Raw genomic sequence first — 57,671 nt, 5'->3', positions numbered from 1 at the left:
CTAGCGCACTTAAATTTGGATTTATGCCAAGTAATGACGCGGCAACTAACGCGGTTGCACTACAAAGGGCCGTTGATGCGGGAGGCATGATAAGGGTAGAACAGCCAGGCATCTACGATATCGACAGAGCGATAAAGATCGGGGACAACGTCACTCTAAATTTTGGTCCAGGTGTCTTTTTAAGGCGCACCACATCAAACGGGTACGTACTCGTCAATAAGGGTGCATTTACTCGTAGTTACAACAAAAACATCGTAATAAGAGGTTTAAAGCTAATATGCAACGGTAAAGAATCCACTGCGGGCTCAGACTTAATTACGGGGTTGAGAGGTCAAATCTCTTTTTTCTATGTTAAAAATCTCTCAATCGAAAACTTCGAATGTCTCGACCTCCTATCCTATAGTTATTGCGTACAGATATGCACCTTCGAGGATGTAATCATAGACAAGATACGAGTAGAGGGAGGCAAGGACGCGGTACACTTTGGTAGAGGCAGTAATTTCGTAGTCCGTGATGGAAAATTTAAAACGTACGATGATCCTATAGCGTTAAACGGGCATGACTACGATACAGGAAATCCACAGCTTGGTTGGATCGAGAATGGCTTAATAGAAAATTGCTACGATTTAGCCGCTGCATCTACGACTGGATACTTCTTACGTGTCCTCGCCGGCGCTTGGGTTGATTGGTTTTCCGGCATGGAGCTACAAAAGTCAGACACGGTGGTAAGTAATGGGCGATTGTACCGAGTAGTCGCGAATCCCGACGGCACTAAGTACACATCAATGACGGCACCTACACACGTAAACGGGACGGTCACTCTCGACGGTAATATTAAATGGGTGATGATACAGGACGATGTTACCTATACGGCAGGTTGTAGAAATGTACACCTGAAAAACATCTACCTACAGAAAAACAGACCCGTCGCAGTTAGTCTCCACCTTGACAAGGACAACTACTCCCGTAGTTACTACCCAAATGCAACACCGCCCATTCAGAAGAACATCATTTTGGAAAATATACACATGCAGACTGACATCCCCCGATTAATCACAGCTACTACTCCCGTCGACACAATAAAGCTTGTAAATAGCGAGATAACGAATACATCAATCGTACTTAATAATATAAGCACCGCGGGTATGACTTACAGCAACACCAACCTTATTATGATGGGTGTGACGTTCAAGGGTACCGGAGGGCAGAGGTTAGTAAATTGCGCGGGCGGCAGAACGGCATCTGTTAAGGTAGTCGGGAGCGTCGTAGAGAACGCAACCTACGCACCTACTTTTTCGTCCGGCGTTACTATCGTAGCTAAGGATATATAGCCACAAACTAGCGGCCAGGTAGAAATTAGCCGATGTGCTTCAACACGATGATTTTTACTCATTATTTACATGAGAGTGTATCTTGTGATTCCAAGAGTTCCTTATATAGGCTGTTCCCCCCCATGGAGATCAGGAGTTGCATAACCGTTTCAAAGGGCAGCTTTTTCTTTCGGGTAAAATCTTTTTCAGGGTTTTTGACATAAGGTGCTGGTGCGGCTGACATTTCTCGTATGAGGGATGTCAGCGTTTCTTTTAGGGAATTTGCGTACTCATCCATTGGCGTAACCTCCTCGTTTTTTCAAGGGGCTTCGCCACATATGACCATCTTCTTGTCAAGTCTTTTTTTTCTTTTTCATGCAAAAAAAGAGCGGGCTATCTTTTCGATAACCTGCTCTTGTTCCTGATTTAGAACCTGCGTCTTATCTTAATGACATTGCCCTGGGGGTGGCCCTTTTTAAGTATGCCTGCAAAGCTGTTGATCGAGAGCCGACTTAAGAGCTTTGCTTTCTCAACTGACCATAATATAAATCACTGTAAAAGCCTTTGTGAGCCAGCAGCTCATCATGAGAGCCCTGCTCCTCCAGACGGCCATCCTTCAAGACCAGAATCCGGTCAGCCTGACGAATGGTATTCAGCCGATGCGCGATGACGAAACTTGTTCGCCCCTGCATGAGCCGCTCCAGTCCTTCTTGTATCTTCATCTCGGTAATGGTGTCGATGCTGCTGGTTGCCTCGTCGAGTACAAGGATGGAAGGGTTGGCCAAAATAGCACGGGCAATAGCCAGCAGTTGTTTTTGCCCTTGACTGATGCCGCTGCCGTTCACTTCCAGCACCTTGTCGTATCCGTCCTTCATCCGCATGATAAAGGAATGGGCGTTGGCCAGTTTCGATGCTTGTTCAACCTCCTCATCGGTGGCGTCCAGTCTGCCGAAGCGGATATTTTCACGAATCGTCCCCTGAAACAGGAAGGAGTCCTGTAGCACAAATGCCATGCGGGAGCGCAAGCTTTCACGCTGTATGGTAGTGATATCGCGCCCGTCCAGCGTAATCGTTCCCTTGTCGGGGCTGTAGAATCTGGAAAGGAGCTGGATCAGCGTTGTTTTTCCTGCCCCGGTCGGGCCGACTAGTGCGATCATTTCACCGGGTTTGGCTTCAAAAGAGATACCTTCCAGCGTAGCGCTTCCCTCATCATAACCGAAGGAAACATCCGTAAACCGCACCGCCCCCTCTACATGCCCTACTTCCACTGCACCGCGTTCATCCTTGGACTCTTCATCTTCATCCAATATTTCAAATACACGCTCAGCTCCGGCAATGGCGGACAGCAGGGTGTTCCACTGGTTAGCCAAATCGTTCAGCGGTCTGGTGAACTGGCGGGCATATTCTACGAATACAATAATTGTACCTATAGTGATGGAGCCGCGAATGGCCAAAATACCACCGATCCCCGCTACAATAGCAAAGCTGAGATTATTCAGTCCGTTCATCAGCTTCGGTATAAAGCCTGAAATCGTTTGGGCCCAGAAGCCCGACAGCCGAATACGGTCATTGCGCTCACCAAAACCATGGATGACTCTCTTTTCCTGCGAAAATGCTTTAATAATCTGCTGCCCGGACAGCGTTTCTTCGATGTATCCGTTCAGTTCGCCCACATTCTTCTGGCGTTCCTTATATAAGGGCCCGGTACGACGTGTAATCCAGCGCATCCCGGCAGCCATTAACGGCACCACGATAAAGGTCAGCAGGGTCATCAGCGGGCTTAACCACAGCATCACCGTGAGTGTACCGATTAACGTCAATATGCTCGAAAAAATCTGAATGGCGGAGCTGTTCAGCGTAGAACTGACATTTTCGATATCATTGGTCAGACGGCTCATGATCTCTCCCTGCTGACGTTTGCCGTAAAAAGGAATCGGTAGTCGATGCAAATGTGAAAACAGATCGAAACGCATGCGGTACACCGTCTCTTGGGCAATCTCAATCATCCAGATATTTTGCAGCCAGGAGGTTAGCGAGTTGAGCAGATATGCAGCCCCTAATCCGATGAGAAAATAAATCCACGTGCGTCCACCCGGACCTTCGAGAAAATCATCTACCGCTACGCCGACCAGATATGGACCCAGCAGAGCTAGCCCGGAGCTGAGCAGTACCATGAACAATACCAGCATCAGTTTGACCTTACGGCGAGCCAGATAAGCCCATATCCGTCCTAAGGTGCCAGACCAGCTCTTCGCTTTGGCCTTGCGGCGTCCTTCAGCTCCCGCCGGATTTCGCAGCACACCGGACGGCGGTGTAGGCTGACGGAACGGTTCAATGAGTTCCTTGAACATGCGACTCCTCCTTTCCATATTGTGATTCATAGATACGCCGATACAGATCCGAGCTATCCATGAGATGCTCATGGCTTCCACTTGCCATCAGGCGACCCTCATCCAGCAGTAAAATCTGATTTGCCGATGCGGTCGAGCTGATCTTCTGCGTAATGAGAAATGTCGTGCAGGACAGACCATCGAGTGCATTCAGTAGTGCTGCTTCTGTCCCTACATCCAGCGCACTTGTGCTGTCGTCCAAAATCAGCACTGCCGGCTGGCGCACCAGTGCGCGGGCAATCGAAAGCCGCTGTTTCTGTCCGCCAGACAGATTGACGCCACGCTGCCCGAGCATCGTGTCATAGCCTTGCGGCAAGCGTTCAATCATATTATGGATTTGCGCCATGCGTGCGGCTTCCTGAATTTGCTCCAGGCTGGCATTCTCCAGCCCCCAAGCAATATTATCCCGAATCGAGCCGGTGAATAGCAGTACCTCCTGAGGGACATAGCCAATCGCCTCTCGTAATATGGACGCATCCAGTTCACGAGCGTCCTTTCCGTCAAAGCGCACATGACCTTCATCTTCTTCATACAGACGTGTAATCAACTGCACAAGTGAGGATTTTCCCGAGCCAGTGGCCCCCATAATAGCTATCCGCTCGCCCGGTCGCGCCCTAAAAGAGATATCCTTTAGTACAGCCAAATCACTGCCCGGATAATGAAAGCTCACCCGGTCCATTTCCACCTGTCCCTTAATCCGTGTATGATGTGTTGAAACAGACTCCATCTCTGACCCATCTTCATTAGATGTGTCCAATATCTCTCGAATCCGCCCGGTAGATGCAGTAGCTCGGGAAAATACAACAACGATACCCGACAAGGCAGACAAGGCCCCAATCGTCCGCAGTGAATAATTGACGACTGCAACCACCTGTCCTACACTGGCATCCCCAGTGGAAATTTGGCCACGTCCGAACCAAAGTACTGCAATAATCCCTGCATTCATCGTAAACAAAATGAACGGCATCGTCGTTTCTGTCCAGCGTAGAGCGGACACCGTCCCTTTCATCAATTCGCCTCCGTAATGGGCAAAACGTTCGATTTCATGCCGCATCCGCACAAAAACCCGAATGAGCCGAATTCCTGTCAGGTTCTCCTGAATCACTCCGTTAACGTCATCCAGGCGACGCTGGACACCCTTAAATAAAGTGACCGTTCGCCGCATCATCACTAGCACAAACAAGAACAGCACCGGGGCCATAACCGCCAATAGCAGTCCAAGCCTGAAATGTACAACCAGTGCCATCACAATACTGCCGATGACTACAAGCGGAACCCGTGTCATAAACCGCAGGCTCATAAACACCGTATCCTGTACTTGCGTGACATCCCCGGTCAGACGCGTAATCAGCGACGAAGTGGCAAAACGTTTAAACACAGGATACGAAAAGGATTGCACTTTACGGTACAGCTTTTCCCGCAAATCATAGCCGAAGCCCTGACTTGCATGTGAAGCAAAAAAAGAGCTGGATATCCCCGCCATAAAAGCGATAACGGCACTCCCCACCAGTACACTGCCCCATAACCAGACGACGGACAAATCCTGCTGTCGGATGCCCTCATCAATGATTTTAGAGATCAAATATGGCTGCGATAGCTCTACCGTCAATTCCAGCAACATCATCACGAGCGCTGCGATGGCTGGAACCCGATATTTTTTTAGAAAAGAAAACATCATTCCCACAAGCATTCCTCCAATTGCCCATAGCCGTCCTTCCAGATCAGCGTGTCATGGTTATAAGATTCGAACCTGTCTGCTGTAAAACCATATATACGCACTTTATACAGCACTATATTTTATTATACCCTTCTGAACGGCTTCGTTTAACCAGCAAATTGGAGACTCGGGTTGTGAAATTAAAAGATATACAAGAAAGCGTTCCAGTCACGGTCACACTTACCGGACGGGAACGCCTTTTCGGTTATTTCGGCAGCTCTGCCGGATAATACTGCAGCCAGCGCCTTAAATCCGTGCTATGGATGACACGCTTGGGATCTTCACCGACTAGGCGAAGTCGCTCCAGCACAAACTTGATTTCACCGGAGCCTGCCTCGATTCCTTCCTGCTCCAGCATATATTGAACTGCACTTCTGCCCGAATGCTTGCCGAGTACGAACGAATGGTCAGTGCCCAGCTCGGTTGGATCAAGGGCCTGATAGGCGGCACGCTCCTTTAGCAGACCGTTGATATGTATGCCGGATTCATGGGCGAATACCATGTCTCCCACAATTGGCTTGCCTTCGGGAACGATTCGGTTGGAGGCTTTGGACACCAGTGCAGCCAGCGGGTTCAGCAGTTCGGGACGGACGCTGCAGGTTCCTTGATATAGGTCCCTCCACGACATCACCACTTCCTCCAGCGCCGTATTACCTGCCCTTTCCCCAAGGCCCGACACTGTGGTACTGGCCCAGACAGCTCCCGCCTGCAAAGCTGCTAAAGTATTGGCAAGCGCTAGGCCATAATCATTATGACAGTGAATCTCAAGCTCCACATCCTGCGGCACGCGTGATACAAGCCTGTCTATACGAGCAGCTATGGCAGCGGGATGGTGAACAGACAGCGTGTCGGCATATCTGAAGCGCCGGATACCATCCCTATAGAGCTGATTCGCCAACTGCTCAAGGAACAGGTCATCTGCCCTTGAAGCATCCTCAAAGCCTACGGAAACAGTCAATTCTTTACACTGACCGTAATCGACAGACTTGCGGATCAGCTCTGTCACCTGCTCAGGATTCATACCCAGCTTGGACTTCATCTGCACCGTCGACACGGGAACCGAAATATGGGCCCAGCCGACGCCTGTCGATTCAGCTGCATCAATATCCGTGAACACCGCGCGATTCCAGGTCATTAGCTTCATCTGAAGTCCGAGAGCAGCAATCCTGGCAATAGACCTGCACTCCGCCTTTCCCATTGCCGGAATTCCGATCTCAGCCTGCTCCACCCCCGCCGAGTCCAGCATGATGGCAATTTCAGTTTTCTCCTCGGCCGAAAAGGCCACGCCCGGAGCCTGTTCTCCGTCACGAAGTGTCGTATCACAAATATGCAACTGACTCATCTATATCCCCTCCCGTTCCGCAGCAAGGACAACGCGGGTTGCGTTTGACCGCTATGGTGCAGCTGCTCATATCCAGCACATTCATACGGTACATACGGTCAGTGAACAGATTGCCCGCATCTGTAATCCATTTGACCGCTTCCAGTGCAGCCATACAGCCAATCAAACCGGAGGTGGCTCCCAGAACCGGGAATCCCAGAGGCTCCCAGGGCTGTCCGCCTTCCGGGTAGAGACATTCCAGACATGCCGTCCTACCGGGATCAATGGTCATCAATGATACTTCATAGGCGTACATGGCCGCTTCTATCATCGGTCTGCCATGTCGAACACATAGTCTGTTCAGCGCATATCTTTCCGGAAAGTCATACCGTGCATCAATCACGATATCCGCCGCTTCTACCCATGGTCCAGAGGATTCTTCCGTGATTCTGTGGGCGTGGCCCTCAAGTTGAGTCTCTGGGTTAATACGATGCAAATGCTGCAATGCCGTCTCCATCCGTTCCTCCCCGATTCGTCCGCTGTCCATCAGCACCTGCCGGTTCATATCGGGTAGATGGATTACGCCCTCATGGGCCAATATCAGCTTTCCCACTCCGGCAGCGGCCAGGTACATGGCCGCTGTCCCTCCTAATCCTCCGATGCCTGCAACCATAACAGTAGCCTGCTTTAGCCTGTTCTGACCTTCCGTTCCCAACAGCTTCAACTGGCGTCCGTATCTACTGTCTTCCAGCAGCTGTACCATTCGTCCACCCCTCCATGTGCGGCTCCCGCCTTTAAGATATTCGGTCCGCAGGATCTTGACACCATATCTGGTTGCTCTTCGGTTATTCTTCCTTACTGAAGACTCATGATCCGGCTTTGCCGCTGCCCTCCTCAGCATGCAGGATTTTGGCAAGCCACATGGGCGGATTGCGAGCCAGCATATTCTGGAGACGCTGGACCTGCTCCTCAATGGTGCTGCCGAAGGCCACCTTCACAGGCATAATGGTCCGCTTGGTAACCTGTGCGGCGGCCGAAGCGCCAATCTGCACCAGAAAGATCAATGTACAATCCTCGATCAGGCCAATTCGGCTGGCGATCTTGCCCGCCTCGTTCTCATCGCTCCCCAGGGCTATCCGCCGATGCTCCAGGAACTGGACGCCTGAGTGCCGGATTTCGAATACAGTGAACATGGGACTCTGTCCAAAATGAGCATTCACAAGCACACCGTCTTCCGTCGCAAATGCAACCTTCATCCTCCCCTCCCCCTCTCGGTAAGCAATACATTGCCTACTTTGTTCACCCACTCCATGGTTCCACGGTATCCGACGCTTACGGATGTGTGGGCGCCCAGCTCGTCATACACCGGCAAGCCTGCCGGCACGAATGAGGCGCCAGCCCGTGCCGCTCCCTTTCTTCCATGCGAATTGCTGATCCACAAATCAACGCCCTGCGCGCTCTCCTCTGCATCATCCAAGTCACCGATCCAGACTTCCCGTTCTGTCTTTTGCAGTGCGGGCGTGCTACAGGGTGTAATTAGCCGCTTCAGTTCCACTCCCATCTCCTCCAGCCAGGCTGCGGTCGACAGCATATGATCCGGTTCTAGCGCCACTACAGCGGAAGCGCCGGAATAATAGAAATGGGCATCCAGCATGCTGTCCAACAGATTTTCACGCTGCCAGCGGAAGCGAACAGGGGCTGGCTCGCGGCTGATTTTCTGCAGAAAATGTATGAACGCATCGCTCGCGGCCAAGCCAGACAGACCCGTGAACAAGTGGTAGGGAATACCTGCGGCATGAGTCAGCCTGCGCGCCGGACGCTCCATGCTCGCGCCAATGGCAATGGTGCAGGAAGACTCCAGCATCTGGCAGGCTGAATCCAGCGGAGTCCCCCCTCTCGTCAAAGGGGAAAAACCTGTCAGCAGGTGGCCGGACAAGGAAGTGGAGATATCGGGGAGTGTGATAACCTCCAGGCCGAAGGAAGCGATAATATCCTTGATTTCCATGACATCTCCGGCAGTCAGATAAGAAGCCGGCAGCAGATTGACCTGCGTCCGGCGCTGTTTTTTGGGGGACTTGCCTCCGGCCAACCCGAGTACGGCATCCATTAGCGACTCTACTGTACTGCTGTAGCCCGTCTCCAAAGAGCCGTGAAAATCAGGCAGCGATACAGAAAACAGCAGACTATCCTTCAATGCCCGTTCTCGCTTGAACGCCTTTACCCTAGACTGAAAATCAACGCCTGCCACCTCGGTGAGGGCCGTGCTGATAACGCCGATGACATCTGGATGGTGTTTGGACCAGATATGATCCAGCGCCTCCTCCAGATTCCGGTCTGCATCAAATATAACGTCCATCTCTTGCAGCGCAGAGGTCTGAACGGCAATCGGCTCTCGAAAATGGCGAGTCAGCAGTGCCTTGGAGAAGGCCGAGCAGCCCTGAGCGCCGTGCAGCAAAGGCATTGAGCGATACATCCCCTGCAGAGCCAGCACGCCGCCCAAAGGCTGTCCTACCTTGAGCGGGTTGACACTGACAGGCTTCGTGGCGGGTTTAATCGGCAAATTCCGTCTCCTCCTCCCATGGAGCCAATTTGGCGGTCAATTCCCATACCGGATGCTGTAGCGTATGCACAAGCTGTTTCGCCAGAGATAACAGCCCGTCATAGCCCGCATAGGCTTTGTGCCGTTCTTGATTGATGTCCACAAAAGGAATTTGTTCCTTAAGCGCCATATACATGTTCCGGCCCCCGGCAATGACCATGTCTGCCTTGCGGCTCCGTACGGTCTTGAGAATCTGCCGGGCGCCGCCTTCCGGGATGTATTCCGCATCATCTCCGATACGGTCAGCAATCCGGGATACATCCTCGGCAGTGCTTTTATTCGTGCCTACACCAACCACCTTAATGCCCAGCTCCTGCAAAGCCGTAATGACAGACCAGCTCTTTACACCCCCGGTATAGAGCACTGCCCGCTTTCCTTTCAGTTGCTTGCGGTAGGGCTCCAGCTCCAGCGATAGCCTCATTTCCTCCCGTGCGGCCAGCTTATCCACCCGTCGCTCCACATCACGATCTCCGGTCAGGTAAGCCATCTGTCGCAAGGAATAACTCGTCTCCTTTGCTCCATAAAATGAACCTTCAAAATAAGGAATGCCGTATTTACGCTCCATTTGGACTGCCAGACCCAGCAAAGCCCGGCTGCATACGACCATATTGGCCTTGGCACGATGCGCCCATCCCACCTCACGGAACCGACCGTCTCCGGTAATTCGGGACAGGATACTCATTCCCGCCTGCTGCATCAGCCGCTCGATATGCCACATCTCGCCGGCGATATTGTATTCCCCAATGAGATTGATATCATGGGAGGTTGTCTGTTCCGGCTCGGTGCTGCCGATAATATGCTGGAACAGCACGTCTCCGGCCAGCCGGGTCCCGAGATTCTTGCTGCCCACAAATCCCGGGCTGTTCACCGGAATGATCGGTGTTCCCAGCTGCTCCGATTCAGCCTTGCAAACTCCCTCGATATCTTCACCGGTGAGGGCTGTGACGCATGTGGTATAGACGAATACAGCGGGAGGAGCAAAGCGGCTGACAATGTAGCGGATCGATTCATGCAGCTTTTGTTCACTACCAAAAATGATGTCCTGTTCTCCAAGATCAGTAGTGAAGCCATACGCCGACAGCTCCGGGCCGCTGGACAGGCTGCCTCTGCTCTCCCAGCTATTGCCGAGACACGCAATCGGCCCGTGCACCAGATGAGCCGCATCTGCAATGGGGATCAGTGTAATCTGGGCCCCGTCAAAGGAGCAGCCACCCGAAGCCTCCCCCGGCACAGGCCGGGGACAGGGCGTGCTTTTGGGAATTTTGTTGCCGCAGGATACCTCCAGCCTTCCGTTAGACACAGCCGGCTCCATCCGCAAACCCCCTTATTTCAGATAGAATCCATTGAAATCACAAGCCAAGCTGTCAACTTCCATCTACGCGATACAGCAATTAGCGCACTAGATCAAAGCTATGATCCGGAGCCTGCTCCTCCATGACATCCAGTACGGTATTCACGAATTGGGTAAGCAGATTCAGCGCACCCTGGTAGCCGATAATCGGATAACGATGCAGATGATGCCTGTCGAAGATCGGAAAGCCCACACGGAGCAATGGAATTTTCGCTTCTTTCGCCGCGAACTTCAGGTGGGAGTTACCAATAGCTAGGTCTACTGGGTCCTGGAACAGCAGCGAACGCATATGCCACAAATCCTGACCGGAATGAACCGTGGCTTCTGCACCGTAAGGGCTGGACTTCAGCAGAAGCTCTGCTTCCTTCTCAAATTTCCGGTCCCCATTGGAGCAAACAATATGCACCGGCTCCATGCCCAGCTCCAGACAAAAACCAATCAGGCCGATGAGCATATCCGGGTCTCCCGCCATAGCCACTCGTTTGCCGTGCAGATAAGCATTCGAATCCATCATGGCATCCACAATTCGGGCGCGCTCCTGCTTCAATGCCTCGGGAATTTCTCTTCCAGACAGGCGGCTAATCTCCGCAAGCAACCGATCTGTAGCCCGGATGCCCAGCGGTGTGGAGATGGAGGACACCTGCTGCCCCCAGGTTTGCTTTATATAACCTAATGTTTTACGAAGAGAGTACTGCTGGATCGCCAACGTGCCTGCAGCATCTGCGGCCTTGGGCACATCCTCAAGCGGCGTTCCCCCGTAATAGTAGCTGTACTCTCCAGTAGCCCCTGAATCAAAATTACTGCTGTGGTCACCCAGAATGGTATACGTAGCGCCGAACATCCCCAGCATGCGCCGCATTTCCGCAAAATTGCCCGTATACCCGTCAAACCCGAGCAGCACATTCAGCTTCAATTCATGACCAGGCTGTGGCGTCTGGCCTGACTTGTTATACAACGTCTCCAGCACAGAGCGCAGCATCGCGTCATAGCCTGTAATATGTGAACCGGAGAAGCTGGGGGTATTGGCAAAAGGAACCGGCATATCCTCGGGAAGGGCTCCCTCCTGACGGGCATTGGCCAGGAAGGCAGACAGATCATCGCCGATCACCTCTGCCATACAGGTCGTGCATACCGCAATCATCTCCGGCTGATACAAGGCAATGCAGTTCTCTATACCGTCAATGAGGTTGCGCATCCCACCGAATACGGCGGCATCCTCGGTCATCGAGGTGGAGACGGCAGGAACAGGCTCTTTGAAGTGGCGGGCAAGATGGCTGCGGAAATAAGCTGTACAGCCCTGTGAGCCATGAATGAACGGGAGCGTTTTTTCGAAGCCCAGCGCAGCCATGACCGCTCCCAGCGGCTGACAAGCCTTGGCCGGGTTCACAACTACGGCTGTACGAGCGAAATTCTTATCCTTGTATTCCTTGGTCTTGGTATACTCCAGGGTGGCAGTAACCTCCTCTGGCGAGCAAGGAGCCTCAAAAGCCCGTTTCTCCTCACGCTGGCGTACATATTTATCCTGCCGAAACAACTGATTGTGATCGACAATGTTCAGACGCTCGCTCATACCGACACCTCCGCAGTCTGCCGTGATGGCAGCAGGCTCCATACTGGACTATTGATGGTCATATCCATATCACGTGCAAAAATCTTGAAGCCGTCAAAACCATGATAAGGCCCGCTGTAATCCCAAGAGTGCATTTGACGGAAGGGAATGCCCATTTTGTGATACACGTATTTCTCCTTGACTCCGGCGCCCATTAAGTCAATATTCAGCCGCTGGGCCAATTCCTCCAGCTCATAGGCCGTTGGATCATCGTACAGAATAGTGCCTTCCTTTACATCGGGAAACGTCTTTTCGTAATCATCCTTATGGGCAAATTCATAGCCTGTAGCCACAATTTCCATACCCAGATCCTCATAGGCACCAATGGTATGCCTTGCCCGCAGTCCGCCAATCAGAAGCATCACCTTTTTGCCTTCCAGACGTGGGCGGTATTTACGGATGACCGCCTCCATCTGCGGCATATATTGGGCGATGACCTGCTCACATTTTTCTTGAATCGTCTCGTCAAAGCGGGCAGCAATCGCTCGGAGGCTTTCCATCGTCTTGGTCGGGCCAAAGAAGTTATATTCCATCCAGGGAATTCCGTATTCCTGCTCCATCGTTGCACACATATAATTCATGGAACGATGACAATGGATCAGATTGAGCTTGGATTTATGGGCAATCCCCAGCTCATTGATCGTACCGTCACCCGACCACTGCGCTATGACCCGCAGTCCCATTTCCTCCAGCAAAATGCGCGAGGCCCAGGCATCACCGCCGATATTGTAGTCCCCGATAATGGAGACATCATAAGGGCCGCACTCCTTTAGCTCCCGGCGTCCCATCAGAAAATCGCGGATAGCATCATTGGCAATGTGATGACCCAGAGACTGACTCACCCCGCGAAAGCCCTCACAACGTACAGGAATGACCGGAATGCCCAGCTCCTCTGTCATCTTTTTGGCCACAGCCCCGATATCATCACCAATCAGTCCGACCGGACATTCAGATTGTACGGAGATGCCTTTGACCAGCGGAAACATCTCCTTAATTTCCCTGCAGATCACCTCCAGCTTCTTATCTCCGCCGAACACGATATCCTTTTCCTGAAAATTGCTGGTAATCTGCATGGCGGTAAAATTATCGATGCCCAATACCCCATTCGCATAATTGCGTCGGGTACCCCAACTGTATTGCCCGCAGCCGATGGGACCATGGCTAATGTGCACCATGTCTTTAATCGGGCCCCATACCACCCCCTTGGAGCCTGCATAAGCACAGCCCCTTGCTGTCATAACGCCGGGCCGTGATTTCATGTTGGACTTAATGGAACAGGTTCCGCAGTTCACAAGTTCCTCATCCGCGATCTCAAAATGCTTGGTCCGGTCCTTCTTGGCCTTCTTGGGATATACCTCCAGTATCTCCTCTACGATCTGCTTTCCCTTATCCACAATACTGCTCATTTGGCCTATTCCTCCCTCCTACGAGCTGTGCATTCAGCTCCCCCCACCATCACACGATGATTCCGTCATTAAGCCTTCTGGCTACAGCCTACTGCCCAGACGCCTCAGCTTTGTTAATTGCGGTTTCTTCATCCTCAATAATGCCGAATTCCATCAATAGCTCCTCTAGCTCTTCCATGGAAATAGGAGTAGGAACCGTCAGCATATCGTTATTCAAAATCTTACCTGCCAGCTCTTCATACTCCGCAGCCTGCTTATGTTCCGGGTTATATTGGGTAACAGTCATACGGCGCAGCTCAGCGTGCTGCACAACATTGTCACGCGGCAAAAAGTGGATCATCTGCGTGTTCAGTCTTCTTGCAAGCTCTGTAATCAATTCCGCTTCCAGGTCCGTATTCCGGCTGTTGCAGATTAAGCCGCCCAAACGTACCCCGCCGCTGTTGGCATACTTCAATATTCCGCGCGCAATATTGTTGGCAGCGTACATAGCCATCATCTCGCCTGAGCATACAATGTAGATTTCCTGCGCCTTCTTCTCCCGGATCGGCATGGCGAAGCCCCCGCACACGACGTCCCCCAGTACATCGTAGGAAACAAAATCCAGCCCTTCGTAGGCCCCCTCTTCCTCCAGAAAATTAATGGCTGTGATGATGCCGCGTCCTGCACAGCCGACACCAGGCTCTGGCCCGCCGCATTCCACGTTCAGAATGTCACCGAAGCCCTTCTGGACAACATCCTCCAACTCCAAATCCTCTACCGTGCCCCTTTCAGCAGCCAGATGTAGTACTGTCTGTTGGGCCTTCGTATTCAGAATAAGACGGGTGGAGTCTGCCTTGGGATCACAGCCTACGATCATAATTTTTTGTTTGAATTTGGTCGCCAGCTGAGCCAGTGTATTCTGCGAGGTTGTCGATTTGCCGATACCGCCTTTACCGTAAAACGCAATTTGTCTCATATTTTCTCAGCCTCCAAAATGTTCAATGGGTAAATCCGAATGATTGCCCTTAACTCCCTTATTGCGCTTACTTCCCTTATTGCTCTGCACAGGATACATATAACGCAGAAATTTTACATATTCCAGAACGGATTCCTCAATATCCCCGCCGCATACAATAGGCAGCACGCCAGCTTCCTGCAATGCCTCTTTGGGGGCTTCGCCTATGCCGGACGACAGCAGCAATGCACAGTCATGCACCATGGAAAGGATCTCCTTCATCGTCTCGACCTTGTCTCCATTGCAATCGGCTTTCCCATGGCAGTAGGATTGCACCTTACGAATGCCTATGAAATTTACGATAGTCCCGTCGCTTTCATAGATCATGAATTCCTTGGCACGACCGAAATGCTGATTCACCTTCCCTCCGCCACGACTGGCCACAGCGATTAGGACTGGCTTTGAGGTAAAGCTTGCTTCAGGCTTATCCTCCGATAACGGGCAGCTACATCCAACCCCGGTTGACGTTTTTTTGTGGTGCGATTGTCCCTCCTTGCGTTCCATTCTCACTCTCACCTTCTCATCCAGTTCTTTCTGAAATTGTGCCCTTGCCTCTTCATCCATGGGAGGAGCAGCCGCAATGTTCTCCCATATAAAATCCTGATTGCGATCCTCGCCCAGCAGTCCAATCGCATCCGCCCTGCACTGACGGCAATGGCGCATAATGACAGCTCCCGCCTCAGCACATTGCTCCTGCAGCTGCCGGACCAGACGGGGACGGGGGGCCCGCATCCCTTCCTGCTCATACCGACTGCCGGGTGCGATGATGAGCGGCATAATGTTGTGCAGTACCGCGCCGTGCTCCTTGACCACCCTGGCTACCTCTGGTAGATGGGCATCATTGACTTCGGGAATCAGCACCGAGTTCACCTTGCACAATACGCCTCTCGAAGCCAGCATCTTCAAGCCTGCCAGCTGGCGGTCAATCAACAGCCGCGCGGCCTCCTCTCCTGCATAGCGTTTTCCTTCATCGTAGACCCATCCATAAATGCGGCTCCCCACCACTGGATCTACAGCATTGATCGTGATCGTGACATGCGAAATACCCAACTCTACAATCCTGTCGATATGCCTGATCAAGGTAAGGCCATTCGTGCTGAGACAGAATATGACATCCTTAACTGTCTCACGGACCCGGCGGAAGGTATCGAAGGTTGCCTCCGCATTGGCCAGCGGATCTCCAGGTCCCGCAATGCCGACAACGGACAGTTGCATCAGCTGTGCCGCTACGCCATAGGTCTTGCTCGCCGCCTGCTCCGGCGTAAGCAGTTCACTAACAACGCCGGGACGGCTTTCATTGACGCAATCGAATTTGCGGTTGCAATAATGGCACTGAATATTGCATGCCGGAGCTACTGGAAGATGAATGCGTGCAAAATAGCGATGTGCCTCTTCGTTATAACAAGGATGTCGTCTGAGGGTGTCCATTGCTAAGGGGGTTTCCGAGAGATCAGCTAAAGAGTCCATTCATTCCCTCCTCTCTACGTTATATTCCCTCACACAATTCTCTGTTTTTGTCTGGAATATAATTACATCTTAGAGACAGGGACAAATACAGTCAATTCGCTTCTCCATGAAATCCCTGACATTTATCCTCATTTCACATATGTGTCAAATTTTACGTCAAGTAATATATCATACCCTTTACATGTGCGCGGTTACATTTCATATTCTCAATAACATCAATACGTAAAAAAAGAGAGTCCGTAAATACGGCTCTCCTTTTGAGACAAGAAATTTCATTATATATTTTGGGAAATAGTCTCCGCTTATCATTCCTTCACATCTATTTCCGTCCCATCAACTTTCGTTCCATCGACTTCTTTTTCATCTACCTCTGCTGCCTTTGCCTCATCCACCTCTGCTGCCTCTACTTCATCCGCTTCGTCACTGCTCTCTTCCTCCATCAAGGCTTTTGGCGTGTAAAGCTTGGGAATCGGCACATTCGCCCAATCCATATCGGACGCAAAGTAAAAGCTCGTATAGGAAGGTTGATTATACCCGGTATTTTGACGTGCCACATCCGCGCGATACTGCGGATCATGCATCAACGTGTACAATTTATGCGTCGTAGGTTCTGTGCTCAGATAGATACGGATTGCTGAGCTATCCGCTGTACGGACGAGCATTTCCTCGCGCCAATCTCCGAAAATGTCGGCTACCAGCGATGGCGTTCCTTTCGTATAGTTGTTCGTTTTGGTTCCAGTGGCGGTCAACAATGTACCTCGTTTCCAATCCTCAATGGTTGGGGTTACATCAATTGCGCCGTTTACGATTTGTGTGGTCATATCAGCTGCCCATTTGATACTTATATTGGTACCCGGCATCTTTGTATCCAGCTGTTTACCCGCTGCGGTCCACAGGCCTATGGCCCAGGTCTCCAGACCTCGCTGATCCGGGTCGATGTCACCGACCATTCCCCGACCTGTATCCTTGCCGGAATATGCGCCGTAAATGATTTCACCTGTTTTGGCATCCCGTAAAGAATAGCCATATGGAGCGTAAGTGCCACCTTCATGTACCATAAAGATTTCTTTGCCGGGGCGATCCGGGTCAATATCGGTTACATGCAGCGCATCACCATGTCCCAATCTGGCGGTTTGACCCGGAGTTGCGCTTTCAGGAGGCATGACATCAAATGAGCTGTACAACAGGCTGCCATCATGGTCAATCGTGGCGGAACCGTATACGATTTCGTCCTTGCCGTCACCGTCCACATCCACCACGCTCAAAGAATGCGCTCCTTGTGTGGTCATGGTGCCAAATTTCGGGTCCGTTCCATCACGCCCATGCGGACTATCGTTAAATGGATTGGTCATTGGTGCCCAGCCACTGTCTACCATCCAATGTTTTTGTAGATGGCGACCATCCCATGTGTAGGTAGCCAAGGTGGAACGCGTATAATAGCCGCGTGCAAATACAGCGTACGGCTTGCGCCCGTCCAGGTAAGCCACACCTGCCAGGAAGCGATCCACGCGGTTGGCGGGTTCAATCCGGGCCATAGCATAGTCACCCCACATGAGGCCATCGTCATGACGCTCCGGCTCATAGCGGATGGTATCCAGCTCAGCTCCCGTTTCCCCCTTGAAAATCGTCAAATACTCCGGTCCATCGACAATGAAGCCCTCGAACTCTCTCAGCTTGTTTTTGTCGCTCCGTGATGGTGCATATACATCCATAAAGTAGTCTGTCAGGCTTTCCGCATCCTTTCGGGATAACGGATAACTGTACCTCGGAGCAATGCCAAAGCATTCCTCCAGCGTAGCAGGCCATTGTCCCTTGACCACTTCTTCATGCTTCGTCCAGTTCATGAACATGTTCACCACATGCTCATAATAATCCGAGCGACTCAAACGGTAATCGTCCTCATGTGTAATCCCTGCTTTGCGATCCTCACGTGGCATAGTAATATACTTTTCTTTTTTCGGCTTGCCCTTCTTATCAAAAGAAATCGTTTTGGTCCCTGGAGCCGTTTTGAACATCAGCTCGGCTTTACCATCGCCGTCAAAATCGTACACCATCATCTGGGTATAATGTGCACCTGATCGAATATTCACGCCCAAGTCGATCCGATACAACAGCTTGCCTTCGGCCGTATACGCATCGACATACGTATTTCCGGTATACCCCTTCTGAGATACATCCTTGGAGTTCGACGGGTCCCATTTTACAAAAAATTCATATTGCCCGTCTCCATCCACATCCCCCACACTCATATCGTTGGCCGAATAAGTATAGGATTCACCTGCGGGTGTTACGCCATCGGCAGGCTTTTGGAGAGGAAGTTCATAGTAACCCTGCTGCCATGGCTTCACTTTGGCGCTACGATCCTTTTCTTTGCCTTTTACGACTGAAGCTACTCTGTACACCGTATTTCCGGTTCCTTCCTTATCCACATAGTTGGTGCTGTCGGTCACCGTCGCGATCTTTTTACCGTCACGGTATACGTTAAAGTCCGCTCCTGTCAGCCCCGTTGAACCGTAACCGTTCACTTCTTGAGCCAATAACCGCCAGCTTAAAAATACCCCCTCCTGCGTCACCGCAGCTACCAGTCCGCGATCCAGCTTTTCCAGCTGAATGCTGCCGCTACGGTTCTGTTCTACTGCGATTACTGATTCCGCCTGCAGTGTGGGTTCGGATAAGTCTTCCGCAGCCACTCCTCCAGTCGTCCCCGTCATCGCCAGCATCGCTGCCAACGCGGCGGTCAAGCTTCCCTTTCGCCACACGCCTTTCCCTCGAGCCATTCAGGTCGTCCTCCTCAATTGTATTGTGATGACAAGCTAATACCTGAAATGATTGCGCTTACATAATTTCCTTACTATTATAGTTTTGCCGTTCCCCCAAACGCGTTTAAATATCCGAGGATTTATCTACACAAATCCGTGTTGTTTACTCATTCCAAATAAAACAGCCCTCGCCAAGGCTGTATGAAAACGGCATGTTAAGGGCTGAACACCGCCAAACTCCCCATGAAGGCAGAGGACTGCAAAAACACAAAAGGAAATATAAAAAAAACGGACAGTGGATTGTTCACATTGTCCGTTTTCGTACTTTTCGCGCTAGCTATGGATCGTCTTGATTACTACAAGCTAGTGAGGGACAAATGAACTGAAATCGTCCCTGCTCGACTGATCCGCATGATAAAATACTACATCCCCGTCCTGTAAATGAAAGGTATGCCCGTACGGGTCTTTTATCTCTCGGCGGTAACCCTCCAGTTGCCACTGGTTCAATAGCGGGCCATTTATATACTGTAAATGCGGATGCTCGGTGTCACCCTGACGCAGTGACTCCAAATTAAAGCGAACGACGATAAAGCCTGTTTTCTTGAATATATCCGTATGCTCGTTTAGCTCCTGACGGCGACTGACCTCGCGCAAATCCGTACCTTTGGTAACTGTGTACACATCAGCAGGCAGGCTATATTCACCATACCAGCGCTGAATTGACGCATTAGCGCGGTCCACGTTGACCCCATCTGGCAGGTCTGTCTTTGGACCAATCAAGGTACGCACAGCCGCAGGCAGCACCAGCCAGTCGTAGCGTCCAATCCAGGTCTTGCTGCGTGCAACACGGTGGGCATACAGAGAAACATAGCGTTCCAGTGTCAACTGGCTTTGCTGTGCTTCACTCAGCTCATGCTTGTATTGGTAGGCTGCCGTGTCCTGCATTTCCTCCATCGGCACATTGCGTAGCCGTTCATTCAAAATAACATATCGCTTTTCCCGGTCCTCCGCCGATCCCAAACGGATAAATTTTCGACTGCCGGAATGTGTATACAGATCCACCTCTTCCCGCTGTCGCCCATCTTTGCTCACCCAATAGAACGATGGCGTGATGCGAATACCGTCCTTGGCGCTAAACATATTCCCTTTGGTTTTGAGGTCAAACTTGAAATGATAGCCTGTCTTGACCGCCACATTTGCATAACCTTCATATGGGTGACTACCGGGGCGAACGGGCAAGGTGAATGGCTCCGGGTTCCCTCTAGGCAACCCGTCAATATTGCCAAGCCCCGTCCAATAGGACAGACCGCTATGCGTTGGACTTCCTTTTCGCTGCCGAAATACCCGCTCCCAATGGTAATCGGCAATATCCGTGATATGAAAATCGTACATCCGTCCGATGACCTCAATATTCACCACATCATTGGCTACATGATGGGCTATATCCATGTTGGCATGGCGCTGTTCGGTGAACCCGTCCGGTGCATTTTCGGCAATGGTACGGAACTCTACTGTATAGTTGCCTTCATCCACCCATACGGGCAAATAAAAGTCTGTGTCGAGCTGCAGCACCGGAATGTCGATCCAGGTACCTCGTGGATAAAATATTGTCTTTCCTTTGTCGTACACATCGAACGGAAATCTCACCTGCTTGGTTCGTACATATTTGGCATACTCCCGATCACCATAGCCAGGAATGTTCAAATGCGGACCTGCTGTCGAGATCGTCACCCGGAAAGGGCGCTCCAAAATAAGCGCGGATCGTCCCTTCGTAGGTTGGGTTTTCTGATTATGAGCAGCATCGTCCGACACACTAGACAGATTCACTACGGGAGTGTGGACAGTCACTGTATTGATTCCCTGTATCGGGAACGTTTTATCCGCACCTCCATTGATATTTCCCTTGAGAATAGCGTAAGTGATGTCACCGCTGCTGGGCGTATTGGACTTATTTATCTTATGCTTATCAATCACATGATTCGGACTGTACAGCACATCCGGCCCAATCGCTCCGGAAGAGGGTATAACGCCTGGCTTAGGGCCATTCACCTTGACGCGCTCCGGATTCATAATGATTTTACTTTCAAAGGTCAGAGTATCGTTCTCCACTTCGATTTCCTTTACGGCCCCCTCTGCCTTGGATTTCAGTGCACTGCGGTCATCAGGCACACTTGGCTTGCTGCTGCCACCGTTTTTGCTACGGCTGCCGCCATCCACTGTCCCGGGTGCAGGGGGCGGATAAAAGTTGCCCTGAGTCGCTGCAACATAGGAAGGGGGTGTATAGGATTGCGGACGCAGGGTGATTGTTTCATTAGGTAACGCATAATTTCGGAGCGTAGCCTCCTTGATGCCATACACCTCCAAATTGTCTATCGCCCAATATGAATACGGACGAACGATTTGGTAAGTGTAGGTTCGCTTCACCGTCTCATTCCGCCGAGATTTTTTCTTAGGCCGCCAGGTCAATCGATATTCTCGTTTTACGTTAACCGTATATGTACACTGGCCTGTCATGTTCACAAACTTATGTTGAAAAAGGTATCTCTTCGCTTGCACATGACCGTATAGGCTTTCAGATGTAGGAATACCTTTGGATACGTCAAATTGTTCGCTACCACGCTGATCTGCTTTGATAACGGCAGATACTGTCGGGTCCAGTTCAGTAGTTTCCAAGCGCAGACCTGGAACGGGGCGGGAGCAGACAACACCTTTTGTTGGCTGTTCATTATCTTGGCAATCTGAGGGTGCTCCCTCTTGGCTTTCTCCAGGCTTCGGACAGCCCTGAGTTTCTTTGTAATACAAATAAGCGGTAAACTGCTCAAAAGAACCGTCATAGGTAAATCCGGGTACAATTCCCGGCAAAATATCTCCGCTTGGCGGTTTACCTGTCGTGCTTTTCTTATAGCCCACATACTCATATTTCGGGTTGGTTGGCGGGGTAAAATCATACAGTTGATCAGCTTTCAGTTCATCTTCTATTGGTGTAAATACGTTGTTAAGAGATTTTCCATCAGTGGTAAAATGCTTGACAATCAGACCACTCTCCAGTTCGATTTTGAACAGGATGGGTTGGTAGATGCGCCAGGCTTCTACTTCCTTTGCGCAGGTGGGGCAACTCTCTTCCTTTATATTTTCCGCTTGAACTGCTGCATTTAATCTTATATTCACAGTGATTGGAATGGTAGCTGTATCCGTTCCAATCCCCTTTTTTTGAAAAGGCCGAATATCTGAATCCTGTGTGCCTTTACTCATGTAGTCCTTGTAATCGTCATAAAGATCGGATCGGGATTTTGTAAAGTAATTTTTATAATCAGGATTACCTTTGTTAACTTCTGCTACTGGATCATACAATTGTGCGTCAATCTTCTTGATCTTACGACCAGGGAAATTAAATTTGTAAGTGAATTCTGCTTCACCTTGCATGTCCTTGTCAGGCTCCTTGCCACCTGTGACCCAAGTACCTGTGGTATTTTTCCACATGTCGAAGTACATCATGCCAACAAAATAGCGGTCGTTCTTATCGGCATAGTAAGACAGCGGTGTAATTTCGTTATCAGCTACCGCCTTGTCGGTAGGAAAAGAAAATGGTGGGAGCTGCAATAAGAGCAGTACCCCCACCAGCAATACGGCTAGAATGCGTTGCGTCTTCTTCATGCTGTTGTTAATTTCCTTTCCACGGATTGACCATCAATGGAATATAACTATCTGCTTGCAAGCGGAATCCAATGTACTCAATATCTTTTAGTTTCAGGGATTTATAGTTTTCTATTCCATGAAAGAGTTCATCAGCAGATGAATAAATCGGATAATATACCATCTTTGTGCCATCCCCGTTATCTTGTGTCATTTCTCTCAATGGAGGACGGAGACGTGCATTCTGGTTTTTGGTTATGAAAAAAATGCTACCTGCTGTAGATTTCGTTTTAACTCTCATCTTTAAGTAAGGTACACCTTTCGGACTTGTGTAGGGCTCAACGGAATAAACATCCCGAATCAGCTTAATAGGTAGATCAGACTGCTTAAAGATCATTATTTTATCGTATGGCTGGTCAGTGCTATTGTTTAAAAGAGCAGGTATTGAACCGAACGCCTTCTTATACGGCTCAATACTCACCGCCTGATGCCCCATATCCTCCAGCGCAGCAATTTCCTTCTTCCCAATCCAGACCCAGCGGCTGACCTTATCCCACTCTACCGTTTGCCCCAGACCCTCACTTACCAACCGCAGCGGCACAAAAGTACGGTTTTGCTTCAAAATAATCTTTGTCTCATACGTTTTGGTCTGCCCATCCACGGTAGCGGTATTTTGACCCACTGTCATGTTAACGGCATGTGCATCATTTTTAATCGACACAGCCAATTGACCGCCTGTTTTCTCCCAGCCTACCTTAGCCCCTAGCGCTTCAGATACAAAACGAATCGGAACCATCACATAATCGTTGCTATCCTGAAAAGGTTTAGCATCTGGAAACTGTATTTTTTTCGCGTTTAACAAAACTTCAATGGGTTTGGTGCTGCTTGCTGCCTCCGTCGTTGGAATCGTACTTGTCGCCCCCCATAGCAACGTGACTGCGGTCAAACTCAGCATCCATTTTTTCATACTCATCTCTCTATCCCCTTTGTCAGCTTAAACTTTAAACTATGTATATCATCTCTAATCTCATAAACTTATCGCATCCCCACTTTCGGAAAATACTGGATACAACTTATATATTATAGGGTTTCCCTATTACAAAATCTATAAGAAAAACTTCTAATACAAAGCATTCCAAACAAATAGACTCTTTTGAGCAATCCCTTCCCCTAAATCCATAGAACTGACTCTTTAAAAAGTTTTATATTCCCGCAAAATATCAACAAAAAAGGGCTGCCTCTCCCCTATGAAGGAAGAAACAGCCCGTGTGCTTCACGCGCAACAAAACTATGAATATATCAGCTCATACCACCATATGGATTATTCCAGCATCATCCAATATTTCTTACATCATAAATCATACCGGACTAAAAATCAAACGTTACTTTTCTCTCACGTAACATTTCAAAGATCATTCATGTATACCTGGACTTCCAGCTTGATAGAGTTGCTCATACACGTCCTTGTTGACCATCCTCAGCCCAAACAATCTGCGGATACGCTGTCCCGGCTTGGCCTTGAAGGTCACTGTCGCTTGATCCTTCCCCTCCAGATATGCAGCCGGAATAGCGGCATTAACGTTATAAAACTTATCGGCCTCATCAAAACCTTCACTAAAATGCTCAAGCAGATGACCGTTAATCAAAATATCAAAACCGCAGTTAGGCATTTCCAGCGTAGCTGTGTAGGTAATGACCAACAGCATCGGAGCAGATGGATCTGTATTTAAATCAAAAGAAAACCAGCCATCAATTCCCGCATTCCGGTAAGGTCGGTTATTCACATATCCGGTGCGAGTCGAAGCATCTCCCTGGAAGTTATGATCCCGCTCCGGCTGCATTTCTCCGGGTTGGGCAAAATCAATCGTGCACTGCTCCAGAACCGCCAGCTTTTCGCGTGCTGCTGTGTATTCCTGTTCCGCCTCCTGCCACGCTTCCTTGGTAAAAATGTCCCAGTATACGGAATACGTACGGTCATGCATTTTATACAGAGGAGACAATTCCACATCCCGGGGATGCCCTGCATTCAAGGTACGGAACGTATTCGTCTTGCCCTCTACGGGCTGTATCCAGGCATCTAGCTCCTCCGTTTGGGGAATGAATACGGGTGTGTACAGAAACTCCTTGGCTTTAGGATCTTCTAAGGGTCCCAGGTCGCCTGCCAGCACCAGCGGTCCATACATGACAGCCGCCCGACCCGGGTTATCCGGCATCTGCTCCGGCCTCAGCGACATCGGAATCGTCACCTCTACAGCATCACCGTCAATCCATGTTCTGGCGATAGAGACAAAGCTGCCCGGTTCCGATACGACCGATTGTTCCTTGCCATTTACACGAATGGTAATTCCTTGTTCAGCCCAATATGGATAGCGGATGAGTAGCGTAAATGGAGCTGGTTGATCGCATTGAATCTCCAGCGTCGTATGATCCGTATCTGGGTAGGAAGTGTTTTGTTTTAGCGTAACGCCTCTGTCCTTCCATTCTAGCGTGGAGGCAATGAACTGATTGACATACAGCTTATCGTGATCGTGAAAATAAATGCCGCTGCCGTAGCTCGCATGGTTTTCCATCCCTGTGCCGACACAGCACGTAAAATCATCAAATTTGCTTTCAAAATGCTTGTGTCCGCCCATCGCCAGCGACAGAAAATACGTTACGCCCCCGTGAACCGGGTCCTGCGAAGCCAAAATATGATTGAATAGACCTCGCTCATAAAAGTCCGCTTCCTTGGCGGAAGCATTCCATTGAAACAGATGATTGGTCAGCTTAAGCATGTTATAGGTATTGCACGTCTCCGTCGTATGAGGCCCGATGCGATCATTCAAGCCATCTGGCGCTCCAAAATATTCTCCAAAGCTATTCCCGCCAATGACATACGAATGATGATCCACCACCCGCTCCCAAAAAAACTCCACCGTTGCCCGGCGTTTCGTATCATTCGTGAGCTCATATTCCTTGGCAAGCCCGATCAGCTTCGGAATTTGTGTATTGGCGTGAATGCCCTGCAAGCAGTCCTCCTGCGAGCTAAGCGGGTCCAGCACCTGCTTGTGCCAGAAGCACTCAGCCAGCCGCAAGTAGCGCTCTTCCCCGGTATCCGCATACAAATCGGCCAATACCTCATTCATGCCTCCATATTCGCAAAACATCATCTGCTGCATCTGCTCATCGCTCATCGGCTTCAAAATTCCTTCGAGCCAGTCCGCCAGCTTGCGTTCTACACCTAATGCCTTATCACAGCCTGTCAAATGATACGCATCACGCAGGCCAGCGAATAACTTGTGTAGTGTATACAAGGGGGCCCATGCACCGTTCAGGTCAAAGCCCTTCGAGCGAATATTTCCAGCAGACACCTCTTCAAAAAGTTCCTTTCCCCCTGGAATACCGGATACATATCCGTCACCATGCGCCGCCTGACAAACATCCAGTTCATCCGTAATGTAATGTGCGATTTCCTTAAAACGCTCATCGCCCGTTGAAGCATACATCATGGAGCAAGCGGACAAATAATGTCCCAGTGTATGACCGGAAATAGTCATCGCTTCCCAGCCTTCATATGGAGGCGCTTTGGGCGCAAGTCCGGCATATTCCCGAAAACGCGCCAGCAGGCGGTCTGGTTGAAGCTCCAACAGATAAGATCGGTTCAGCTCCATCGCTTGTTTGAAGGGACCTTCAGCCAATACCAACTCGTTCAGTGCGAACGGCCTTGCTTTCATATGGGCTTTTGCTTTAAGAGTCACTTTCCGTTCCTCCTTTAAGGCGAATTTGGGATAAAAAAACGCATATCAAACACAACGAGCCGTTACGCGCCGCTGCCAGAGGTTTGCCCCCACTGCTGGTACAGCTGCGTTCTCGCCTCTGTAATGCCGGGATGAAACTGAATCAGCGCATGCTTCCGTGCAAAATGGACCTCACGGATCGCCTCCTGCACCCGCTGTTCTCCGCCTGTTCCGCCGAGTCCAGCGGCATGGAGCATAGAAGCGGCGGCTAATCGACCTTGGGCCATCGCGACCAGCCCGCTTTCGATGCCGGTAATATTGCCGGCAACATACAACCCTTTGAGCGAGGTTTCCATTCGCTCACCATGTAGTGGAACATGCCCGCCTAGCTCAGGGCTGTACACGAATTTGCACCCGGCTACCGCCGCCAGCTCAGCGAGCGGATACAAGCCGCCGCTCAGCGCCACGAAGTCGGCGGGTTCGACGCGCTCGCTGCCGGGAATAGGCGAGCCGTCCGGTTTAACGTGGACCAGAGTCACGGATTCGACCCGGTCCTGCCCGTTGACGGACAGCACCGCCGTCCGCAATCGGATCGGGATATCCCACAGACGGAAGCCTCTGTGGGGATAGCAGCACGCGATGAGTTTCTCCATCCGCATCGCAGCTGCTAGCTTGCCGCCGGCGCGCATCCAGGCGGCCGGGGCCAGCCCCGACAGCTGAAGCAGCAGCTTCGCGGAGGCTGTCGGATCTGCGGCTGCACCAGCCAGCGGATTGGCGCACGGCAGTGTAATCGCCGCCACCTTTACTCCGGCAACGGATAGCTCGCGGGCAATCGCCATCGACAATACATTCATGCCTACTATGATGCCTCGTTCTCCCGGCTTGACGTAATGAACGTTGGTCATTACCTGCGCGGCCCCGATGGACATTACTCCTGGCAATGTCCAGCCATCCAGCGGAACGGGAATTTCGGCAGCTCCAGTTGCCAGCAATACGTAATCCGCAGTGAACAATCCACAGGAAGTGGAAATTTCCCACGTTGTCGTATATTCCATGCCATGTACGGAAACGCCGCAGCGAATGTCCACCCCAAGCTCCACGCAACGGGTAATCAGCTCATCCGAAACGTGTTTTCCAACCCACCAGCCTTGACTGCCTTCCTCATGATATTGCCCGGGCATGCGTCCACCCGGCTCTGTAAACTCATCCAGTACCGTGACTGGCAATCCTTGTTCAGCAGCCGATACCGCTGCGGACAATCCGGCGGGACCCGCACCAATGACGATGAGATGCGCCATTTCATTCATGTCACAATTCTCCCTGTGATTTCATTCGAAAGCTGCCGTCCGGTTTCCACCACCATACCTTCCTCCAGCTTGGTCAGGCAGGAACGGACGGTACCGAACGGATGAACCGTCAGGCGGCATTCGTTACAATGCCCAATGGCGCAGTATACACCTCTGGCCGTACCGGATTCCTCATGCCTTCTCAGCGAACGGACACCGCTGGCCAGCAGTGCTGCTGCCAATGGCTCTCCAGCCAATCCCTGCATGGGACGACCGTCAAAAATAAAAGATACCTGCCGCCGTTCCGGCTTTGGTCCCAAAATAGGATGATTTACAATACGCATGCGGCTCATAAAGAACCTCCCTCTGCTAGCTGCCCGAACGTTATGGGACGCACGGGAGGCCTTTGGGATAACAGCTCCGCCTCCCGGCGGGCAGCAGGATACTGATTGTAAAACCATGACTCCACCAATTGTCGGCATACCCTACCCTGACATGCGCCCATCGTCACCCGTGTAGCCATTTTAAGCTGGCGAACGGTGTCCACGCCCATGCGGCAGGCCTGCTCCATCTGTGCGATACTCACTTCTTCACAGCGACATACGAGCAAATGACCTGATGCGCTCCCAACCGTCTCACTTCGTCCCGTCGCCCGCTTACTCATAGCTGATCGCACAGGTTTTAATCGCTGAATAAAAATCCAGCGCCGCCTGGCCCTGTTCCCGGGTATGTGAACTGGATTGCTTCAGACCGCCGAACGGAGCCTGGTATTCAACACCAGCCGTCTCCTGATTAACCCGGACCATACCGGCGTTCGCCTCATCCAGAAACCGGTGAGCCAGCCGTAAATCGCGGGTGAATAGAGAGGCGCTTAATCCATAAATAGAATCATTGCACAGTCGAATCGCATCCTCGAAGTCGTCCGCCTGCACGACCCCCATCACAGGCCCAAAAATCTCCTCCTGAATCAACGGATGGGACGAATTCAGTCCAGTCGCGACCAGTGGACGCACATAATACCCGTTCTCCGTCCCGGCGATGGCTCCGCCTTCAGCCAAAATGTCGGCTTCCCGGTGGGCGAGTGATACATAGGACATGACCTTCTCATACTGACCTGCGGATGCCACAGGTCCAAGATACGCACTGGGGTCAAGCGCCTGAGCGATCTGAATTTTTTCCACCGCTTGGCGTAAGGCTTCCGTGAACGTCTCATAGACAGACTGTTCCACAATCACCCGACTGGTGGCCGTGCATTTTTGCCCGGCTGAACGGAAAGCTCCGCTGGCAATCATCGCCACCGCCTGTGCTACATCCACGTCCTTCAGCACCACAGCGGCATTTTTACCGCCCATTTCGGTCTGGTACTTGACATTACGGCGTGCGCACCGTCCCGCAATGCCCAAACCTGTAGCAGTAGAACCCGTGAAGCTGACCGCGTCCAGTACCGGATGCTCCAGTAAGGCATCGCCAATGCGGTTACCTTGCCCAATGACTAAGTTCAGTACGCCGGGCGGAAGCTGCACCGCCTCGAATAGCTCGGCGACCCGCACTGCCGTTAATGAAGCATGTTCGGCAGGCTTCCAGATGACCGTGTTTCCGCACAAGAGTGCAGGGGCGATTTTCCATAGCGGAATAGCTACCGGAAAATTCCACGGCGTAATGACAGCCGTTACACCCAGCGGAATGCGCTTCGTGTATTGGAGCACTCCCGGCTCATTCGAAGGAATGACTGTACCGATGGAACGTACGCCCTCTGCCGCATAGTACCGGAGCAGATGGACACCTCGCATGACCTCTCCGCGCATCTCGGTAATCGGCTTGCCCATCTCACGGCTAGCCAGTTCAGCCAATTCAGGTAATGCTGCCTCTAGTAACCCGGCTGCTTTGAACAGATAAGCTCCCCGCGCTGCGGGACTTAGCGCGGCCCAGCCCGTCTGAGCCAGCCGAGCCGCATCCCCGGCCTGTGTAATATCGCCCGTCTCTGAAAAATGGACGACTCCCACCTCCTCCTTCAAGGCCGAAGGATTGTGAACCACCATTTCCTCGCCGGAAGGGCTCAGCCACTCACCGCCGATCCAATTTCGGCTCTCCATCGTCTTCACCTCCATTCAGGATGATACTTCGCTTGGACGAACCGCCACCTCAAATGCTTCGCGAATGCGGTCATAATCCGACTGCGGCAGCGCAAGTCTAGGCGGACGTGTCGGGCCGACCGGAAATCCAGCCAGCTCCATCATATATTTGATGGACTGTACCAATTGCGGGCTGGCATCATAGTGGAACAGCGGCAGCAGCCTGCGATACAACGCGGACGCTTCCGCCATATTTCCCGCCTGCGCAAGTCGGAACAGCTCTACCCCTTCCTTCGGCAGCGCATTCGGTACCCCCGAAATCCAGCCTGTCGCGCCGAATAATGCCCCCTCCATCGCCAGATTATCCACTCCAACCATGACCTCCAGCTCTGTCTGGGCCAAAATAGCGTGAATACGCCGTACATCACCGGAAAATTCCTTGACTGCTACGATATTTTCAATTCGCGACAAGTCCGCAAGAATATCTGGAGTCAAGTCAACCTTGTAATCATGGGGGTTGTTATACGCAATGATCGGCAGGCCCACCTCCGATAATGCTTCATAATGGGCCGTTACCTCGTGAGGCAGGGGATTGTAATTAATGGGCGGCAGTGCCATGACACCCGCTGCCCCGGCATCCTTCGCATGCTGAATCCAATGCACCGCCTGTTTGGTGGACGGAGCCGCCGAGCCGACAACAACCGGGACACGCCCTGCCGCAGCGTCAATTACGGTATGCACAACCTGCGACCGTTCCTCCGGGGACAAAGCCGCATATTCTCCCAGCGATCCCGTAGGGACCAGTCCGCTAATGCCGCTTGCAATCAGATGCTCGCACAGCTCGGTCAGACGCTTATGGTCTACCTCCAGCTCTGCCGTGAACGGTGTAACCAAGGCCACATATACACCTTCAAAACGTGCCATATGCTCACCAACCCTTTCCCATCTTTATTTTCATATTCAGCATTCGGGTTTGATGCAAAATGCTCACATCAGCAAAAAACCTTCTTTAAGCGGGTCCTCGGGGTCCAACACAAATTGATGATGTCCCGTCACCCAAGCCGAGCCTGTAATTTGTGGAATGACTGCCGGATAAGGACCTATCTGCGTCTCGCCCACGATTTCAGCCCGAAACATGGAGCCTGTGATGCTTTCATGTACAAACGGCTCATGTAAGCCCAGTTTTCCCTTGGCGTGCAGCACCGCTACCTTGGCCGAGGTTCCTGTACCACAAGGGGAACGATCGATCCCTCCCGGTGGGATGACGACGACGTTGCGGCAATCGGCCTGTGGAGCCACAGGCTCCCCGTAAAATTCAATATGCGTTAACCCTTGAATAACCGGATTTTCAGGATGTACTACCTCTACAACAGCATTTACTGCCTCCCGAATCTGTACCGCTGTTCGTACAATTTCGGCCCCATTGCTCTGCTCCAGTGCAAGACCGATGGAAGCCGCCTCTACAATGCCGTAAAAGTTGCCTCCATACGCAATATCCAGCGTGACTTGCCCGATACCCTCTACCTGGACCTTCACCTCACGGCGATACACAAAAGAAGGGATGTTTGTGAACGTTACTTGTCGCACCTTGCCCGCATCCACCTCCAGCCGCACTTGAACCGGGCCTGCCGGAGTGTCCAGCAATATAGACTTTTTATCCGCAGCAATCAGCCCGCCTTCCATCAGCGCTGTACATACTCCAATCGTATCGTGACCGCACATCGGTAAATAGCCGCCAGTCTCTATAAAAACCACACCCATATCTGCATCTGGATGACAAGGTTCTGTTAAAATACAGCCCGACATCACCTCATGCCCTCGCGGCTCGAACATCAGCAGACGGCGAAAATCATCATGATGTGCTGCCATATAAGTCATTTTTTCCAGCATCGTACGACCTACCAGCTTAGGCGCGCCGTGAATGACCGTCCGCGTCGGATTGCCTCCCGTATGGGTATCAATGGTAGTAATTCTGCCCGTTACACTCATCCGGTTACCTCCCCGTGAACCTCGTGGCTGGTAAAAGCCTCGCCAAATCGGTCATATCGCAACGGCTCCACCGGAATGCAAGTGGATTCACCCCGTACCATTTCGGTCACCAGCTTACCCGTTACTGCCGCAAGACTAATGCCATCCCCCTCATGACCAGAAGCGATATACAGCCCCGGTACTTCGTCCACTGCCGATACAATCGGCAAATGATCAGGTGTCCATGGACGTAAGCCGGTATACGCCCGCATCAGCGGTACATTCGCTAAAGCAGGAAAAAAGCGAATGGCTCTGCGGGCGATTAAGCGAATCATTTGCTGATCGACACGTGTGTCCATACCGACAAACTGACGGCTGCTGCCGATCAGAATATTTTGGGATGCGGTTGGCTCGAATACCAGCGCTACACCGTATTTTTCATAAAGCTCATCCACACTCCGCTGACCGCCAAACTTGCTCATCAGATAGCCGAACTCCATTACCTTGCGGTTCCCAATGGAAGGCATTCGGGCAGACACCAGTATATGTCCTTTGCGCGGCATGATCGGAAGGTCCAAACCGAGTGAATGACCGATGCTACGTGTCCACACACCTGCCGCCAATACCACTGCACCTGCATGGATAACGCCATTGGGCGTCTCTACCCCGCGGACGTTTCCCCCTTCGTCCTTAAGGACAGATTGTATCGGTGTGCGGGGCATTAGCCTCGCTCCCATAAGACGCGCGGCCCCGGCCAGCGCATACGTCATCAACACCGGATTTACGGTGGAATCTGTCGCACACTCCAGTCCGCCCGGCAAATCTTTCGCTAAATACGGCCATTCCTCTCGCAAATCCTGCTGATCCAGCATGCGAAATGGAAGTCCTTCCTGTTGCTGACGGGTTACCCATTGCTCAGCCGCCTGCATCTCCCGATCGTTTTCACAGACCAGAATACTGCCAGGCGCACGATACTCGAACTCATCCTCCAGTTCTCTAGCCAGCTCTGCCACCAGCTCCTGCGATACCAACGACATTCGACTGTCAAACCCGGGCTCTTTATCGATTGCCAATATATTTCCATCACAACGGGACGAAGTGCCCCCAGCAATCTCCCCTCGCTCAGCCAGCACGACCTGCATACCGGTCTTAGCCGCATAATAAGCGATGGCTGTACCGATGATTCCACCGCCTACAATCACCAGATCCGCGGCATCATGTTTCATTCGCTTCCCTCCCTTCGACCGTTTTAATCTGTTTGAGAGGTATTTTTTACAGCTTAATCGTAAAGCTTTGTGTCACAGGCTTGCTTAGCTCATCATAATCCCGCAGCTGTACGGTGAACGTATACGTCTTGTTGCCTGCTCCGCTGTCTGCTGTTCCGCTAATCGTTCCTGTAAAGCGGTCCAGTGTGAAGCCTGCGGGCAGTTGACCACCTGTCACCGTCCAATCGTAAAACGGAACGCCTCCCTTGGCCTCCAGCTTGGCCGTGTACGTTTTGCCTTTGACGGGTGCTGGCAGTTCCTTGGTCAATATTTCCGGCGCGAGGAAAGGAGTCAGATCCTTACGCAGCGGCCAGCCTGCTTTTTCTGCTACCAGCAGCGAAAGCTTCGTGTTCATCCAACGCCGGGTCGGAAACAGATGGCGCCAGCCTCCATTTTGTCCACTCAATCTGTCGACTTCTGCAAGCTCTCCAGAGAGATGATAGCTGTCGTCCAGCGCGGCTGGTCTGTGCTGATAAGCCATAATATCCGGGTCATTGCCCGCCGCTTCCTTCAGCGCTTTGACACCCGGGAATGTGTCGCTGAATACAATCGCATGACCGAATTCATGCATGATCAGCCCATGCACATCCGTCACCTTGGACAGATCGGATTGATACCATTCTTCATCGTCCACGGATGTGAATGGAATCGCATCATCATAGAAATCCAGAATCAAACTATAGGAACGGTTCAGGTTCCCCGGGACGGTCACACCGTTACGTGTATGATAATTGCCGTTCGTGGCTGGAAAGCCCGTAGAATAAGGCCCGTTCAGCCCTCTCATAAACACCCACATGCCTTTGTAGGGCTTATCATTTGTCACCTGTATTTCATTTTGCCAGTCGTCTCCTGGCAGATGGTTTACCTCCGCGTTGGCAGGAACCTCATCGAAAGGAGCCAGATCAAAGAAATAGAACCAGTCCTTTACTGCCAGCTCTGCGGCTTTTTTGGTAGCTGCATCATTGAAATAAGGCCTGATCGTATCGAATCTATAGTCAAAATGGAGGGGGACGGTGGGCACTTTATTATCGTCCTGATCCAGCACGCGAATCGGAATGGACTGAGTAGTCGTGTGACCATCATTTCCAGCAACGGACATAGACAGCGTATAGTTCTCTATTTCACCGTTTCCTCCAATCCGGTCAGGATGGATGGCTAGCCGAAAATCTTTTTCCTCCTGTGCATTGGCAAAAGTCAGCGTTTTGCTTGCACCTTGCCCCGACAACGTACTTGGCAGATCCATCATCAGCCGGGACGTGCCCTGCGCATTTAACGTAACCGTTAACGGAAAAGCAGCATCCGCTGGCGGCTTCACTTTAAGCTTCACATACGGGTTGGCTAGATACCCTTGCCAATCAACCAGATCTATACCATAATCGTTCACCGTCCGACTAAAGATGTCGATGACTTTTACATCCGACTCCGCTTCGGCATAAGCCGTCTGTTGCCCAGGAATAGCTGGTGTCAAAGCCACTATGAGAGAAGCCGCCAGCGCGGTCAGCCATATTTTGGTGCATCTTTTATACGTGTTCATTCAATCCCTCCATCTCGTTTTTGGATGACTTACAAACTATGGATAGTTACCTATAGCGCCACTGCGTTTTATAACAAAAGTAGCTCCTTGGGTGAGGAGGTCAGAACCTTGACACCGTCATCTGTGATCAGCACATCGTCCTCAATCCGAACCCCGCCGAAGCCTGGAATATAAATGCCCGGTTCCACAGTAAGGACATGACCTGGTACGAGCACCGATTTACTTTCGCGGGACAGCCGTACCTGCTCATGAATTTCGAGACCAAAGCCGTGACCCAGACCGTGACCAAACTGCTCCCCATAGCCGTAAGAGGCAATCACATCCCGCCCCAGACTGTCTCCCTCCCGACCGCTTAAGCCGGGACGAAGTCCTGCAATCGTCTTCAGATTTGCTTCCAGCACAATGGCATACAATTTCTCATGTTGTTCTGAGGGCTGGCCTACGAATACGGTACGCGTGATATCGGATAGATAACCACGCACATTTGCGCCAAAATCCATTGTGAAAAACTCGTTCTGACCAATTTCCTTGTCACTGGCCAGTCCGTGCGGCAGCGCCGAACGCTCGCCTGAAGCGACAATGAACGCAAAACCGCCTGATTCCGCGCCTGCGAGCCGGAGCTGATATTCCAGTTCCGCTGCAATCCGTCGCTCTGTAACCCCAGGCTGAATATAATTCAGCACCTCCGTGAAGGCGGCATCGGTAATACGAGCAGCTTCGCTAATGGTGCGAATCTCTTCTTCGTCCTTCACATCGCGCAGCCGTTCAATTACATCCTCCGTTTGCACGTACTCCAACGAGCCCAGCGCGACTCGAAGCTGTCCCGACTGTTGAAGTGAGACATGCCTGCTCTCCAAACCCAGTCTGTGGACACCCAATTTACTTGTGAGATCGGCCACGGTTTGGAAGATTTGCGCCTCATGCCGAATCACTGAATATTCCACTGCCTGATCTGTTGCCTGCATCATATAGCGGAAATCCGTCACTAAAAAAGCCTCTTCCTGCGTAACAAGCGCAATTCCAGCGGAGCCTGTAAATCCGGTCATATATCTTCGATTAGGCCCATGTGTAATAAGCAGTGCATCTATCCCTAGAGCCGGGAATTCCGAGCGTAACCGGGCCAGTCTGCCTGGAACACCCTGTAACGGTTTTGTCTTTTGACTCTCTTCCTCTTTCACTCGTACGCCTCCTTATTCCACATCTCTTTTCAGGGCATATGCCTTAGAACACACTCTCCACTTGCTTTGAACACATGTATGCTCTTCTCGCTGCCGCATTCCCGTAAGTCCTACGCCCAATTCTCCTTCTCTTTTTCAAGCATATCAGCGCGTCCCAGCTTCCTTTTAGCCTTTAATCCCTGTCAATGTGATGCCTTCGATAAAATAGCGTTGTCCGATAAAAAATATCAGGACGATGGGAGCCAAAATCGTGCTGGAAGCCGCCATCAGGTAAGGCCAGTTGGTATTGTTTAATCCCCGGAAAGTCGCCAGCCCCAGCGCTAGCGTAAAATGCTTTTCGTCACTTAAGTAAATAATCGGGCCCAAAAAATCGTTCCACACATCAATAAATGTAAATATTCCGATCACAATTAATGCAGGCGAAGATAAAGGAATAATGACGCGCCATAGTACAGTCAGAGGCGTACCTCCGTCCATATAAGCCGCTTCGTCCAGATCGCGTGGGATCGTCAGCATGAATTGTCGCATCAAAAAGATGTTAAACGCCCCTCCACCGAACCATGCAGGAACAATCAGCGGCAGAAATGTATTCAGCCCGCCCAACTCACGCCACATCACGAAAGTGGGAATCAGCGTCACCGCGTAAGGCAGCATCATCGACCCGATCAGCAGAGAAAAAATCAGATTACGTCCAGGCCAGCGTAGGCGGGCAAAGGTAAACGCCGATACAATCGAGGTCAACATCACTCCTGCCAGCACACATACCTCAATCATGAACGTATTCATAAAATACCTGCCGAATGGTACCGAAGTCAGCGCTTCCGGGTAATTGCTCCATTGAAAAGGAGAGGGTATCCACTCTGGCGGGAACACGAAAATTTGCGATGTCCCCATCAGAGAGCTGCGAATGAGCCATGCAAATGGCAACAGCATTAAAACACTACCTATAATTAAAACGATATACAGTACAATACGGCTGATTGGGAATGGTTTGGAACGGGTGGCGGTAGCAGGACTTCGGGAGCGTTCAGGCTGTGGAAGCGGATGTTGTGGTGTTTCTGAAGGATTGACAGAAGAAGTGACCTGATTCATGAACGTTCCCCTCCTTCATAGTGAACCCACTTTTTGGATGTGGAGAAAATCAGAACCGTTAGCACCATGATGACGAAAAATAAGATCCAGGCCAGCGCTGAGGCGTAGCCGATTTTAGTCTCCGTAAAGGCTGTACGCCACAAGTAGAACACATAGAACAGGGTTGAATTGTTAGGTCCCCCGTTGGTCATGACATACGCCTGATTGAAGGCCTGAAAGGTGCTGATTAAAGACATAACCAGATTGAAAAAGATGGTCGGTGTCATCGAAGGAATGGTAATGTGAAAAAATTTATGCCACCTATTGCCGCCGTCTACCTCAGCTGCTTCATACAGATGGGTGGGAACCGACTGAAGTCCCGCCAAAAAGATAATGACCGTGTTCCCGATCCCCCAGGTGCTCATCATAATCAGCGAGGGTATTGCAGTGCTCTCGTCATAAATCCATTTGCTCCCTGGCAGTCCAACGCCCTCCAGCAGCGAATTTAACAGACCAAAATCCGGGTTGAACATCCATAGCCACAGCATCGTGTTGGCAATACTCGGCACAATGGTAGGTAAATAATAAATCGTACGGAACACCGACAAACCCTTCACCTTTTGATTTAATAACAGCGCAATGATAAAAGCTGCCGCCAAGCCTAGAGGTACGCTGCCCAGTGCATAATATGTGGTCACGAACATGGATTGGGAAAAGGTAGCATCCTCGGTCAAAATGGTTCGGTAATTGTCCAATCCGATAAAGGTCATCTGTCCACCAATCGTCCAATCGGTTAAGCTGAATACGAACGAGGCCGCGATCGGTCCAATTGTAAATATCATTAATCCGAGGATGGCAGGAAGCGCGAATAGCAGACCCCAGTTTCGCTCCATGCGCATCATTCCTGATTTTGGTCGCTTCATGGGCTGTTCTCCTTTCGCAGCTGTCCCGCCGCATTATTCATCCGGGTATACCCCTTGAAGCAATGGCTGAATGATGGGCTCCAGTTCATCCAGCGCCTGCTGCGGCGTCTTCTTGTTCGTCCAAATCAGATCCAGCCCTGGGGTCAGCTTGGAACCGATATCAGGCCAGTTGCGAAGGGTCGAAGTTAACGGCTTGATCGCATAATCTCTGGCATACTCAATGCCAGCCTTTTGAAATTCCGGTGGATGTGCGGCATTATTGGTCCATGACTGGATGGCCTGCTCATTGGTATAATATTTTTCCTCGATAGGCATCCACAGACCGGACTTGAACAAATCCACCTTTTCGGGATTGTTATGGTACAAATAAAATTCGAGCGCTTCCTTCGGGTGCTTGGTGCTCTGGAAAATGACCGTGGCTCCCGCAACGATCATCGTTTTGGGCTCTTTTAGCTTCGGCAGAACGCCGATACTCCATTGCAGTTGCTTGTTGTTCGAAAAATCGAGCAGGGACCATGTCCCGTCCACCACCATGGCGACCTTTCTTGTCTGAAGCCGAATCGTATTGGACGGCATGTCCTGCTGCTGGATCAAATCAGGAGAAACATGCTCCTTGAAAACCAGATCCTTCAACTTCTGAAAAACCTCCACCGACTCAGGACTGTTCAGGGTGTACTTCTTGCCTGTTTTGTCAGTCAAACCTCCACCGTTGCTCGCTAAAAGCGGCCCCCAGGAGCTGCGGTCATTGCCGAAGGCAAAGCCGTATTGCACAATATTTTTCGGATCAAATCCACTGTCTCCCGGATGCTTGCCGTTCTGATCCTTGGTCAGCTTTTTGGCAATTTCCAGAAATTCATCCCATGTCCACGCTTTTTGAGAATCAGCCGGAGGGACGGGTACCCCTGCTTCTGTAAACAACTCCTTGTTGTAAAATAACTGCATCACTTCCAATGCGGTGTAATTTCCAATAGACTTGCCGGGTTCGCTGTAGAGATAGGAGGATTTGAGCTTGTTTTTTAATTCGGGATATTCGTCATAATAAGAGGATAAATCCAGGAGTCTGCCTTCACTTGCCCATTTCATCGTGAGGGAATCGCCCAGGTAGGCGATATCAGGAAGCTGATTGGCAGCCATTAACGTGTTAATTTTCGTCGTGTAGTCACCAGGGACATGCTCGCCCTTCACCCGAATGTTCGGGTGGGATGCATTAAAGCTTTGAATCATTTTTTCCATCGCCTGCTTCTCGTCATTGCTTCCCCAGTACATGAACTTGAGTTCGACCGCATTGGGATTAGCCGGTTCGCCAGCGTTACCACTGCAAGCCGTCAGTCCTGTCAACATCGCCGTCATCACGAGAGCCATCCATGTCCGTAACCTTCGTTTGAGCAAATCAACCGGCCCCTTCCTGAACTGGTTTCTCCTTACAAGCCTATTATGCGCCGAGAGCCCAGAGCCGACCACCCAACGACTCCAGACTCTCTTTGTTTTGGTATGATTTTTTTAACAGCGCGTTTACAAAAATGTTTTACGAAACTCCGTCGGGGTCAGTCCGGTATGCTTTTTAAAGGCAATGCTAAAATAGTTGGTATCTGTGAATCCCACAACCTCCGCTACCTCCGCCACCTTGCGATTCGGGTCCAGCAGCAGTTCTCGGGCTCGCTCAAAGCGAACACGCGTCTGGTAGTCGGCGAAGCTTTCACCTGTAACTTGCTTGAAACGGGCACTCAAATACTTGGGGCTCATATTCATGTACTCTGCCAGACGGTTCAGCCCGCCATCCTCCTGAAGATGCTCGCGAATCCATTCCTTGGCCTGTTGGAATTTGCGCGGAATGCCCTTCTCGCGTGATTCTCGGACATGACGACCCACCCGAACAAAATAGCGCGATACATAATCAATCATCTCGGGCCCATGCCGTAATCGGGACAGCTCCAACAACGGGTCCTGCTCCTGCATGGATGTTTGTCCTACAGATGCATCACTCTGGACGATCCGCATGACGAACAGGACGAGCTGAGTGACGATCATTTTCACCTGCTTGACAGGCAAGCCCGCCAATTGTCCTGACCATTCCTGTAAAATCGCATGTACGGCAGCATCATTGCCGGCTCGAATTTCCGTAATCATCAGTAGTTCCTTCTCCAGTAATTGACTGCTGTTCGGCTCGGCCGTCTGAATGCTCTCATAGGGAATGATCTGGCTATAGCCCACCCACCCCCGATGCTCCGCCGCTTGCACAGCTTCCTCATACGCTTCGGGAAGTTGCTCCATCCGTTGAACGGGACGGCTAATCCCGATGGACACGCCCTGGCTCAATCGTTCCTGCACGGCCTGACGAATCTGCTGTGCCGTCCGCTCCGCGGCCCTGCAAGATGCCGTCGCCAGCAGCACAACACGCCGATCGCGGGAAACCGCCGCACCATGCGCCTTCGCCCCGGCTGCTGCCGCAGCCTCCCCCGTCAGTCCGGCGAATACATGGCTGCTTTTATGCATGGAACCGTGTGGCTTGCTAGTGGCGGTTGCCTCCTGCTGCGACGACTCCTCCAGCTCGCAGCACAGTACGGTATAAGGCGGTCCACTCGTCTCGCCGAAAAATCCCAGCCCGTCCATCTCTCGAATGACGTCGGCTGCAGGACGCCGCTGCTGGAGCAAATCCAGCAGTAGATGCTCCCTGTACAATGGCTCCAATGAACGATGGCGGTGAATGGCATCCTCCTCGCTTCTTCGCCATTGCGCAATGCGATCCTCAGCCCGGCTCAATGCCGCTTCAAAATCCCCGCTGGTCACTGGCTTGAGCAAATAATCGACCGCTTGAAGCGAAACTGCCTGACGAATATATGTCATAGATTCATACCCTGTCAGGAATAATAACGGGGTCTGCTGATCCTTTTCCCGAATGGTTTTTGCTACGTCCAGTCCACTCATATCCGGTAAATTAATATCCAGTAAAATCATGTCCGGTCGCTGCTCCGTATACAAACGTAATGCCGTTGCGCCGTCCTCCGCCACATCACTGACTTCCACTGACAGACTACTTTCCGCCACCATCAGCTTCAGTCCTTCCCGAATATGATATTCGTCGTCCACAATCAGCAGCCGGTACATGCCATCCTCCCCTTTCTTATTCGGTTCGAATGGGTGCCTGTAAGGTAACCGAGGTGTACTGACCCGGCTCGCTTGTCACGGACAGTCCATATTGCGGACCATAATGCCGAAGACGTTCATGCACATTGCGCAACCCAAAGCCAATAGCATTCCCCCGTTCCGCATCCAGCGACTTCCGGATATCGTTCAGACGCTCGGCTCCAATACCGCCCCCATCATCACTGACCGTCAAACGCAACATATCTCCTTCCCTTGTACCGGATAACATGATATATCCACGGTCGGTACGCCCTTTTAAGCCGTGGTAAATAGCATTTTCGACGAGTGGCTGGAGGATCAGTTTGGGTACATAAAATCCGCAAATATCCTCCTCGACCTCGCAAATCCACTCGAACGAATTCCTAAATCTGAACTGCTGCACCTTCACATAGGCGCTTACATGCTCAACTTCCTGTCCCAAGCTGATTTGCTCTCGGCCATAACTTAGCGAAATGCGAAAACATTTACCAAAGGCACCGATTACCTCTGCCATATCCCGTTGCCCATTCGCCAATGCCATTCCCTTCAGTGATTCTAGCGTGTTGTACAAAAAATGCGGATTAATCTGCGCCTGAAGCGCGCGAAACTCAGCCTGCTTACGCGACAGCAATGCTTCGTAGACCTGACCGTACAGTTCATGATTTTTTTGCATCATATGAAGAAAACGCTGCCCGATCTGCCCTACCTCATCCTTAGGATTAAAAACAACGGAATTAGGAGCTTCGAAAGCTTGGGCTGAGCCTGTAGCGCTCACACTCCCATCGACCGCCATCAATCGGCTCAATTGAAGCAGGGGGCGACGAATCGTGTCACTTAACCGATAAGACAGCATCCAGCCCAGCATCAATGCAATCAAAAAAGTCCAGATGGTCCAGGCACCAATTTTCCGTGCATCCTCAAACAGCACAGACTGATCGACTTTTTGCAGCAGCGTCCATTGTCCTTCATTTAACGGGCCGTAAGAGATCATCGTCTGGCGGCCGTTCCATGTTCTCCAGTCCTTCGTAAGCACAGGCCTATCCACAGCCGATTTGGCAATCTGCCGCAATAGCGCTTGGTCCGCAACACCCTCCTCCGGCAATCGGTATACAGGCTCGCCCTCCTGATCCAGCACCCACATCTGGGTATTACCGTCTGTTTCATGAAAAGCAAGCCCCCGAAACAGACTGGCCTTGTCGATTTCCAGCAGCAAAAATCCGAGGGGCGCATAATCTCCAGTCGTTTTTCGAAGCAGCTTCCCCACATAGATGCGATCCTCCGCCATCCCGCGTCCGGATTCAAACGGCGAATGAGCCATCCACATCATGGGCCGCTCGGCGAGTAGGCGGCGATAGTACACACGTGCTTCCTCTAATGTAGGAAGGCCGCCAAAACGGACCGAAACATTCCCTTGATAGAGAGAATGCTTGAGCCCGCCATTGGCGGCATATATGAGAGAGGACGTGATATACGGCTTGGTCTGGGTTTGCGTACGGACCACCATACTGAGTGTTTCATCGTTCCGTAAATATTCATAATCATCTTCCGGCTTGGTCTCCAGCGTAGACTGCACATCAGGATTGCTGAGAATGGAATTGGTCAGATCATTCAAATCGGAGAGCGTCGCATTGACGTAATTTTCACTCATTTGCCGGGACTGCATAGCCAGTGCCTCCGACTTCTCACCAAGGGAATGGGCCGCGATCCGGTAAAAGGTAAAGGTCAGTACCACCATCGGAATGACGGTGAGTACCAGCGTCAGTACAATGAATTTCCCACGGATTGTAGGAATCCCGGCGAACTTTTGACGACCCCGGCCTCCCATTCATCTGCCTCCCTTACACATAGGCTGGGAGCCATGTCCCGTGGGCTGCAATCAGGTCATCACACAGAGAAACAATATCATCCATGGACAGCTCTGCGGACGTGTGCGGGTCCAGCATAGCAGCATGATAAATGTGCTCCTTTTTCCCGGTGATTGCAGCTTCAATCGTTAACAGCTGGGTATTAATATTCGTCCGGTTCAGCGCAGCGCATTGGGGTGGCAAATCCCCGACAAAGGTTGGCGTAACCCCGTTACGATTCACCAGACAAGGTACCTCCACACAGGCTTCCTTCGGCAGATTGGTAATTAAGCCTGTGTTCATCACATTGCCGCCAATGGCAAAAGGCTGATTCGTTTCGATCGCCTCAAATATATAAGAGGCATACTCGTTTGACCGTTCATGACGCAGATCCTGATTGCCCAAAAGCTCCTCACGCATCGTTTCCCATCGTTCAATTTGGCTCACACAGCGGCGCGGGTATTCATCCAAAGGAATATTGAAGCGCTCGATCAGCTCAGGGTATGCCCGTTTGATAAAATACGGATGATATTCCGCATTATGCTCGGACGACTCCGTAATGTAATAGCCGAATTTTAGCATCATTTCAAAGCGCACCATATCATGATGCTTTTCCTGCTGCTTAGCGGCGGCTCGTTTTTTAATCTCAGGATATAAATCCACACCGTCCTTGCTCACTTCGAGCAACCACGCCATATGATTGATGCCTGCGATTTTTGCCTTTACACCTTCCTGCTCCAGCCCGAGGCTTTTAAACAGCTCCGGTATACACGCCTGCACGCTATGACACAGCCCTACCGTACGGACACCGCCATAAACGTTCATCACATTCGTCAGCACGGCCATCGGATTCGTGTAGTTGAGAAACCATGCATCCGGGCACACTTCGCGCACATCTGCCGCAAAATCGAGCATCACCGGAATTGTACGTAAATTGCGGAAAATACCGCCAATACCTACCGTATCGGCAATCGTTTGGCGCAGGCCGTATTTTTTGGGAATTTCAAAATCCGTAATCGTACATGGATCATAGCCGCCTACCTGAATGGCGTTTACCACATAGGTCGCTCCGCGCAGCGCTTCCTTACGGTCAGTGTAGGAGCGAATCACACAGGTGCTCCCTGTTGTTTTTTTCAAATTGGATAAAATATTTTCCGAGTCCTTCAGCCTTACAGGATTAATATCAAACAACGCCAGTTCAAAGCCCTGCAATGCAGGCGTCAACATACAATCGCCAAGCACATTTTTAGCAAATACCGTACTACCTGCACCCAGAAATGTAATCTTGCTCATACTTTTCCCCCATTCACATTTTTGTTCGCAGCTTTGCACTCCAAATGCAAGGATACCCACCGCCACTCTCCCCTTTTCAGGAGGAAAGTGACGATGGGAAAGGTTACTCATAACTATGCGTTGTTGCCTCCCATTCAGGATACCCCCGCTGGTTTAGCGGAGCTAACAGGCCGAAGCGGTAAGGCAGATGTTACCGAGGGTGTCGTAGTTGGTGGGGTTACTAAAGTCTCCGGGCTAACCGGAGTTACCGCTGGAGCCGCAGCCCCTGCCTCAATCACGGTTACCTTCGCAATTGCCTTCAATTCTGTTCCCTCTACTTTGCCCTTCAATTCAAACGAACCTGGAGCAGCATATTGTGCAGGGGCTATATCCTCCCATTCCACAGCCACCCATTTAGTGGAGCCTTCTCCATACGTAGCTTCCACTACGCTTGGCAGTTCCGGTTTTTCACCGACATGTGTCGTTACATTTACTTCTTCTAACGCGGTAATTTTCTCAGTTGCCGCCAGATTCTGTGCTGTACCGGAGGCCAGACCTGCCACCTCGGTTGCATTCAAAGCACGGCTGTAGATACGGAATTCATCCACCAGACCATTGAAGTACGGATCAGGGTACTGAGATTTGCCGATAAAATTATTTTTGGTCTGACCCAGACTGATAGGATTTAAGGTCAAGTTGGTATTGCGTCCCACTTCTTTTCCATCCACGTACAAGATACCTGTGGAGCCCGAAAGCGTGACCGCAACATGCTTCCATACGCCTGTCGGCAGTACAGGGCCTTCAATCGTCTGCTCCTGTCCCTGCCCGTTGCCTTGGTTGGTAATGGCAAACAGCATGGTATTTCCTGCTTTAGGCGTCAGGAACATATATTCATTCGTCCCGGAGCCGAAGTCAAAAATCCGCACATAATCGCTCAGGCTGTTCGCTTTAACCCAGCCGGATACGGTCAATTGCTGTGCCCGACTGACAATACCCGCCGGAAGCTGCACATAGCTGTCCTTGCCGTTCAGACTGACAGCATTGCCTGTTTTACCCGCAGCCCATGCAGTCGTCCCCTTCACGACAGCATCATTGCCGCTGTCTGATGAATCCGCAACTACAGAACCGCTTGTTTCATCAAACTTGTAAACTGCAAGCTGTTCAAGTAACGGAGCCGCCGGTTCAGCTACCACCGTTACTTTAGCCTCCGCTGACAACTGAGAATCGCTGGCTGTCAGCTTGAACACATACGTTCCCGGCTCGGAAACGTCCACCTTCGTGCGCAGCGATGTTTTGTTACTGAATGTGACCTTCGCGTCCTGTGGTCCTTCAACCAGACTCCACTCGTTTGTCACCTTTCCTTGCGGAAGCCCATCATCCGTAGACGTACCTTTCAGAATGATCTGATCCGGCAGCTTTACCTTCGAATCTTTGCCAGCATCCACGACAGGTGCTTTGTTCGGATCAGGTGTGGTCGATGTCAGCTCTACCGTGTAAGAGGATGCTGTACCAATCTCCAATTTAAGCTTGTTGGAAGGCGCATACGCATTAAACTTCCCTTGTGATTGACCGCCTACTTTAACCAAATACGTTCCTTTTTTCAAACCGTCAAATGTAACGTACGTGGAATGGGCTTGACCCGGTGTTTGATTTTTCAGTTGGAGCCATACGTAATCCTTGGATGTTGCCAGCTTGGCTTCTGTATATTGGTCCTTTTCCAGCTCGATATACAGCTTTTCCGTGATCAGATTAATGCGCTTGAACAGGCCGTCCAGCGGCTTGACCGTATACACGTTGCCGTTTTTGCTCACCTCTGCACCGTAGCCCGTCAATCCGAAAATAGGATCAATCGCGATATCAGCACTTAACGTTTTGAGCGCACCGAACAATCCGAGATCAGCCTCACCGCTCATGCCGCGCCAGCCGTTAAAGAGCGGAACATTTTTACCGCCGCCAGTGCCGTTCGTGCCGTTATTGCCTTTTTCCGCTTGATACGTCCATGCGACCGCCCCGATGTTCTCAGGGTCCGAGCTGATTTGCCCGGAGTTAATCGCTCCCACATTGGCAATTTTAGCTGCATAAGACAACCGTTGTTGTTCCTCACGATGATTGTCCTCATGATGGCGAATCCAGTCATCCATCGCATATCCAGCAAGCGAAGTCGTGTACTGGAAGTTAAACCAGTTCTCCCCGGTAATCGTCACCGGATCGGTGTAGTAGTACCATACGGGCATATGACCGCGTGCCGCACGGGTTTTGGCATTAATTTTACTCATCATTTCCAGGGCCTTATTTTGCTCGCCCTCCGTATCTATATTCTGCTTGGCTAACGTATATACAGCCTCTTCCCCTGTATTGTCATAGCTATATTCAGAACCGTAAGGATACTTTGTATTTTTAAAATTGTTATATTTGCGATCCATTTTTTCCTTGAGATCATTCGCTTCATCATCATAGCCTTCATCATGAAGTGCCTGAATAATATCCGGTGTGGTCAGCTCGCCCATCAAACCTGTTTCCCAGTTGTACGCGACTGGCCCTTCATACAATGCTTTGAAAATGTTATAAGCCCGCAGCAAATAGGTTTCCTTTGGATGCTTGTAAGTGACAAGATCCGGGTATTCCTTGGCAATCTTGTACATGCTGAAATACGTGTTGTATACGTGCGGATAAGCATACCCTCGATAGGTCGGTGTATCGTTAGGCTCTGGCATCAAGAAATCATGAATTAAATAATCCTCATGATGTCCGTTCATCAGATTCGTCCAGATCGCTGTCTCCAAATAATCGTCTACTGCCCGCACCTCTTTGGCGACTGGAGACAGTGTGTTTTTCTCAGCCAGGAACTGTCCGTGGGTCAGACCCCAATCATCCCCCCAGCCCCAATAGCCGTTAAAAATGTTGCGTTTGGATTTGGTATGCATCATCCAATCGTCAAATACCTTGTCGCGCAGATCACCCGGTACATTCCATTGGGTTTTGTCGACCATAAATGTAGCATGCCGTTGCAGCGCTTGATCAATCGGCTCAATGGCATAGAACTGTAACACCGTTTTGTTGCCGTCGCCGTATTCTACCGTTATGAAGTTCGGGCCCAGCTTAGTAAATTTCAGTTCATAAATGTAATGTCCTCCGGCCTTGCTATCCGTCTGCGGAATAGCGGTTCCGTCTGGATAGGTTACTTTGCTGATCGCCTGCTTGGAGCGCAGGTCCACCTTCGCCTTTTGATTCGTAGGCACGATCATACCCGGTACGACTGTTGTATCCACCAAGTTTTCTTGGTACAACGTATCTTTTACATCATGCTCGTCCTTCACCGCCAGAAACTTGAAACCATAGTTTTTGCTTTGACCGGGATTCAGGATTAGGCTTGTATTGGGCAAATACCCCCGGTTGGTGGACTTGATGACATTGGAATGAATATAAAATACATTGAGTCCTTCCAGCCATTTGCCTTCGTTAGCCGGGTTCCACGCCCATTTACTGCCCGGATGCTCCTCATCCCGCCAGTGATCCTGATACTCAAAGCCCGCACCCGTTGTGGAATCAGGAATCAGCAGCAGGGAAGAACCAATGCCGCTGGGACGCCCAGCTGTGATGTAGGAGCTGTTATTGCCGACAAAGGAATGCGTCACCACTCTAGTTTCGTAGATCGCATCACCGTTGGTCCACTGCTCATTGAAAGGCAGAGGCAAACCGAAATCACCAATCTCCAATTTTTTCCCACTTGTATTCTGCACCTGTATATTCCACAATACCGAACCATTCGACTCTGCCGAATACGTTTCGATGACTTTAAAATTGCGTATGCCTTCTGCATGAGTAGAATTCTCGTACGTCACAGTGACACGGTTACCAGTGGTTGTGATCTTACGTGCGTCTGCCGACTTGTTCGTCCATGCCTTCGTCCAGCTGCCTCCATCCAATCGGTATGTGAACATCAGCTCCCCTAGCCACTGATGATCTGCGGTGTTCTGTTCAGGTGTTACCGTTGCGTTCATGACATACTCTGTCGGGAAAGCATCTCCCTTGATACGTATGGATGAAATTTCGCCATGCTCGCCTGTCTGAATCGTCAGCTTGTCATTGGATAGTTCATGGGCCTCTGCCGTATGCGTCCCAAATAACACAGACGCTGTGGTTAAAAACAAAAATGCCGCCAATATTCCCTTAAATTTCATCAACACGGCCTCCTTTTAGATCTCGGGGTCCTGATTTGTTTGCCAATCAGCTGAATTCTCTTCATTTCGCCGCAACCTCCTTGGAAATGTAAGCGCTACAACTCTATTGTACAAATCCTTGTCCATTGGTAAAATCAACATTTTCAACCGATTTATATAGGATTTCAACCTAATAGAGGGATACTGTTAGATCGGCAATCAACCAAGCTACGACAGATTTATCTGAATTAAGATTACAAAGGATGGAGAGAAAGAAATTTAGATAGGGAGCAAGGAGGCATTTTTAGATATATCGGGGTGTGATCAGATTATACAAACGGACACCGTGAAATTGAGAAATTTATTTTGAGTTGCTGTAGTGGGGAATCGTTTCGTTGGTTTTTTCCAGATGCGAAGGTATTTATTTAATAAATTTGCTCTTAAGGTAGAATTTGGAGTCTGCGTATGTAAAGAATTTCTGGGATAGGGTATGGGGTATTTGCTGCTTAGTTATTATTTCAGACATTTGATCCTTCCTGTTCCGCCATTCTATTTATTTCGATTATAGTCCATATTTATCTGTTAAATAGGTGGTAGTGAGAGGATTAGGCAAACATTTGGCACGAACGGGATAACGATCGCATTGTCATCTGTTGCATAATAAAGATGTGAAGTGGGTGTCTGTTATGAATATGAATTGTAGTTGATTTACACATAATAATTAAAAATACTGGAGGATTTTATATGCAAAAAGTAACTTTGAACAATGGAGTTGAGATGCCTATACTCGGTTTTGGTGTTTATCAGATCCAAGATGCAAATGAATGTGAACAAAGCGTTTATGACGCTATTATGGCAGGCTATCGGCTGATAGATACCGCTGCCTCTTATTTAAATGAAGAAGCCGTTGGCAGAGCGATCAAACGTAGTGGCGTGACAAGAGAGGAGTTATTTATCACTACGAAACTTTGGGTTCAGGATACGGGTTATGCGCGTACAAAAAAGGCATTTGAAAAATCACTGGATAGATTGCAATTGGATTATTTGGATTTGTATTTAATTCACCAGCCATATGGAGATGTGTTTGGTTCTTGGCGCGCTATCGAGGAATTGTACCGTGAAGGAAAGGTCCGTGCAATCGGCGTTAGTAACTTCCATGAGGATCGCCTGATCGATTTGATTATTCATAATGAAGTAGTTCCTGCCGTGAATCAGGTTGAAACGCACCCATTCAACCAGCAAATTGAAAATGCAAAATTCATGAAAGAGAATAATGTTCAGATCGAATCCTGGGCGCCTTTTGCTGAAGGGAAAAATAACTTGTTTCAGAATGAAATATTGGTATCTATAGCTGAAAAGTATAATAAATCCGTTGCTCAGGTGGTTTTACGCTGGTTGACACAAAGAGAAGTTGTTGTGATTCCAAAGTCTGTTCGTAAAGAAAGAATTACCGAAAACTTCAATATCTTTGACTTTGAGCTAAGCCAGGAGGATATGGAGTCGATTACTACGTTAGATACGAAACAGAGCCTGTTCTTTTCACATCGCGATCCTGACATGGTGAAATGGATCGGTACCCGGAAACTCGATATCTAACCATCTTTTAAAAGATCACCTGTAGGTTTTGATTACGCCAAAAGAACCAACAATTAAAAGTATAGAGTAGATGCCCTAAGGATATCTACTCCTCTTTTTCGTTTGCGGTATCAATGTATTTATTAAGCTAATTTGCTCGTTAATTGAGAAACGACAGCCACTTTATCGTCTGCCGTCTCCTCGTGGTTATTGAACTATCGTTGATATTGGCATTATTATCGAAAAATACTGCATTTCTTTCCCTCTATGCAACCTGCGTAATAACAAGGTGCGCGGAAACTGGTCTTGTTCCTCCAGCTAATGGAGTGATCGTGAGTGCCGCCGCATTGCCAGCAGGGTTTCGCACTGTGAGTACTGAATTAATGACCGTTGTTTGCACAAGAGCCATTCCTACTATTTGAGAAGTACCTGTTGCACGCCCGACCACCGTATAAGCCAGATCAGCGCCGTTGAGTGTTAAAATGAGTTGACCCGGTTCGTTTACACCTACCTGAAACAAAACCTGATAAGTGCCAATTGTAGCCAAGTTAAAAGAGCTCGCATTTATACGGGTAATTGCAGTCCCACTGATTGGACCATCTTGCGGAAAACTTACGTCTGTATCGGGAGCAACAGTTGCTGCATTATCAGGAGGCATCAAGGCAAAGAAATCTGCAAAGCCTAATACTCCACCTGCCGGCCCTGCGGGTCCCGCTGGACCTGTTGCTCCTGCTGCTCCTACTGGTCCCGCTGGTCCTACCGGTCCTGCTGGTCCTACTGCTCCTGCTGGTCCTACTGCTCCTGCTGGTCCTGCTGGTCCTACTGCTCCTGCTGGTCCTGCTGGTCCTGCTGGTCCTGCTGGTCCTGCTGCTCCTGTTGGTCCTGCCAATCCAGCTGCACCAATTGCTCCTGCAATCCCTGCAAGTCCCTGTGGGCCAAGTGCTCCTGCAAGTCCTTCGGGGCCAAGTGCGCCTATCGCTCCTGCGAGCCCTGCCAATCCTTGGGGGCCAAGTGCTCCTGCAAGTCCCTCGGGGCCAAGTGCGCCTATCGCTCCTGCAATCCCTGCCAATCCTTGGGGGCCAAGTGCTCCTGCAAGACCTTCGGGACCAAGTGCGCCTATCGCTCCTGCAATCCCTGCCAATCCTTGGGGGCCAAGTGCTCCTACAAGTCCTTGAGGTCCAGCTTCTGCAATTGCTCCCGCAAGTCCTTGAAGTAATTGCTGACCTTTAGGTGGAGGACACGGTACCCGCACTATTTTTTTAATAACTAGAAGACGTCGTTTCTTTTTTTTTCCTTTTGGATGGCAAACAATTGCGGTTTTCTTTTTGCACGATTTTTTTTTATCCAGAAAACTCAACAGTTTCTTTTTTCTTTTCTTTTGGATGGCAAACAATTGTAGTTTTCTTTTTGCACGTTTTTTTTTATCCGGACAACTCAACAACGACACCTCCCTATAAATATGGTTCAGTGTACGTGAGTTGTTTATTTTAGGCATGGACGAATAGCCGGTTATTCGCTAGACTAAAATCCATTTTTAGAATATTGGGTGTTTAGTAGGGTGATGTTATACCACAAACCACAACAATCTTTCAGTATAATTACATAATTTAAATCGTCCTTCACTGCGGAACCAAAATCACATTTGGTTCTTTTTTTGTACCTCACAGTGGCAGTGTGCTCCCTGTTCTAAATTCAAGTATCGTTCCCGTTAATTGAATCATTTCTGTGATAATACAACAGAGCGTTCGACTCCGTAATATTTTTCTCCTAGGCTCACTATCCTGAAACCAATCCTGCTCACCTCTTGATCCACCTTGTAGATTCTTCTGGTAAGCGCCTGGTCATCATCGGTCCATGATATTTGGAGCTGTTCGCGGGTTTTTGAGTGCAGGCAGTAGAATACCATCGATTAGCGCTGTGAAGAAAGGCTTGTCGAACGGTTTGCGCTGGATGAGTCCGCGAAAAGAAGCCATTGAAGTAATGACCTGGCAAGCCATCTCAATGTCCGCGTGAGCAGGAATTTCACCGCGGACGACGGCTCGGTTCATAAGCTCGCGGTTTACAACAACCCATGGCTCGAAAATCCCGGCTGTTCCTGCTTCGGCAAATTCCGAATGCTGCAAAAAGGAGCCTAGGCCCGCTAGGACTCGAAATTTGCGTTCTTCTTCCGCTATCGATTGCGGCTTCAAAAGCACGAGGAGATCTTCGCGTAAGGTTCCTGTATCAGGCAAGCTTTCGAGCTCAAGATGATTTCGATTCATCCATGCCAAGGCGTCTCGGACTAACTCCGCCTTGGAAGACCAGCGGCGGTAAACCGTCGCCTTCCCAGCCTTTGCTCGAGCCGCGACCATGTCCATTGTCATACCATCGAAACTCGTATCGGCGAGGATGTCGATTGCCGCCTCGAGGATTTTATCATCCCGCGTGTGATCTCTCTTGCGTCCCAATGTTTTCGCAGGCTTTTTTGCCACGACCTCAGTTAATTCGCCCCTCTCAGACATTTCCTTTTTTATTTTACTCATAAACTTAGCTCCTTTTAAAATATATATCCAGAAACTCATTAGTTCCGGAACTTTACAGTTTCGTTTTTGTGTGATTTAATATCATTATCCCACATCCAACGGGAAATATATAGATGGTGCCCCATACCAAAAAGGAGATTACGATCATGCAAGACAAACCCGTAGCCTTGATCACCGGTGCCAATAAAGGAATAGGTTTACAGATTGCGAAGGATCTAGCGGAACACGGCTTCACCGTGCTCGTTGGATCACGCAGCCTCGAGAATGGAGAAACTGCCTCCAAAAGCATCGGTTCGGATGCGCACGCTCTCCAGCTCGACGTTACCGATCAGGACTCCATTGTTGCTGCAGCAGAGTGTATTCGGAACGAATTTGGTCGTCTCGATGTACTTGTAAACAATGCGGGCATATCACACGCAGGTAAACCGGACGATCCGTTTCCAAGCAGTGGCGCGACGAGCGGTCTTTTGACCGTTGCTTCGCTCGAAGACATTCGTTCGGTTTATGAAACTAATGTTTTTGGTGTCATTGCTGTCACCCAGGCCATGTTGCCACTTTTACGTGAGGCTCCGGCAGCACGCATCGTCAACATGGGCAGCACCGGCGGCTCCCTCAGCTGGAACTCCATTCCGGAAAACTCACATCGTGCGATGTTTGGGGCCTATTCGGCATCAAAATCGGCTGTTCATGCGGTGACACTTGCCTTTGCCTTTGCGCTTGAATCGACAAACATCAAGGTCAATGCGGCCTGTCCAGGTTTTACATCGACTGCGCTCAATAATTTTGCTGGCACTCGTAGTGTTGAACAAGGGGCGCGTGAAGCAGTCCGGCTTGCGATGATTGGTGCGGACGGTCCAACAGGAACGTTCTCAGATGAGGATGGACCCATCGCGTGGTAATTATAATTTATACAATAATGGTTAGTAGCTTAAGGGGGATTTCATGATGCGTGTTTTCGTAACAGGAGCAACAGGTTACATCGGTTCCGCTGTCGTCCATGAACTCATTGATGCGGGTCATCAGGTCGTCGGTCTTGTGCGCTCAGACAATAGCGCTGCGAAACTAAAAGAGGCCGGGGCCGAAGTGCACCGCGGTGACATTGACGATCTCGACAGCCTTCGTAGTGGTGCGGCTGCTGCGGATGGCATTATTCATCTGGCATTCAATCACGACTTCTCGAACTTCGCCAGGGCGCTCACAGCAGATCTGCACGCCGTCGAAGCGATGGGGGCGGCGCTGGAAGGGTCCGGGAAGCCGTTCGTGATCACCACGCACGCCAATGGAGTGGCAGCAGAAAACGTAATGTTATTGCTGGCTGAGCGCGGAGTGCGGACATCGATCGTAGAGCTTTGTCCTTCGGTACACGGTGAGGGTGACACAGGATTTGTGCCGAGACTGATCAACATTGCCAAAACGAAGGGCTTCTCAGCCTATGTGGAAGAGGGGAGCAACCGCTGGCCGGCTGTGCACCGCCTTGACGCCGCACATCTATACCGCCTTGCGTTAGAAAAGGCACCCGCCGGTTCACGACTAAATGGGGTCGCAGATGAAGGCGTGCCATTTCGCGACATCGCAAGTGTTATCGGTAAACACCTGAACGTGCCTGTAGTCAGCATTTCACGTGAAGAAGCAGACACCCACTTCGGCTTCCTCAGCACACTTGCAGCGCTCGATATCCCGAGATCAAGCGTTGCAACTCAGGAACTTCTGGGATGGCGGCCTGTGCAACCTACACTGATCCACCACCTCGAACAGTCTCACTACTTCAACAACTGATTGGAGACGAGACCGAGAATCGATCATGGGCCGCTTAATAAGCACTTGAGAAAAGCGAAGCAAGACATGGACTAACAACAACATGTATGAAATAGAAGTTTGGATATTAAAACGAGATCAACACGAGTGCATACCACACTAAGTGTTGTTATCTTCATTCGCAGCAAACTATTCTGGCTAATCGTATTGTTAGGTCACTTCCCACAAGGAAATTTTTTATCTTCACTTATGGCATGGTTCACCGCGTTGGCTGAAGGGGCAAGTTCTCAAAAAAATAGTCTCCTTATCAGAGACTATCCGCGATCTTCCTGTTTGATAATCATACGATAAGCGGTAGCTTTTCATCATTCTTTCAAAAAAGGGCCATCCTTTTGCGGGATAGCCCTTGCTTTAATTTCACATTTTTTTGCAAAGAGAATAAGGGGCTGGATTCCTCCATTTGCGCTTTTGCTTACTTTAATATTGTCCTTTAATTACAAAAAACGAACCCCGAATTGTTCCAGCTAGTTTAGACTTCTGCCTAGCAAACTTAAACTTCCCTTCTAGCTCCTTTGGTACCTCCATCCCCTCAGAAAGCTTAAAACCAACAGCCCGCTTTTTAGGATCATCCACCGTATACATGACATTGATTGCAAGACCATCCTCATAAAAAACGTAGGTAAATTGGATATTTTCCACTTGAAAACGCGACGTTTCTAAAGGTTTAGCCGCAAACGCAATATCACGTTCTTCTCTCAAAATTCGGTTCACATAATCAAGGCTCTCCTGGCTTTCGCTAGCTGGTACAACCGTAAATTCATACTTGTATTTGTTCATAAAATAACGGGCCTCATTAGCACGTAAACCAGCAAGCGCTTCTGCTACAGGTGAAGACTCTAAACCAACCGTAGATACATCTTTAAAATCAACGAGATACGACATTTCCATTCCTCCTCTTCTCTCTTTACGCCCTAACAGCTTCCGCATTTCACCAAAATCGATTTTATTTTTCAAGTTGTTGTAGAAACACACTTATAGCCAGACTTCAAAATAATTCTCAATTCTCTTATCTACCACATAGTATACCAAAATTGGTTCAAGAGAAGATTTTCAATGGCGAATTTGTTAGTTTGTTAAATAGTGTTCACATAGACTGGTATTCACAAACACCGCTTTAAATATTCGACCAGCGAGATAATACGATGCTGCCTATAGTTCCTCTAGGTCGGGAAATTAAGGACTCAGAGTATGTCCTAACAAAAAACTCTCGGCCTGTGCCCTCTACTCCATTAAGGAGGTTCAGATTCACAAGCCAAGACATTTTCATTCATGATGGTGGCCGTTAGGCCATGTTTGTTTGGGAAAGACCCTCTGCATGGAAGGGGGCGTACCCGCATATGTAAACCAAATAAGTACGATACCTATCTATCATGAAAATATAGAGGCACGGTTCAAGAATTATATCGTGCCTATAATTGCGCTAAACTTTGTAACGGTTATACACGAGCGTCAAATGAAAAAAAACGCCGGCGACGACAAGTTGTTGCGGCAGATGATCGCGGCTATGGACGAAGGCTTTCGCGTGTTAGAGGCCTTAGGGTATCCACTAACGCCGGCCGCGCAAGCTTCACTAATCCGCAAACGACCGGCGTTGATGCGCCTTTTATGAAAATTTATCATAGGATGCCGATCCGCCGGCTGGTTGACGGATTCGTAGGGGAAATCGTAGCTTTGAGCCGCGTGCTTCACCTTTGGAAGGAACGGTCCCGGGTCCCTACACCCAACTGGGACGTGTTGGAAAAGCGTTTTGAAGCCAAGGTCAACCGTTCATAACTTTTACCCGAGGAGTAATCAACCGAAGATGATTCTATTTCTACAAAGAAGACTTTGATCATTATAAAACAAGGGGCGTTCAGTTGCTTGAATCTCCGAAACTTAACGCGACAGCATGACGCGTTTACCGGTCTATATATTCAAATTAAGCTGCAGTCCAAACCGCATTGGATCAGATGTCTCCTGAATACAAGGGTGTTTATCGGGGATCTTCATTCTGCGGTGTCGTTGAAAACCTTATTGGAGTTCCCCACCTCTGATGCCGTTCTGAAAGCCGGTGTCAGATAAAAATATAGTATTAGACTGAATTGAATATAGTAATAGCGGCAGCCTTGGACTAAAAAAGGAGAAAGTCCTAGACTACCGCTGTTCTTTATTTAACTAACGTTCCTCGTTAGTTGAATAAGCACGCTTTCTTTTATTACACAATATCTTCGTACTGTTCAGTATTTCTATCATTCATCTTTTACTTTTATAATGAGAAGTGTTAGACTAATATAGGTTTTATATACTTATTACCGATTACTAAGATGTGTAATCAATGAAAGGATTTGATGAATGTGGAATCGACTAATTTCAAAGTTATACCTGAAAAACTTAAAGGTAGGACGATTGAAGATGTCGCCATCACTACTAATGCTGTGGTTATTAAATTTACTGATGGTACTTATTTAGATATCTATCTCGATGAGGCTGCACAAACATTAAAGACATCAACAAACAAGCTGGATAGTTAACTCAACACTTTACACTTAGCTATCATTTTCCCAGCTTCCTCCTTCACAGTTTGCGTCAAATGCGACATAAAACCTCCACTTATCTTGTTCAACTAAACTGCCCGTTAGCTCAATGAAAAAAAAGCAGCCCCTCATGAACTGCCCTACTGCTACTCACTTCAACAATAGGATGAGTTCATTCAAAGGCTACCTCATTTACCAAGTAATCCAACCACTCGTTCGTTTGTAACTGTGTAGGAGCTCGTATTCTTCACTACGCATCAGTCGTTTCATTTTTGTTCTATACAGACGATAATCATCTTTTCTTGCTATTTTACATTCTTTGTTGTAATGAACACTCTTGATTCCTTTACGGAAATCCTTAAGCTTCTCTTTTCTTGGATCTTTGGGCTTATTATTGATCTCCAGACTTTGCTGTTTCTCATCTTCCCAGAATTGAATCTCTTCCCGTGTAAACATCTTCATCCCCGTTGTGCCGGGTTAGATTTTGGCATTTGAAGCCATGACCTTAGACACAACTAATAGAAGAAGATATTCGGATTGAACATTAGCTCACCTCTGATTTTATTCTCCCTTATTTTAACATATTTATAACTATCCTGCCCGTTAGTTTAATAAAAAGAGCAGACTTGAAGCGCCTGCTCAACATTGTGTGTTATTTAACTATCGTTCCTCGTTAGTTTTACGCCCTATCCATAGAAAGCCTCGTGTGTACCTGTCATATCTGGCATCGTGATATCCATGGTCACCAGGTCCAGTTGCTTCTCAGACGAAGATGACTCCGGTCAGTGCTTCGCTCAAAGCCCATTAACCGATAGTTAAGCAGATTGAAACTCTGGATCTGGAGCGGTTGCTTCTCTCGCCGATACCAGAGTTAGGTTGCGGGGGAAATTTCTGTCTGCATGCTGATATTGCCTTCAAGAACTGAACTACGAGCTGAAACTTAAGTATATGAAGAAGATCAGAAAATAAAAATTCTGGAAGTTGCCTGTGTATGTTAATAACGCAAAGGAACGGAGGAGATTGCCTTGAGGTTTCTACTGGTTGTCATGTCGATAGAAATAGTTTAAAACTAAAAAAGGAGAGATGGCATAAAAATAAGCCATCTCTCCTTTTTCATCTATATAAAGCGGGTAATGGGAATCGGACCCACGCTACCAGCTTGGAAAGCTGAGTTTTACCATTGAGCTACATCCCGAAATAGATGCCGGTGAGAGGACTCGAACCTCCACGGTTTCCCTCACGATTTTGAGTCGCGCGCGTCTGCCAATTCCGCCACAC

At 49.9% G+C, this 57,671-nt stretch carries 42 protein-coding genes and 1 pseudogene (1 of these 43 running past the window's edge); 7 read left to right on the top strand and 36 right to left on the bottom strand.

Translation table 11 applies throughout. The features are described from left to right. Positions 1–1,331 carry the 3' portion of a hypothetical protein gene (locus ACUYLD_RS00215; protein WP_342428537.1) on the top strand. The gene continues 424 nt to the left of window position 1, outside the view, so 1,331 of the gene's 1,755 nt are visible here — the last part of the coding sequence; its start codon lies off the left edge, out of view; the stop codon is at positions 1,329–1,331. Positions 1,332–1,392: 61 nt separating this feature from the next. Here ACUYLD_RS00215 and ACUYLD_RS00210 read toward each other — a convergent pair whose 3' ends face one another. The 32 genes from ACUYLD_RS00210 to ACUYLD_RS00055 form a co-directional block, all read right to left on the bottom strand. Continuing rightward, positions 1,393–1,608: a hypothetical protein gene (locus ACUYLD_RS00210; RefSeq protein WP_069011638.1), complete on the bottom strand. Its 216-nt coding sequence runs from the start codon at positions 1,606–1,608 to the stop codon at positions 1,393–1,395. A gap of 214 nt (positions 1,609–1,822) precedes the next feature. Continuing rightward, the gene (locus ACUYLD_RS00205) at positions 1,823–3,661 is read right to left on the bottom strand and encodes an ABC transporter ATP-binding protein (protein WP_446674172.1); all 1,839 of its coding nucleotides are present in this window, start codon (positions 3,659–3,661) and stop codon (positions 1,823–1,825) included. After that, complete coding sequence (locus tag ACUYLD_RS00200) at positions 3,642–5,378, bottom strand: ABC transporter ATP-binding protein (RefSeq protein WP_446674558.1); 1,737 nt, start codon at positions 5,376–5,378, stop codon at positions 3,642–3,644. The genes ACUYLD_RS00205 and ACUYLD_RS00200 overlap by 20 nt, the downstream gene beginning before the upstream one ends. Positions 5,379–5,622: 244 nt before the next feature. Beyond that, on the bottom strand, positions 5,623–6,759 hold the full coding sequence (locus ACUYLD_RS00195; protein ID WP_446674171.1) for a homocitrate synthase/isopropylmalate synthase family protein: 1,137 nt from the start codon (positions 6,757–6,759) through the stop codon (positions 5,623–5,625). Then, the gene (locus tag ACUYLD_RS00190) at positions 6,737–7,501 is read right to left on the bottom strand and encodes a HesA/MoeB/ThiF family protein (protein WP_250267583.1); all 765 of its coding nucleotides are present in this window, start codon (positions 7,499–7,501) and stop codon (positions 6,737–6,739) included. The genes ACUYLD_RS00195 and ACUYLD_RS00190 overlap by 23 nt, the downstream gene beginning before the upstream one ends. A gap of 103 nt (positions 7,502–7,604) precedes the next feature. Further along, the gene (locus ACUYLD_RS00185) at positions 7,605–7,994 is read right to left on the bottom strand and encodes a NifB/NifX family molybdenum-iron cluster-binding protein (protein WP_061831022.1); all 390 of its coding nucleotides are present in this window, start codon (positions 7,992–7,994) and stop codon (positions 7,605–7,607) included. Then, positions 7,991–9,298, bottom strand: coding sequence for a nitrogenase iron-molybdenum cofactor biosynthesis protein NifN (gene nifN, locus ACUYLD_RS00180; protein ID WP_446674170.1), 1,308 nt, complete (start codon positions 9,296–9,298; stop codon positions 7,991–7,993). Before nifN ends, ACUYLD_RS00185 begins: the two co-directional genes overlap by 4 nt. After that, positions 9,288–10,649, bottom strand: coding sequence for a nitrogenase iron-molybdenum cofactor biosynthesis protein NifE (gene nifE, locus ACUYLD_RS00175; RefSeq protein ID WP_165176633.1), 1,362 nt, complete (start codon positions 10,647–10,649; stop codon positions 9,288–9,290). Before nifE ends, nifN begins: the two co-directional genes overlap by 11 nt. A gap of 79 nt (positions 10,650–10,728) precedes the next feature. Then, complete coding sequence (nifK, locus tag ACUYLD_RS00170; RefSeq protein ID WP_446674169.1) at positions 10,729–12,258, bottom strand: nitrogenase molybdenum-iron protein subunit beta; 1,530 nt, start codon at positions 12,256–12,258, stop codon at positions 10,729–10,731. Then, a complete protein-coding gene (nifD, locus tag ACUYLD_RS00165) occupies positions 12,255–13,703 on the bottom strand; it encodes a nitrogenase molybdenum-iron protein alpha chain (protein ID WP_446674168.1) in 1,449 nt (482 codons plus the stop codon). The genes nifK and nifD overlap by 4 nt, the downstream gene beginning before the upstream one ends. Before the next feature lie 88 nt (positions 13,704–13,791). After that, positions 13,792–14,658 carry a nitrogenase iron protein gene (gene nifH / locus ACUYLD_RS00160; RefSeq protein ID WP_061831012.1) on the bottom strand — a complete coding sequence of 289 codons (867 nt, stop codon included), beginning with the start codon at positions 14,656–14,658 and terminating at the stop codon, positions 13,792–13,794. Between the two features lie 6 nt (positions 14,659–14,664). Then, entirely contained in the window at positions 14,665–16,164 is a 1,500-nt protein-coding gene (nifB, locus tag ACUYLD_RS00155) for a nitrogenase cofactor biosynthesis protein NifB (RefSeq protein ID WP_446674167.1), read from the bottom strand. A gap of 305 nt (positions 16,165–16,469) precedes the next feature. Then, on the bottom strand, positions 16,470–18,941 hold the full coding sequence (locus tag ACUYLD_RS00150; protein WP_446674166.1) for a rhamnogalacturonan lyase: 2,472 nt from the start codon (positions 18,939–18,941) through the stop codon (positions 16,470–16,472). Between the two features lie 345 nt (positions 18,942–19,286). Further along, positions 19,287–22,577 (bottom strand): DUF5704 domain-containing protein, encoded by a 3,291-nt coding sequence (locus ACUYLD_RS00145; RefSeq protein WP_446674165.1) that lies wholly within the window; start codon positions 22,575–22,577, stop codon positions 19,287–19,289. A gap of 7 nt (positions 22,578–22,584) precedes the next feature. Continuing rightward, a complete protein-coding gene (locus tag ACUYLD_RS00140; protein ID WP_446674164.1) occupies positions 22,585–23,529 on the bottom strand; it encodes a copper amine oxidase N-terminal domain-containing protein in 945 nt (314 codons plus the stop codon). Between the two features lie 439 nt (positions 23,530–23,968). Then, positions 23,969–26,269 (bottom strand): beta-L-arabinofuranosidase domain-containing protein, encoded by a 2,301-nt coding sequence (locus ACUYLD_RS00135; RefSeq protein WP_446674557.1) that lies wholly within the window; start codon positions 26,267–26,269, stop codon positions 23,969–23,971. 86 nt (positions 26,270–26,355) lie between these two features. Then, positions 26,356–27,579, bottom strand: a complete 1,224-nt coding sequence (locus ACUYLD_RS00130; RefSeq protein ID WP_446674163.1) for an NAD(P)/FAD-dependent oxidoreductase — start codon at positions 27,577–27,579, stop codon at positions 26,356–26,358. Next, positions 27,576–27,911 carry a (2Fe-2S)-binding protein gene (locus tag ACUYLD_RS00125; RefSeq protein WP_446674162.1) on the bottom strand — a complete coding sequence of 112 codons (336 nt, stop codon included), beginning with the start codon at positions 27,909–27,911 and terminating at the stop codon, positions 27,576–27,578. Before ACUYLD_RS00125 ends, ACUYLD_RS00130 begins: the two co-directional genes overlap by 4 nt. Then, positions 27,908–28,222 carry a (2Fe-2S)-binding protein gene (locus tag ACUYLD_RS00120; protein WP_328801882.1) on the bottom strand — a complete coding sequence of 105 codons (315 nt, stop codon included), beginning with the start codon at positions 28,220–28,222 and terminating at the stop codon, positions 27,908–27,910. The genes ACUYLD_RS00125 and ACUYLD_RS00120 overlap by 4 nt, the downstream gene beginning before the upstream one ends. After that, the gene (locus ACUYLD_RS00115; protein ID WP_446674161.1) at positions 28,215–29,651 is read right to left on the bottom strand and encodes an aldehyde dehydrogenase family protein; all 1,437 of its coding nucleotides are present in this window, start codon (positions 29,649–29,651) and stop codon (positions 28,215–28,217) included. Before ACUYLD_RS00115 ends, ACUYLD_RS00120 begins: the two co-directional genes overlap by 8 nt. A 15-nt stretch (positions 29,652–29,666) precedes the next feature. Beyond that, positions 29,667–30,554 carry a dihydrodipicolinate synthase family protein gene (locus tag ACUYLD_RS00110; RefSeq protein WP_250267570.1) on the bottom strand — a complete coding sequence of 296 codons (888 nt, stop codon included), beginning with the start codon at positions 30,552–30,554 and terminating at the stop codon, positions 29,667–29,669. 63 nt (positions 30,555–30,617) lie between these two features. Further along, entirely contained in the window at positions 30,618–31,619 is a 1,002-nt protein-coding gene (locus tag ACUYLD_RS00105; RefSeq protein ID WP_446674160.1) for a proline racemase family protein, read from the bottom strand. After that, positions 31,616–32,824 carry an NAD(P)/FAD-dependent oxidoreductase gene (locus ACUYLD_RS00100; RefSeq protein ID WP_446674159.1) on the bottom strand — a complete coding sequence of 403 codons (1,209 nt, stop codon included), beginning with the start codon at positions 32,822–32,824 and terminating at the stop codon, positions 31,616–31,618. Before ACUYLD_RS00100 ends, ACUYLD_RS00105 begins: the two co-directional genes overlap by 4 nt. Before the next feature lie 46 nt (positions 32,825–32,870). Beyond that, positions 32,871–34,397, bottom strand: a complete 1,527-nt coding sequence (locus ACUYLD_RS00095) for an Ig domain-containing protein (RefSeq protein ID WP_446674158.1) — start codon at positions 34,395–34,397, stop codon at positions 32,871–32,873. 68 nt (positions 34,398–34,465) lie between these two features. Further along, positions 34,466–35,575, bottom strand: coding sequence for a M24 family metallopeptidase (locus tag ACUYLD_RS00090; protein WP_446674157.1), 1,110 nt, complete (start codon positions 35,573–35,575; stop codon positions 34,466–34,468). A gap of 165 nt (positions 35,576–35,740) precedes the next feature. After that, positions 35,741–36,667, bottom strand: a complete 927-nt coding sequence (locus tag ACUYLD_RS00085) for a carbohydrate ABC transporter permease (RefSeq protein WP_250259252.1) — start codon at positions 36,665–36,667, stop codon at positions 35,741–35,743. Then, complete coding sequence (locus tag ACUYLD_RS00080; protein ID WP_235307454.1) at positions 36,664–37,569, bottom strand: carbohydrate ABC transporter permease; 906 nt, start codon at positions 37,567–37,569, stop codon at positions 36,664–36,666. The genes ACUYLD_RS00085 and ACUYLD_RS00080 overlap by 4 nt, the downstream gene beginning before the upstream one ends. A gap of 33 nt (positions 37,570–37,602) precedes the next feature. Further along, positions 37,603–38,958: an ABC transporter substrate-binding protein gene (locus ACUYLD_RS00075; RefSeq protein ID WP_446674156.1), complete on the bottom strand. Its 1,356-nt coding sequence runs from the start codon at positions 38,956–38,958 to the stop codon at positions 37,603–37,605. Positions 38,959–39,081: 123 nt separating this feature from the next. After that, positions 39,082–40,674, bottom strand: coding sequence for a response regulator (locus ACUYLD_RS00070; RefSeq protein ID WP_446674155.1), 1,593 nt, complete (start codon positions 40,672–40,674; stop codon positions 39,082–39,084). A 16-nt stretch (positions 40,675–40,690) separates the two neighbouring features. Further along, positions 40,691–42,517 carry a cache domain-containing sensor histidine kinase gene (locus ACUYLD_RS00065; protein WP_446674154.1) on the bottom strand — a complete coding sequence of 609 codons (1,827 nt, stop codon included), beginning with the start codon at positions 42,515–42,517 and terminating at the stop codon, positions 40,691–40,693. Positions 42,518–42,530: 13 nt separating this feature from the next. Beyond that, entirely contained in the window at positions 42,531–43,829 is a 1,299-nt protein-coding gene (gene melA / locus ACUYLD_RS00060) for an alpha-galactosidase (protein ID WP_446674153.1), read from the bottom strand. 134 nt (positions 43,830–43,963) lie between these two features. Continuing rightward, positions 43,964–47,989, bottom strand: coding sequence for a DUF5695 domain-containing protein (locus ACUYLD_RS00055; protein ID WP_446674152.1), 4,026 nt, complete (start codon positions 47,987–47,989; stop codon positions 43,964–43,966). Between the two features lie 723 nt (positions 47,990–48,712). Between ACUYLD_RS00055 and ACUYLD_RS00050 the strand changes: the two genes are divergently transcribed. Next, positions 48,713–49,564: an aldo/keto reductase gene (locus tag ACUYLD_RS00050; RefSeq protein WP_446674151.1), complete on the top strand. Its 852-nt coding sequence runs from the start codon at positions 48,713–48,715 to the stop codon at positions 49,562–49,564. A 244-nt stretch (positions 49,565–49,808) separates the two neighbouring features. Here the strand turns inward: ACUYLD_RS00050 and ACUYLD_RS00045 are convergent, their stop codons facing one another. Together ACUYLD_RS00045 and ACUYLD_RS00040 are read right to left on the bottom strand one after the other, a co-directional pair. Continuing rightward, positions 49,809–50,900: a collagen-like protein gene (locus tag ACUYLD_RS00045; RefSeq protein ID WP_446674556.1), complete on the bottom strand. Its 1,092-nt coding sequence runs from the start codon at positions 50,898–50,900 to the stop codon at positions 49,809–49,811. Between the two features lie 487 nt (positions 50,901–51,387). Then, positions 51,388–52,044, bottom strand: coding sequence for a TetR/AcrR family transcriptional regulator (locus tag ACUYLD_RS00040; protein WP_446674150.1), 657 nt, complete (start codon positions 52,042–52,044; stop codon positions 51,388–51,390). Between the two features lie 167 nt (positions 52,045–52,211). Here ACUYLD_RS00040 and ACUYLD_RS00035 point away from each other — a divergent pair, with 167 nt between their 5' ends. Both ACUYLD_RS00035 and ACUYLD_RS00030 read left to right on the top strand, forming a co-directional pair. After that, positions 52,212–52,964, top strand: a complete 753-nt coding sequence (locus tag ACUYLD_RS00035; protein ID WP_254350864.1) for an SDR family oxidoreductase — start codon at positions 52,212–52,214, stop codon at positions 52,962–52,964. 46 nt (positions 52,965–53,010) lie between these two features. Then, a complete protein-coding gene (locus ACUYLD_RS00030; protein ID WP_446674555.1) occupies positions 53,011–53,841 on the top strand; it encodes an SDR family oxidoreductase in 831 nt (276 codons plus the stop codon). A gap of 456 nt (positions 53,842–54,297) precedes the next feature. Here ACUYLD_RS00030 and ACUYLD_RS00025 read toward each other — a convergent pair whose 3' ends face one another. After that, a complete protein-coding gene (locus ACUYLD_RS00025; RefSeq protein ID WP_250267555.1) occupies positions 54,298–54,762 on the bottom strand; it encodes a phage tail protein in 465 nt (154 codons plus the stop codon). Positions 54,763–55,485: 723 nt separating this feature from the next. Between ACUYLD_RS00025 and ACUYLD_RS00020 the strand changes: the two genes are divergently transcribed. From ACUYLD_RS00020 to ACUYLD_RS00010, 3 genes and pseudogenes are all read left to right on the top strand, one after another. Then, positions 55,486–55,653: a hypothetical protein gene (locus ACUYLD_RS00020; protein WP_446674149.1), complete on the top strand. Its 168-nt coding sequence runs from the start codon at positions 55,486–55,488 to the stop codon at positions 55,651–55,653. 38 nt (positions 55,654–55,691) lie between these two features. Continuing rightward, positions 55,692–55,923 (top strand): annotated as a pseudogene (locus ACUYLD_RS00015) (IS110 family transposase); the annotation flags it as partial. A gap of 290 nt (positions 55,924–56,213) precedes the next feature. Beyond that, positions 56,214–56,390, top strand: a complete 177-nt coding sequence (locus ACUYLD_RS00010; RefSeq protein WP_196765492.1) for a hypothetical protein — start codon at positions 56,214–56,216, stop codon at positions 56,388–56,390. A gap of 195 nt (positions 56,391–56,585) precedes the next feature. On the opposite strand, the gene ACUYLD_RS00005 is transcribed toward ACUYLD_RS00010, so the two are convergent. Further along, complete coding sequence (locus ACUYLD_RS00005) at positions 56,586–56,849, bottom strand: hypothetical protein (RefSeq protein ID WP_231109524.1); 264 nt, start codon at positions 56,847–56,849, stop codon at positions 56,586–56,588. Positions 56,850–57,671 lie beyond the last annotated feature (822 nt).

Source organism: Paenibacillus sp. SER-28 (assembly GCF_052906305.1).
Note: the sequence above shows the minus strand (reverse complement) of the source record. Positions and strands in the feature narration are given on the sequence as shown.

Excerpts from the sequence above, each read along its gene's own strand:
- ACUYLD_RS00210 (WP_069011638.1), bottom strand. The coding sequence starts at position 1,608 with ATGGATGAGTACGCAAATTCCCTAAAAGAAACGCTGACATCCCTCATA.
- ACUYLD_RS00205 (WP_446674172.1), bottom strand. The coding sequence starts at position 3,661 with ATGTTCAAGGAACTCATTGAACCGTTCCGTCAGCCTACACCGCCGTCC.
- ACUYLD_RS00200 (WP_446674558.1), bottom strand. The coding sequence starts at position 5,378 with ATGATGTTTTCTTTTCTAAAAAAATATCGGGTTCCAGCCATCGCAGCG.
- ACUYLD_RS00195 (WP_446674171.1), bottom strand. The coding sequence starts at position 6,759 with ATGAGTCAGTTGCATATTTGTGATACGACACTTCGTGACGGAGAACAG.
- ACUYLD_RS00190 (WP_250267583.1), bottom strand. The coding sequence starts at position 7,501 with ATGGTACAGCTGCTGGAAGACAGTAGATACGGACGCCAGTTGAAGCTG.
- ACUYLD_RS00185 (WP_061831022.1), bottom strand. The coding sequence starts at position 7,994 with ATGAAGGTTGCATTTGCGACGGAAGACGGTGTGCTTGTGAATGCTCAT.
- nifE (WP_165176633.1), bottom strand. The coding sequence starts at position 10,649 with ATGGAGCCGGCTGTGTCTAACGGAAGGCTGGAGGTATCCTGCGGCAAC.
- nifK (WP_446674169.1), bottom strand. The coding sequence starts at position 12,258 with ATGAGCGAGCGTCTGAACATTGTCGATCACAATCAGTTGTTTCGGCAG.
- nifD (WP_446674168.1), bottom strand. The coding sequence starts at position 13,703 with ATGAGCAGTATTGTGGATAAGGGAAAGCAGATCGTAGAGGAGATACTG.
- nifH (WP_061831012.1), bottom strand. The coding sequence starts at position 14,658 with ATGAGACAAATTGCGTTTTACGGTAAAGGCGGTATCGGCAAATCGACA.
- nifB (WP_446674167.1), bottom strand. The coding sequence starts at position 16,164 with ATGGACTCTTTAGCTGATCTCTCGGAAACCCCCTTAGCAATGGACACC.
- ACUYLD_RS00150 (WP_446674166.1), bottom strand. The coding sequence starts at position 18,941 with ATGGCTCGAGGGAAAGGCGTGTGGCGAAAGGGAAGCTTGACCGCCGCG.
- ACUYLD_RS00145 (WP_446674165.1), bottom strand. The coding sequence starts at position 22,577 with ATGAAGAAGACGCAACGCATTCTAGCCGTATTGCTGGTGGGGGTACTG.
- ACUYLD_RS00140 (WP_446674164.1), bottom strand. The coding sequence starts at position 23,529 with ATGAGTATGAAAAAATGGATGCTGAGTTTGACCGCAGTCACGTTGCTA.
- ACUYLD_RS00135 (WP_446674557.1), bottom strand. The coding sequence starts at position 26,269 with ATGAAAGCAAGGCCGTTCGCACTGAACGAGTTGGTATTGGCTGAAGGT.
- ACUYLD_RS00130 (WP_446674163.1), bottom strand. The coding sequence starts at position 27,579 with ATGAATGAAATGGCGCATCTCATCGTCATTGGTGCGGGTCCCGCCGGA.
- ACUYLD_RS00125 (WP_446674162.1), bottom strand. The coding sequence starts at position 27,911 with ATGAGCCGCATGCGTATTGTAAATCATCCTATTTTGGGACCAAAGCCG.
- ACUYLD_RS00120 (WP_328801882.1), bottom strand. The coding sequence starts at position 28,222 with ATGAGTAAGCGGGCGACGGGACGAAGTGAGACGGTTGGGAGCGCATCA.
- ACUYLD_RS00115 (WP_446674161.1), bottom strand. The coding sequence starts at position 29,651 with ATGGAGAGCCGAAATTGGATCGGCGGTGAGTGGCTGAGCCCTTCCGGC.
- ACUYLD_RS00110 (WP_250267570.1), bottom strand. The coding sequence starts at position 30,554 with ATGGCACGTTTTGAAGGTGTATATGTGGCCTTGGTTACACCGTTCACG.
- ACUYLD_RS00105 (WP_446674160.1), bottom strand. The coding sequence starts at position 31,619 with ATGAGTGTAACGGGCAGAATTACTACCATTGATACCCATACGGGAGGC.
- ACUYLD_RS00100 (WP_446674159.1), bottom strand. The coding sequence starts at position 32,824 with ATGAAACATGATGCCGCGGATCTGGTGATTGTAGGCGGTGGAATCATC.
- ACUYLD_RS00095 (WP_446674158.1), bottom strand. The coding sequence starts at position 34,397 with ATGAACACGTATAAAAGATGCACCAAAATATGGCTGACCGCGCTGGCG.
- ACUYLD_RS00085 (WP_250259252.1), bottom strand. The coding sequence starts at position 36,667 with ATGAATCAGGTCACTTCTTCTGTCAATCCTTCAGAAACACCACAACAT.
- ACUYLD_RS00080 (WP_235307454.1), bottom strand. The coding sequence starts at position 37,569 with ATGAAGCGACCAAAATCAGGAATGATGCGCATGGAGCGAAACTGGGGT.
- ACUYLD_RS00070 (WP_446674155.1), bottom strand. The coding sequence starts at position 40,674 with ATGTACCGGCTGCTGATTGTGGACGACGAATATCATATTCGGGAAGGA.
- ACUYLD_RS00065 (WP_446674154.1), bottom strand. The coding sequence starts at position 42,517 with ATGGGAGGCCGGGGTCGTCAAAAGTTCGCCGGGATTCCTACAATCCGT.
- melA (WP_446674153.1), bottom strand. The coding sequence starts at position 43,829 with ATGAGCAAGATTACATTTCTGGGTGCAGGTAGTACGGTATTTGCTAAA.
- ACUYLD_RS00055 (WP_446674152.1), bottom strand. The coding sequence starts at position 47,989 with ATGAAATTTAAGGGAATATTGGCGGCATTTTTGTTTTTAACCACAGCG.
- ACUYLD_RS00050 (WP_446674151.1), top strand. The coding sequence starts at position 48,713 with ATGCAAAAAGTAACTTTGAACAATGGAGTTGAGATGCCTATACTCGGT.
- ACUYLD_RS00040 (WP_446674150.1), bottom strand. The coding sequence starts at position 52,044 with ATGTCTGAGAGGGGCGAATTAACTGAGGTCGTGGCAAAAAAGCCTGCG.
- ACUYLD_RS00035 (WP_254350864.1), top strand. The coding sequence starts at position 52,212 with ATGCAAGACAAACCCGTAGCCTTGATCACCGGTGCCAATAAAGGAATA.
- ACUYLD_RS00030 (WP_446674555.1), top strand. The coding sequence starts at position 53,011 with ATGCGTGTTTTCGTAACAGGAGCAACAGGTTACATCGGTTCCGCTGTC.
- ACUYLD_RS00025 (WP_250267555.1), bottom strand. The coding sequence starts at position 54,762 with ATGTCGTATCTCGTTGATTTTAAAGATGTATCTACGGTTGGTTTAGAG.
- ACUYLD_RS00020 (WP_446674149.1), top strand. The coding sequence starts at position 55,486 with ATGAAAATTTATCATAGGATGCCGATCCGCCGGCTGGTTGACGGATTC.
- ACUYLD_RS00005 (WP_231109524.1), bottom strand. The coding sequence starts at position 56,849 with ATGTTTACACGGGAAGAGATTCAATTCTGGGAAGATGAGAAACAGCAA.